Annotated in this window: 49 protein-coding genes (2 of these 49 cut by a window edge); 17 read left to right on the top strand and 32 right to left on the bottom strand. The window is 72.4% G+C overall.

All coding sequences use genetic code 11. The features are described 5' to 3' along the window. The 4 genes from AB0M29_RS25915 to AB0M29_RS25900 form a co-directional block, all read right to left on the bottom strand. On the bottom strand, positions 1-868 hold the 5' portion of the coding sequence (locus tag AB0M29_RS25915) for an SIS domain-containing protein (protein ID WP_365386564.1). 269 nt of this gene lie to the left of the window's left edge; only the first 868 of its 1,137 coding nucleotides appear in the window; it begins with the start codon at positions 866-868; the stop codon falls past the left edge of the window. Between the two features lie 28 nt (positions 869-896). Further along, positions 897-1,076, bottom strand: a complete 180-nt coding sequence (locus tag AB0M29_RS25910; protein ID WP_365386562.1) for a Trm112 family protein — start codon at positions 1,074-1,076, stop codon at positions 897-899. A gap of 215 nt (positions 1,077-1,291) precedes the next feature. Then, positions 1,292-2,650 (bottom strand): phosphomannomutase/phosphoglucomutase, encoded by a 1,359-nt coding sequence (locus AB0M29_RS25905; RefSeq protein WP_365386560.1) that lies wholly within the window; start codon positions 2,648-2,650, stop codon positions 1,292-1,294. 103 nt (positions 2,651-2,753) lie between these two features. Then, complete coding sequence (locus AB0M29_RS25900) at positions 2,754-3,176, bottom strand: DUF3499 domain-containing protein (RefSeq protein WP_365386589.1); 423 nt, start codon at positions 3,174-3,176, stop codon at positions 2,754-2,756. A 316-nt stretch (positions 3,177-3,492) separates the two neighbouring features. On the opposite strand from AB0M29_RS25900, the gene AB0M29_RS25895 reads away from it, so the two are divergent. After that, positions 3,493-3,939, top strand: coding sequence for a metallopeptidase family protein (locus tag AB0M29_RS25895; protein ID WP_365386558.1), 447 nt, complete (start codon positions 3,493-3,495; stop codon positions 3,937-3,939). 68 nt (positions 3,940-4,007) lie between these two features. On the opposite strand, the gene AB0M29_RS25890 is transcribed toward AB0M29_RS25895, so the two are convergent. The 3 genes from AB0M29_RS25890 to AB0M29_RS25880 all read right to left on the bottom strand — a co-directional run bounded on the left by AB0M29_RS25890 (position 4,008) and on the right by AB0M29_RS25880 (position 9,766). Then, positions 4,008-5,498, bottom strand: a complete 1,491-nt coding sequence (locus tag AB0M29_RS25890) for a DUF5719 family protein (protein ID WP_365386556.1) — start codon at positions 5,496-5,498, stop codon at positions 4,008-4,010. Beyond that, entirely contained in the window at positions 5,495-9,280 is a 3,786-nt protein-coding gene (locus tag AB0M29_RS25885; RefSeq protein WP_365386553.1) for a glycosyltransferase family 2 protein, read from the bottom strand. The genes AB0M29_RS25890 and AB0M29_RS25885 overlap by 4 nt, the downstream gene beginning before the upstream one ends. 222 nt (positions 9,281-9,502) lie before the next feature. Next, positions 9,503-9,766, bottom strand: coding sequence for a WhiB family transcriptional regulator (locus AB0M29_RS25880; RefSeq protein ID WP_031519519.1), 264 nt, complete (start codon positions 9,764-9,766; stop codon positions 9,503-9,505). A 632-nt stretch (positions 9,767-10,398) separates the two neighbouring features. Between AB0M29_RS25880 and AB0M29_RS25875 the strand changes: the two genes are divergently transcribed. From AB0M29_RS25875 to AB0M29_RS25865, 3 genes are read left to right on the top strand one after another with little or no spacing between them, the layout of a single operon-like run. Next, positions 10,399-10,932: a cysteine dioxygenase family protein gene (locus tag AB0M29_RS25875; protein ID WP_365386551.1), complete on the top strand. Its 534-nt coding sequence runs from the start codon at positions 10,399-10,401 to the stop codon at positions 10,930-10,932. 13 nt (positions 10,933-10,945) lie between these two features. Continuing rightward, positions 10,946-11,902 carry a 2-phospho-L-lactate transferase gene (gene cofD, locus AB0M29_RS25870; protein WP_365386548.1) on the top strand — a complete coding sequence of 319 codons (957 nt, stop codon included), beginning with the start codon at positions 10,946-10,948 and terminating at the stop codon, positions 11,900-11,902. Further along, positions 11,899-13,230 (top strand): coenzyme F420-0:L-glutamate ligase, encoded by a 1,332-nt coding sequence (locus tag AB0M29_RS25865; protein ID WP_365386545.1) that lies wholly within the window; start codon positions 11,899-11,901, stop codon positions 13,228-13,230. The genes cofD and AB0M29_RS25865 overlap by 4 nt, the downstream gene beginning before the upstream one ends. A 660-nt stretch (positions 13,231-13,890) precedes the next feature. Here AB0M29_RS25865 and AB0M29_RS25860 read toward each other — a convergent pair. Together AB0M29_RS25860 and AB0M29_RS25855 are read right to left on the bottom strand one after the other, a co-directional pair. Then, the gene (locus AB0M29_RS25860) at positions 13,891-14,736 is read right to left on the bottom strand and encodes a DNA-3-methyladenine glycosylase 2 family protein (protein WP_365386587.1); all 846 of its coding nucleotides are present in this window, start codon (positions 14,734-14,736) and stop codon (positions 13,891-13,893) included. Between the two features lie 284 nt (positions 14,737-15,020). Further along, complete coding sequence (locus tag AB0M29_RS25855) at positions 15,021-16,172, bottom strand: NDP-sugar synthase (RefSeq protein WP_365386543.1); 1,152 nt, start codon at positions 16,170-16,172, stop codon at positions 15,021-15,023. A 120-nt stretch (positions 16,173-16,292) separates the two neighbouring features. Here AB0M29_RS25855 and AB0M29_RS25850 point away from each other — a divergent pair, with 120 nt between their 5' ends. The 4 genes from AB0M29_RS25850 (at position 16,293) to AB0M29_RS25835 (ending at position 22,488) form a co-directional block, all read left to right on the top strand. Then, complete coding sequence (locus tag AB0M29_RS25850) at positions 16,293-17,045, top strand: TIGR03089 family protein (protein ID WP_365386540.1); 753 nt, start codon at positions 16,293-16,295, stop codon at positions 17,043-17,045. 192 nt (positions 17,046-17,237) lie between these two features. Beyond that, a complete protein-coding gene (locus tag AB0M29_RS25845; protein ID WP_365386538.1) occupies positions 17,238-18,467 on the top strand; it encodes an LCP family protein in 1,230 nt (409 codons plus the stop codon). Between the two features lie 151 nt (positions 18,468-18,618). Continuing rightward, positions 18,619-20,364 (top strand): LCP family protein, encoded by a 1,746-nt coding sequence (locus AB0M29_RS25840; protein WP_365386536.1) that lies wholly within the window; start codon positions 18,619-18,621, stop codon positions 20,362-20,364. Between the two features lie 219 nt (positions 20,365-20,583). Continuing rightward, on the top strand, positions 20,584-22,488 hold the full coding sequence (locus tag AB0M29_RS25835) for an LCP family protein (RefSeq protein WP_365386534.1): 1,905 nt from the start codon (positions 20,584-20,586) through the stop codon (positions 22,486-22,488). Positions 22,489-22,586: 98 nt separating this feature from the next. Here AB0M29_RS25835 and AB0M29_RS25830 read toward each other — a convergent pair whose 3' ends face one another. Then, the gene (locus AB0M29_RS25830; protein WP_365386531.1) at positions 22,587-23,624 is read right to left on the bottom strand and encodes a glycosyltransferase family 2 protein; all 1,038 of its coding nucleotides are present in this window, start codon (positions 23,622-23,624) and stop codon (positions 22,587-22,589) included. A 127-nt stretch (positions 23,625-23,751) separates the two neighbouring features. Here AB0M29_RS25830 and AB0M29_RS25825 point away from each other — a divergent pair, with 127 nt between their 5' ends. Then, on the top strand, positions 23,752-25,275 hold the full coding sequence (locus AB0M29_RS25825; protein WP_365386530.1) for an LCP family protein: 1,524 nt from the start codon (positions 23,752-23,754) through the stop codon (positions 25,273-25,275). A gap of 36 nt (positions 25,276-25,311) precedes the next feature. On the opposite strand, the gene AB0M29_RS25820 is transcribed toward AB0M29_RS25825, so the two are convergent. Continuing rightward, a complete protein-coding gene (locus AB0M29_RS25820) occupies positions 25,312-25,869 on the bottom strand; it encodes an acyl-CoA thioesterase (protein ID WP_365386528.1) in 558 nt (185 codons plus the stop codon). 152 nt (positions 25,870-26,021) lie between these two features. Here AB0M29_RS25820 and AB0M29_RS25815 point away from each other — a divergent pair, with 152 nt between their 5' ends. Further along, positions 26,022-27,215 (top strand): LCP family protein, encoded by a 1,194-nt coding sequence (locus tag AB0M29_RS25815; RefSeq protein WP_365386526.1) that lies wholly within the window; start codon positions 26,022-26,024, stop codon positions 27,213-27,215. 102 nt (positions 27,216-27,317) lie between these two features. On the opposite strand, the gene AB0M29_RS25810 is transcribed toward AB0M29_RS25815, so the two are convergent. The 4 genes from AB0M29_RS25810 to AB0M29_RS25795 form a co-directional block, all read right to left on the bottom strand. Continuing rightward, positions 27,318-27,737 (bottom strand): hypothetical protein, encoded by a 420-nt coding sequence (locus AB0M29_RS25810; protein WP_365386524.1) that lies wholly within the window; start codon positions 27,735-27,737, stop codon positions 27,318-27,320. 121 nt (positions 27,738-27,858) lie between these two features. Next, positions 27,859-28,527, bottom strand: coding sequence for an LAETG motif-containing sortase-dependent surface protein (locus AB0M29_RS25805; RefSeq protein ID WP_365386521.1), 669 nt, complete (start codon positions 28,525-28,527; stop codon positions 27,859-27,861). A gap of 318 nt (positions 28,528-28,845) precedes the next feature. Next, complete coding sequence (locus tag AB0M29_RS25800; protein ID WP_365386519.1) at positions 28,846-30,003, bottom strand: acyl-CoA dehydrogenase family protein; 1,158 nt, start codon at positions 30,001-30,003, stop codon at positions 28,846-28,848. A gap of 83 nt (positions 30,004-30,086) precedes the next feature. Further along, positions 30,087-31,190, bottom strand: a complete 1,104-nt coding sequence (locus AB0M29_RS25795; protein WP_365386516.1) for an LCP family protein — start codon at positions 31,188-31,190, stop codon at positions 30,087-30,089. Positions 31,191-31,456: 266 nt separating this feature from the next. Here AB0M29_RS25795 and AB0M29_RS25790 point away from each other — a divergent pair, with 266 nt between their 5' ends. Continuing rightward, positions 31,457-32,800 carry a UDP-glucose/GDP-mannose dehydrogenase family protein gene (locus AB0M29_RS25790; RefSeq protein ID WP_365386513.1) on the top strand — a complete coding sequence of 448 codons (1,344 nt, stop codon included), beginning with the start codon at positions 31,457-31,459 and terminating at the stop codon, positions 32,798-32,800. Positions 32,801-32,840: 40 nt separating this feature from the next. Here AB0M29_RS25790 and AB0M29_RS25785 read toward each other — a convergent pair whose 3' ends face one another. Next, positions 32,841-33,395 carry a CGNR zinc finger domain-containing protein gene (locus AB0M29_RS25785; RefSeq protein ID WP_365386510.1) on the bottom strand — a complete coding sequence of 185 codons (555 nt, stop codon included), beginning with the start codon at positions 33,393-33,395 and terminating at the stop codon, positions 32,841-32,843. Positions 33,396-33,511: 116 nt separating this feature from the next. Here AB0M29_RS25785 and AB0M29_RS25780 point away from each other — a divergent pair, with 116 nt between their 5' ends. Together AB0M29_RS25780 and AB0M29_RS25775 are read left to right on the top strand one after the other, a co-directional pair. After that, on the top strand, positions 33,512-33,880 hold the full coding sequence (locus tag AB0M29_RS25780; protein WP_365386507.1) for a VOC family protein: 369 nt from the start codon (positions 33,512-33,514) through the stop codon (positions 33,878-33,880). Between the two features lie 141 nt (positions 33,881-34,021). Beyond that, a complete protein-coding gene (locus AB0M29_RS25775; RefSeq protein ID WP_365386505.1) occupies positions 34,022-35,032 on the top strand; it encodes a lysylphosphatidylglycerol synthase domain-containing protein in 1,011 nt (336 codons plus the stop codon). A 169-nt stretch (positions 35,033-35,201) separates the two neighbouring features. Here AB0M29_RS25775 and AB0M29_RS25770 read toward each other — a convergent pair whose 3' ends face one another. Genes AB0M29_RS25770 through AB0M29_RS25760 form a run of 3 tightly spaced genes read right to left on the bottom strand, consistent with a single transcriptional unit; the run spans position 35,202 to position 38,109 of the window. Beyond that, the gene (locus AB0M29_RS25770) at positions 35,202-36,428 is read right to left on the bottom strand and encodes a dipeptidase (protein ID WP_365386503.1); all 1,227 of its coding nucleotides are present in this window, start codon (positions 36,426-36,428) and stop codon (positions 35,202-35,204) included. Between the two features lie 32 nt (positions 36,429-36,460). Then, the gene (gene purE / locus AB0M29_RS25765; protein ID WP_365386501.1) at positions 36,461-36,982 is read right to left on the bottom strand and encodes a 5-(carboxyamino)imidazole ribonucleotide mutase; all 522 of its coding nucleotides are present in this window, start codon (positions 36,980-36,982) and stop codon (positions 36,461-36,463) included. Further along, positions 36,979-38,109 carry a 5-(carboxyamino)imidazole ribonucleotide synthase gene (locus tag AB0M29_RS25760; protein ID WP_365386585.1) on the bottom strand — a complete coding sequence of 377 codons (1,131 nt, stop codon included), beginning with the start codon at positions 38,107-38,109 and terminating at the stop codon, positions 36,979-36,981. The genes purE and AB0M29_RS25760 overlap by 4 nt, the downstream gene beginning before the upstream one ends. A 211-nt stretch (positions 38,110-38,320) precedes the next feature. On the opposite strand from AB0M29_RS25760, the gene AB0M29_RS25755 reads away from it, so the two are divergent. Then, positions 38,321-38,845 carry a GtrA family protein gene (locus AB0M29_RS25755; protein WP_365386499.1) on the top strand — a complete coding sequence of 175 codons (525 nt, stop codon included), beginning with the start codon at positions 38,321-38,323 and terminating at the stop codon, positions 38,843-38,845. A gap of 27 nt (positions 38,846-38,872) precedes the next feature. Here AB0M29_RS25755 and AB0M29_RS25750 read toward each other — a convergent pair whose 3' ends face one another. Continuing rightward, positions 38,873-40,141 carry an ATP-binding protein gene (locus tag AB0M29_RS25750; protein WP_365386496.1) on the bottom strand — a complete coding sequence of 423 codons (1,269 nt, stop codon included), beginning with the start codon at positions 40,139-40,141 and terminating at the stop codon, positions 38,873-38,875. A 12-nt stretch (positions 40,142-40,153) separates the two neighbouring features. Beyond that, positions 40,154-40,828 carry a response regulator transcription factor gene (locus AB0M29_RS25745; protein ID WP_365386493.1) on the bottom strand — a complete coding sequence of 225 codons (675 nt, stop codon included), beginning with the start codon at positions 40,826-40,828 and terminating at the stop codon, positions 40,154-40,156. Between the two features lie 173 nt (positions 40,829-41,001). On the opposite strand from AB0M29_RS25745, the gene AB0M29_RS25740 reads away from it, so the two are divergent. Next, positions 41,002-42,534: an oligopeptide:H+ symporter gene (locus tag AB0M29_RS25740; RefSeq protein WP_365386491.1), complete on the top strand. Its 1,533-nt coding sequence runs from the start codon at positions 41,002-41,004 to the stop codon at positions 42,532-42,534. A 55-nt stretch (positions 42,535-42,589) separates the two neighbouring features. Here the strand turns inward: AB0M29_RS25740 and AB0M29_RS25735 are convergent, their stop codons facing one another. Then, on the bottom strand, positions 42,590-43,084 hold the full coding sequence (locus AB0M29_RS25735; protein WP_365386488.1) for a carboxymuconolactone decarboxylase family protein: 495 nt from the start codon (positions 43,082-43,084) through the stop codon (positions 42,590-42,592). 152 nt (positions 43,085-43,236) lie between these two features. On the opposite strand from AB0M29_RS25735, the gene AB0M29_RS25730 reads away from it, so the two are divergent. Continuing rightward, complete coding sequence (locus AB0M29_RS25730) at positions 43,237-44,646, top strand: PLP-dependent aminotransferase family protein (RefSeq protein WP_365386485.1); 1,410 nt, start codon at positions 43,237-43,239, stop codon at positions 44,644-44,646. A gap of 31 nt (positions 44,647-44,677) precedes the next feature. Here the strand turns inward: AB0M29_RS25730 and AB0M29_RS25725 are convergent, their stop codons facing one another. The 7 genes from AB0M29_RS25725 to AB0M29_RS25695 all read right to left on the bottom strand — a co-directional run bounded on the left by AB0M29_RS25725 (position 44,678) and on the right by AB0M29_RS25695 (position 52,013). Continuing rightward, the gene (locus tag AB0M29_RS25725) at positions 44,678-46,015 is read right to left on the bottom strand and encodes a hypothetical protein (RefSeq protein ID WP_365386482.1); all 1,338 of its coding nucleotides are present in this window, start codon (positions 46,013-46,015) and stop codon (positions 44,678-44,680) included. Further along, positions 46,012-47,178, bottom strand: a complete 1,167-nt coding sequence (locus tag AB0M29_RS25720) for a neocarzinostatin apoprotein domain-containing protein (RefSeq protein WP_365386480.1) — start codon at positions 47,176-47,178, stop codon at positions 46,012-46,014. The genes AB0M29_RS25725 and AB0M29_RS25720 overlap by 4 nt, the downstream gene beginning before the upstream one ends. 190 nt (positions 47,179-47,368) lie before the next feature. Next, positions 47,369-48,442: a DUF916 domain-containing protein gene (locus tag AB0M29_RS25715; protein WP_365386478.1), complete on the bottom strand. Its 1,074-nt coding sequence runs from the start codon at positions 48,440-48,442 to the stop codon at positions 47,369-47,371. 39 nt (positions 48,443-48,481) lie between these two features. Further along, complete coding sequence (locus AB0M29_RS25710; RefSeq protein ID WP_365386476.1) at positions 48,482-49,816, bottom strand: beta-xylosidase; 1,335 nt, start codon at positions 49,814-49,816, stop codon at positions 48,482-48,484. Positions 49,817-49,938: 122 nt separating this feature from the next. Next, entirely contained in the window at positions 49,939-50,628 is a 690-nt protein-coding gene (locus AB0M29_RS25705; RefSeq protein ID WP_365386475.1) for a peptidase, read from the bottom strand. A 371-nt stretch (positions 50,629-50,999) separates the two neighbouring features. Beyond that, positions 51,000-51,503, bottom strand: a complete 504-nt coding sequence (locus AB0M29_RS25700; protein ID WP_365386473.1) for an ATP-binding protein — start codon at positions 51,501-51,503, stop codon at positions 51,000-51,002. Between the two features lie 141 nt (positions 51,504-51,644). After that, positions 51,645-52,013, bottom strand: coding sequence for an STAS domain-containing protein (locus AB0M29_RS25695; RefSeq protein ID WP_365386470.1), 369 nt, complete (start codon positions 52,011-52,013; stop codon positions 51,645-51,647). Between the two features lie 199 nt (positions 52,014-52,212). On the opposite strand from AB0M29_RS25695, the gene AB0M29_RS25690 reads away from it, so the two are divergent. Then, positions 52,213-53,091 (top strand): RNA polymerase sigma factor SigF, encoded by an 879-nt coding sequence (locus AB0M29_RS25690; protein WP_365386467.1) that lies wholly within the window; start codon positions 52,213-52,215, stop codon positions 53,089-53,091. On the opposite strand, the gene hutI is transcribed toward AB0M29_RS25690, so the two are convergent. The 3 genes in view from hutI to AB0M29_RS25675 are tightly spaced (at most 52 nt apart) and all read right to left on the bottom strand, a layout consistent with a single transcriptional unit that may run on beyond the window. Beyond that, positions 53,056-54,270, bottom strand: coding sequence for an imidazolonepropionase (gene hutI / locus AB0M29_RS25685; protein WP_365386466.1), 1,215 nt, complete (start codon positions 54,268-54,270; stop codon positions 53,056-53,058). The genes AB0M29_RS25690 and hutI overlap by 36 nt on opposite strands. A gap of 52 nt (positions 54,271-54,322) precedes the next feature. Then, positions 54,323-55,660 (bottom strand): formimidoylglutamate deiminase, encoded by a 1,338-nt coding sequence (locus tag AB0M29_RS25680; protein ID WP_365386464.1) that lies wholly within the window; start codon positions 55,658-55,660, stop codon positions 54,323-54,325. Beyond that, a protein-coding gene (locus AB0M29_RS25675) for an allantoate amidohydrolase (protein ID WP_365386583.1) crosses the window boundary here: on the bottom strand, positions 55,657-56,450 show its 3' portion. The gene runs 394 nt beyond the window's last position; only the last 794 of its 1,188 coding nucleotides appear in the window; the start codon falls outside the window, past its right edge; its stop codon occupies positions 55,657-55,659. Before AB0M29_RS25675 ends, AB0M29_RS25680 begins: the two co-directional genes overlap by 4 nt.

Genomic DNA, 56,450 nt, shown 5'->3' with positions numbered 1-56,450 from the left:
GGGCGCTGGCCTGCAGCGGGCCGTGCACGGTGAGGGCGCCGGGCAGGTCGGCGGTGAGGGCGGGGCGTCCGGCGCGGGTGGCGAGCATGGTCGAGAACCGGCGGGCGACGGCGGACGCTATCCGGCCCTGGCTCCACAGCAGCGGGAGGGCGTCGGCGAGTTCGGCGGCGAGGGTCTTGGCCGGGTTGGTGTACGTGGCGATGGCCGGTCCGCAGCGGGCGGCCACCTCGTCGAGCCGGTCGGCGATCGCGTAGAGGGTGCTGGTGGGCGCACTGAGCAGGCCGACCCGGTCGCCGAGGGCCAGCAGCGGGGTGAGCAGGGCCCAGATGGCGCCGGCGTCGGCCGCGGGGTCCAGGTCGTCGTCCGCCGCCCCGTTTCCGAAGGGCGCGGCGAAGGGCAGTGCCAGGCCGCGGACCTGGGCGACGGCTTCGGCGAGCGGTGCCTTGGGCGGGGTGACGGCCACCGCGGTGCAGCCGCGGCGGTACGCCTGCTCGACGAGGTCGGTCAGGCCCTGCTCGGTGCCGTGCGGGGTGATGAGCAGCAGCAGATCGAGCGGTCCTGCCCAGCCGGGCAGGGTCCACCGCGATTCCTGCGGGGTGGGTCCGGCCGGGTGCAGGGGCTGTACGGGGCAGGTGGCGGAGGCGACGGCGGCCAGCAGGTCGCAGACCGCCGCGGCGTCGGGGCCGCTGCCCGCGACGAGCACGGTCCGCGGGCGGCCGTCCGGGCGGAGTTCGCCGAGTCCGGCCTCCTCGGCGAGCCGCAGCGCGGTTCTCACCCTGGCTCCGGCGGCGGCGACCCCCAGGAGCAGTCCCCGGCCGTCGGCGCGGGCCAGCGCCTCAGGGTCCTCGAGCAGCGACTCGTCGAACAACGCGACCTCCCGGTCGGAAGCGGCCTGGTCAGGCGGGGCGGCGGGCCTCATCGACGAGGAGCACGGGGATCTCGTCGCGTACGGGGTAGGCGAGGCCGCAGGTGTCGGAGGTGCACACCAGTTCCCTGGCGTCGTCGTCCTCACGCAGGGGTGCGTGGCAGGCCGGGCAGGCGAGGATCTCCAGAAGGCTGGGTTCGACGAGCGGCATAGCGGTGTCCTCCGGGCGGTGTGCTGCGATCGGGGGTGCGGTGGGCCGCGCGCGGCGGCACACTCGGCGGGCCGATGGCGTTCTGCGCGTGCCCTCAGCCTATCTCCGAGCGGGTCGGCGGGGAGTCGGCCGGTGCCCGGCCTGTGGACAACTCCGGCCGGGCCCTGGCGAGGCGGGGTGGGGTCGGGCGCCGACGGTGGCCGGCGCCAGGTCGGTCAGGCGCGGACGATGGCCAGCACCTGGTCGCGGATGCGGTCGACGGCGGCCGCGTCGCGCGCCTCCACGTTCAGCCGCAGGAGCGGTTCGGTGTTGGAGGCGCGGAGGTTGAACCACCAGTCGGCGGCGGTGACGGTGAGCCCGTCGAGTTCGTCGAAGCCGATGCCGTCCTGTCCGGCGAACGCGGCCCGTACCGCGGCGGTGCGCCCCGCCTGGTCGGCGACGGTGCTGTTGATCTCCCCGGAGGCCGCGTACCGGTCGTAGGAGGCCACCAGGGCGGACAGCGGGCCGTCCTGGGTGCCGAGGGCGGCCAGCAGGTGGAGGGCGGCCAGCATGCCCGTGTCGGCGTTCCAGAAGTCGCGGAAGTAGTAGTGCGCGGAGTGCTCGCCGCCGAAGACGGCACCGGTCTCGGCCATCTCCTGCTTGATGAAGGAGTGGCCGACGCGGGTCCGTACGGGGGTGCCGCCGTGTTCCCTCACGACCTCGGGCACCGACCAGGAGGTGATCAGGTTGTGGATGATCGAGGCGCCGGGGTTCTTGGCCAGCTCGCGGGCGGCGACCAGCGCGGTGACGGCGGACGGCGACACGGGCTCGCCGCGCTCGTCGACGGCGAAGCAGCGGTCGGCGTCGCCGTCGAAGGCCAGGCCGAGGTCGGCGCCGGTCTCGCGGACCCGTGCCTGGAGGTCGACCAGGTTCTTCGGGTCCAGCGGATTGGCCTCGTGGTTGGGGAAGGTGCCGTCGAGTTCGAAGTACATCGGCACCAGGTCGACGGGCAGGCCCGCCAGGACGGTGGGGACGGTGTGGCCGCCCATGCCGTTGCCCGCGTCCACGACCACCTTCAGCGGGCGGATGCCGGAGAGGTCGACCAGGGAGCGCAGGTAGGTGGCGTAGTCGCCGAGCACGTCCCGCTGGGTGACGGCACCGGGTACGGCGTCGGAGGCGGGCAGGCCGGTCTCCGACCACTTCTCGACGAGCGCGCGGATGTCGGCGAGTCCGGTGTCCTGGCTGATCGGCGCGGCGCCCGCGCGGCACATCTTGATGCCGTTGTACTGCGCCGGGTTGTGGCTGGCGGTGAACATGGCGCCGGGGAGGGCGAGTTCGCCGCTGGCGAAGTACAGCTCGTCGGTGGAGCAGAGCCCGATCTCGGTGACGTGCGCGCCGCGGGAGGCGGCGCCGCGGGCGAAGGCGCTGGACAGGCCGGGCGAGGAGGGCCGCATGTCGTGCCCGACGACGATCGCGGTGGCGTCGGTGACCGTGGCGAAGGCCGCGCCGAAGAGCTCGGCGAGCGGCTCGTCCCACTGGTCGGGAACGACGCCGCGCACATCGTAGGCCTTGACGATCTGCGACAAATCGGCCACTGCACACCTCTGGGTCTGGCGGAACGGTCGGACGGCGCCGCGGCACCAGGAGGGCGGCGGAACACCGATCACAACCTACCCCGGAGGGGTCGGCGGACCCGCGCTACGGCTCGGGTGAGCGCAACACCCGCAGGTGGCCGCGGCGGGCGACCTCCAGCGGGTCGATGTCGCGGGGGCCGGGTCCCGACCGGGGCCGCTCCTGGGGGCGGGCCGCTTCGCGTACCGCGTTGGCCAGGGCTTCGAGGTCGTCGCCGCTGGGCCGCACCGGGCCGGTGTCCGTGGCCAGCCGTACGACTTCCCAGCCGCGCGGGGCGGTCAGCCGCTCGGAGTGCTCGGAGCACAGGTCGTAGCAGTGGGGTTCGGCGTAGGTGGCGAGCGGTCCGAGCACGGCGGTGGAGTCCGCATAGACGTACGTCAGCGTCGCGACGGCGGGACGGCCGCAAGCGGTGCGCGAACAGCGACGTACAAGGCTCACGAGGTTGGACGGTACCGCACTCTTGAGCGGGCCGCGACGACTCTCCGCCAGGTCACCCGGTCGTGTCGTGCCCGGCCCCCACCAGGTACGCCGTCCGTGCGTACCGCGCTGACCTGGGCAGAAGGCAAAGGTGTACGGAAGGTGTACCAATTGTGCGTGATCGGTGGGTGCCGGGATCGGTCAGCACGTGGCGCATATGCGCCTGATCTATGGCCAGATGCGGTCTCCTTGGTGGCGATGTCCGAACGAAACCGGACGGCCATCGCTCTTTCGGCGACAGGCGCGGGAAACGTCACCGCGGTGTCGGTGGCGTGCGCGGTGGTGTCAGCGATGTGCGGGCCTCCGCGGAGGGCTAGGCTCGTCGCTGATGGACAGCCCGGTACCTCCTCCTCCCGCACCTCGTCCGCGCCACCGCGACCGTCACGGACGCGGGATGCGCGGACCGATCGCGCCTCCCCAGGTGCCGCTCGCGGCCAGCCGCGCGGACGCCTTCGACGATCTGGTGCGGGACGCCGCCGACCGGCTGGAACGCCGCTGGCCGCAGCTCGCCGACGTCGAGTTCGCCGTCCAGGAGGTGCCGTGGCCGCAGGACACGGCCGAGGTGTCGGGGGACGACGCCGTACCGCTGGGCAGGCTGATCGGCGCGGCCAAGGACCGGCCCAGCCGGATCGTGGTCTACCGGCGCCCGGTGGAGATCCGCGCCAAGAGCCGCGACGAGCGCGCCCTCCTGGTGCACGAGGTCGTCGTCGAGCAGGTCGCCGAGCTGCTGGGCCTGTCCCCGGAGAACGTCGACCCCAAGTACGGCGAGGACTGAGCGGGCCCGGGTCGGCCGCCGCCAGGTCCGAGCGCGTCCCGGATCGGACGCGCTCGGAGCGGGCGCCGCTAGCGGTTGAGGATCGTCAGGTCGGGGCCCGCCTGGGGCACCTCGACCATGCCGCGGTCGTCCGGCAGCGGCTGGAGGGTGAACATGGGGACCCCGTTGAGCGGCAGGGACAGCATCCGCGAGGCGTAGACGGGGCCACCGGAGACCGGCTCCACCGTCACCGCGTACGCGCCCTTGCCGCCGTCCGGCGGCGCGGGCTGGAAGCCGAGCGTCGTGCCCGCCTTCACGGTGACGGTCTTCGTCACGGCGGTGCCGCCCGAGGTGCCCGCCGACGAGGTGACCTTCACGGAGGCGTCCTTGCCGACCGCGGTCAGCGACAGGGTCGACGCCTTGGCGCGGTTGTCGGCGACGGTGGCCCGGGTCTCGACCCGCGAGGTGGCGGGCAGGAACGCCATGTCCTGCTTGGTGCCGTTGCCCCGGGTGACGCGCAGCGCGGCGACCACCGGGACGGGCGCGTGCACGGTGCTGGAGCCGATGAGCAGCGAGCCCGCGTCGCCCTTGGTGACGTCACCGAGGTCGACGGCCGTGGTCATCCCGGCCTTGACGTGCAGCGTCTCGTGCCCGGCCGGGGTGATCGTGCCCGTCGAGGTGGCCAGCCGCAGCGTCACGTCCGCGTCGTCGGTGCCGACCGCGTACACCACCAGGCGCACCGACTTGGCGTCCGCCGGGATGCCGGGCATCACCAGGCTGGTGGCCGGGTCGGTCGCGGGCGCCAGCCAGTCGCTGCCCAGCTTGGAGTCGACGGCCTGGACGGCCGCGCCGACCCGGCCGCTGCGGGCGACGACGTGCACGGTGAGGTCGGGGGCCTTGTCCGCGACGAGCGTGGACAGCAGCACCGGTTCCGAGCTCTGGCCGGGCACCGTGATGCCGTCGCCGGTGGACGCCTTGAGCAGGCCGTCCTTGCCGTACAGCTCGACGTCCACCACCGCGGGCGTGGCGTCGGGGTTGACCAGGTGCAGATAGTCCTGGCGGGTCGTGTCGGTGCTCGCGCCGGGGAACCAGAACTCGCTGTCCGGGGCGACGCACGACAGCCCGGACAGGCCGCGCGCGGAGCCCTCGTCGACCACGGTGGTCTGCTGCACGGTCCAGCCCGGGGCCAGTGGGCCGTCGGCGGTGCCGATCAGCGCGGGCGCCTCGGCCTTGTCGGTCGAGGTGGTGACCGGCTTGCCGACCGCCGTCAGCGGCGCCAGCGGCTTGGCCTTGGCGGCCGCGGGCACGAGCTGCGCCTTGGGGCTGGTCCCGCCGGTGCCGCTGTCGCCGCTGCCCGCCGAGCCGCCCGGGCCCTGCGGCGTGAAGGACGTGTACGTGGTGGTGGCGAACTCCGACGAGGACGGCTGCGGGCACAGCAGGGTGCTGCGCTGGATCGGCAGCCGGGCGGCGGTGCCCACATGGGCCGCCGCCGGGTCGCCCGCGCCGGTCAGCACCGCGGCGCCGGTCAGTACGGCGAGCGCGGCGGCGGCGCCCGCCAGGGAGATGGTGCTGCGGTTCACTGGTGGTCGCTCCCGTCCCGGCGCGGATCGCCCTCGGGGTAGTACGAGGCCGGGTCGGCGTATCCGGCGGGGTCACCGTAGGCGGCCTGCTCGTCGTACGCCGCCGTCCCGTCGTGCCCGGTGGTCGCGTAGGGGTCGTAGGCCGGCTGCTGCTGCACATAGCCGTACTGGTCGGTGTATCCGCCCTGCTGCTGCTCGTACCCGCCCTGCTCGGGGGCGTACTGCCCCTCCCACTGCTGCTGGTTCGAGTCGGGCGCGTAGCCGGGGGCGGGGGCCTGCGCCGGGTAGCCGGCGTAGTACGGCTGCTCGCCGGTGTCCGCGGGGTCGCCGTGGACACCGGCGGGGACGGCGTACGGGTCGTAGCCGCCCTCCGCGGGGTCGTACGGCGCCTGTGGCGGCGGTGGCGGCCCGTCCGGTGGCATCGGCGCGGCGGGCCCGGTGCCGGGCTCGGCGTCGTCGTCCGCGGCGGCGGCAGCGGCCTCGGCCTCCGCGGCGGCCTGGAGGCGGCGGGCGCGGCGGCCCTCGCCACCGGCCTGCGCCGGGATCTCGACGGCGCTCGCGGCGTCCGCCTCGGGCAGGTCGTCGTCGATCTCGCGGCGGCGGCCGGGCAGTGCCAGCACGATCGCCACCAGCAGCAGGAAGCCCTGCGCGCCGAGCCAGCCGATGTGGGTGACGGGCTCCTCGAAGGTGACGTCGAGCCGTCCGCCGTTGGGCGGGAGCTGGAAGCCCTGCGCCCAGCCGTCGACCGTGGTCGGGGTGAGCGCGGTGCCGTCGAGGGTGGCGTGCCAGCCCGAGGCCGCGGAGTCCGCCAGCCGCAGGACGCGGCCCGAAGGGCCCGCGGGGATCTTGGTGTGCGCCTCGACGCGGCCGGAGCCGACGCCCACGGGCTGCGCGCCGCTGCTGGTGATCGCCATCCTGGAGACCGGCGTGTCCACCCGCCACAGCTCGCTGCCGTCCGCCTGGCTGACCCGGGACAGGCCGGGGGTGCTGTCGAGCACCCGGCCCATCCCACGCGGCGAGCCCTTCTGGGCGAGGACGTAGCGGACCGCGTAACCGGCCAGCCGGCTGCCCTGGTCGGCGCCGGAACCGGCCACCAGGTTGGCCACCACGGTGTCGAGTTCCTTGTCGCGCCCGGCCTCCGCGGCGAGTTCCGCGTCACCGATCCGCGCGCCGGAGCCGCGTACGAGTGCGTAGGAGACCTGGCCCGCGGTGCCGCTGAGCACCAGGGTGCGGGGCTGGTCGGGCGAGGTGCTCTCCTCGGCGACGAACGCCGGGACCTGCTGCGGGTCGTGACGCTTGATCGGGCCGTCGGCTCCGTCGGCGACCCAGGTGAAGGCGGCGAGCAGCGGCGCCGCGGCGGCGGCCAGCGCGATGAGTCCGGCGACGGGCTGCCGCCAGCCGAACCCACTGGCCGCGATGCGCTCGTTGGCGCCCTCGGCGCCGATCGCGGCGGCGGCCAGCAGCGCCAGACCGTAGACGAGGGTGGCGGGGCCCGCCCACGCCTTGCCGTTCTCGATGACGGCGAAGAGCAGTCCGGTCGCGGCGACGGCCCAGGCGGCGACGATCGCCTGGCGGCGGCTGTCGCGCATCAGGGCGGCGAGCGCGGCGAGCACCAGGCCGATCAGCAGCAGCCCGCCGGACGCCTTGGGGCCGCCGGGACTGAGCATCAGCAGGTCGAGGCCGCCGGCGCCCTTGGTGCCGTACGGCAGTCCGGCCTCCTGGAGCAGGCGGCCGGGGTGCGCGAGCAGGGTCAGCGACCAGGGCGCGAGCAGCACCATGGGGGTGACCAGCAGCGCCGCGAAGCGCAGCAGGTGCGGTACGAGCAGCTGCCGGTAGCCGGTGACGAGCCGCCAGGCGACGGTGGCCGCGGCCAGCACCAGGGCGATCGGCCAGGTGATCGGGGTGAAGGCGGTGGTGAAGGTGAGCATCAGCGCCAGCGCCCAGGTGGCCCGCCAGCCGGGGCGGGCGCCGCGGTCGATGGCGCTCCCGGTGAGCTGCAGGCCCGCCATGGCGACGGCGGCGCGCGCCATCAGCGGCAGCAGGATCGCCAGGACGGCGGTGCCCAGACGTCCGGCCGCCAGCGCCCCGGTCGCGGCGGGCAGGAAGGCGTACGCGACGGCGGCCCAGGCGCGCAGCAGCCGGGACTCGACCAGCGGCCGGGAGGCGAAGTACGCGGAGATGCCCGCCAGCGGCACCGAGGCCACCAGCAGCAGGGTGAGGGTGAGCGAGGTGGAGCCGAAGAGCACGGTCGCGAACAACGCGAGCACCGCGAGGTACGGGGGCGCCGCCTGGGTGCCGCCGGTGCCCAGCGCGTGCCAGGAACCGGCGTAGGTGCCCCACAGGTCGGAGGCGCCGGGGTCGGCGGGCAGCAGCGCCCCGCCGAAGAGCGAGCCGCCGCCGAGCAGCGAGCGGCAGGCGGCGAGCGAGACGACGAGCAGCACGACGAAGAGCATCGGGCCGGGCTTGCGGGCGATCCGCTTCAGCCGGGCGAACTGCTCGACCTCCAGGAAGTCGCCCTCGTCGTCGCCGGGTCCTGACTCGACGGCGCCGCCGTGCCTGCCCGCCGCGGCGGACGCGGCGTCGGCGCGGCCCGCGACATTGCTGACGATCTGGTCGACGGTGGCCCGTACCGTCGCGCCGGGCGGCGGGAAGAGCGGGCGCAGTTCGGACGGCGGTACGGCGCCACGGCCGCGGCGGTGGCGGGCGCCGAGCAGTCTGCCGGGGCGCAGCAGGACGCCGACCAGCCCGACGATCTCGTCGACGGCCTGGCCCGGCACCTTGCCGACGAGATAGGCGAGCGTGCGCAGCAGGGTGCCCACGACGATCCGCAGGACCACGTACGGCAGCATCCGGCCGCTGGTGTTGGCCAGCAGTGTGTAGACGGCGCCCGCCTTGTCGACCCGGTGCGGGTTGACGGCGGAGCGGCCCGCGCAGTCGACGGGGCGGCGCTCGCGGGAGGCGGCCTCGGCGTGCCACATGGCGGCGTCGGGGGCGATGAGCACGGTGTGGCCCGCGGCCTGGGCGCGCCAGCAGAAGTCGACGTCGTCGCGCATCAGGGGCAGCCTGCGGTCGAAGCCGCCCAGCTCCTCCCACACGTCGCGGCGGACCAGCATGCCCGCGGACGACACGGACAGCACCTGGCGTACCTGGTCGTGCTGGCCCTGGTCCTGCTCGCGGCGCTCGAGACCGGTCCAGCGGCGGCCGCTGCGGGCGATGCTGACGCCGACTTCGAGGAGCTGGCGGCGGTCGAACCAGCTGCGCAGCTTCGGGCCGATGATGGTGGCCGACGGCGAGGCGTCGGCGGTGCGCAGCAGCGCGGCCAGCGCGCCGGTGTCGGGCTCGCAGTCGTCGTGCAGCAGCCACAGCCACTGGACGGGTTCGCCGTGCGGCTGCTCGGGCTGGTCGTACGCGTCGTCGTTCCAGCTGCGGCTGACGGGGTCCCAGCCGCTGCGGCGCTGGAGGTACGGCAGGTCCTCGGCGGTGAGCGGCGCGGCGGCGCGTACGGCCTCGTCGACGGCGGCGCCGAAGCCGGTACGGCGGGCCAGGTGCAGCACGCGCTGGTCGCCGAGCGCGTCGGCGAGCAGCCGCGCGGAGTCGTCCGCGCTGCCGGTGTCGGCGGCGATCACGTCCTGGACCGGCCGCTCCTGGGCGAGCAGGCCGGACAGTGCCTTGGGCAGCCAGCGGGCGCCGTCGTGTGCGACGAGCACGGCGGTGACGACGTGGCGCGGGAACTCAGGGGTGCCGGCCGGGTAGGCGGCCGGTGCTGGGCTGTTCACGGACATCGAGGTTCGGGCCCCGGTTCGCTGGACTGCGGTTGACGCGGCGCCCGCTGCGGGCGCCCTCACGTCTCGGACGGGCCCCCACACTAACGGCTTACGCCGGTGACGCCGTCCGGGTGTGAGAACAACGGCAGCCCGCCTCCCGTGCCGGTGGGCGCGGGAAGCGGGCTGTACGGGCGGTGCGGCCGCCGTGCGCGGGCCGGTCGGGCGGGGTCGCCGGCGGGCTCAGACGACACCCTTCTTGAGCCGGCGGCGCTCCCGCTCGGACAGTCCGCCCCAGATACCGAAGCGTTCGTCGTTGGCGAGGGCGTACTCCAGGCAGTCGGAGCGGACTTCGCAGGCGAGGCAGACCTTCTTCGCCTCACGCGTGGAACCGCCCTTTTCGGGGAAGAACGACTCGGGGTCGGTCTGCGCACACAGCGCGCGCTCCTGCCAGCCGAGTTCCTCGTCGGCCTCTTCAGCCAGCAGCAACTGGAACTGCTCGGTCATGCGCGCCCCTCATCTGTCGTGCTGTCCCCGTGGTGCGGCCGTCCCATGTGCGGCTGAACGACACGAGTGAAATTACAAGTGTGCCGATCCGGGCCAGTCAAGCCGAGATCTGCTATTGGGCCCGTTATTCACTCCGCTGAACCAAGAGGTGACAGAAAGTGTTGATATCTGCCTAAACGCATGCATCCGTCAACCGTGGTCCGGTGGAGCCACCGCTCACACCTCGTCAGACGCTGCGGCTTCGCGCACCGTTCCGCCCGCCCGGGTGAAGCGTTGTGGATCACATTCCGATCACAGAAGCACAACAGCAGAACGCGCTTGTGAGCGGATGCTGCACCGCTTATCCGCACACTTCTGCGCACAAACCTTTCACCAATCCATCCAGCCGGATCAGGTGAAAGATTTGCGACATACCCGACATCCAGTTGACAAACGTTGCCCGCGACCGGTCTCCTGGACGGCATGCCCGCTGAGCACAACGCACCCACCAGGACTCGCCGCCGCGAGTCCCGCCGCGTTGCCCTCGCGCAGAGCTGTTGTCGTTCCTGTTGTTGCCGCTGAGTCCCCGCCGGGCCCTGTGACGGCCCTGGCGCCACCCCGCCACTCGCGCACACCACAAGGAACACACCTTTATGTACAGCGACGTCTCGATCGCCGGTGACCCGCTCGCGCTGCCCCACCTGCTCCCCCCGGTGCCGCAACACCCCAGCACCGTCGCGGAGTTCGCCGGACTCGCCCGCACCATCGCCGCCGACCGCGCCCGCTGGGCCCCGCTGGTCCGCTACGACGCCACCACCCGCTGGTACGCCCGGCTGCAGACCGGTCCCGGCTACGAGGTGTGGCTGCTGAGCTGGCTGCCCGGCCAGAGCAGCGGGCTGCACGACCACGGCGGCTCCTCCGGCGTCCTCACCGTCCTCCAGGGCGAGCTGCGCGAACGCGCGGTGTCCGGCGGCCGCGAGACCGCCCGCGCGCTCACCGGCGGCGACCAGCGCGCCTTCGCCCCCGGCTATGTCCACGAGGTGGTCAACGACTCCCTGGAACCCGCCGTCAGCCTGCACGTCTACTTCCCCGGCCTCACCGAGATGACGCCGCACGCGTGCACCTCCGACCGGCCCGGAAAGGTACTCGGGCAGGCCCTTGCGGCCCAGCCCGCGACGACGGGCTGACAGACTGGGGACCATGCGAATCGTGGTTCTGGCCGGAGGTATTGGAGGAGCGCGCTTTCTGCGCGGCCTCAAGGCAGCGGCGCCGGAGGCGGACATCACCGTCATCGGCAACACCGGAGACGACATCCATCTGTTCGGTCTGAAGGTCTGCCCCGACCTCGACACCGTGATGTACACCCTCGGCGGCGGCATCCACGAGGAGCAGGGCTGGGGGCGCGCGGAGGAGAGCTTCGCGGTGAAGGAGGAGCTGGCCGCGTACGGCGTCGGACCCGAGTGGTTCGGCCTGGGCGACCGCGACTTCGCCACCCACATCGTCCGCACCCAGATGCTGGGCGCCGGCTACCCGCTCAGCGCGGTCACCGAGGCGCTGTGCGCCCGCTGGAAGCCCGGGGTACGCCTCATCCCCATGTCCGACGACCGGATCGAGACGCATGTGCTCGTCGAGGTCGACGGCGAGCGCAAGGCCATCCACTTCCAGGAGTACTGGGTACGGCTGCGCGCCGCGGTGCCCGCCTTCGCCGTGGTGCCGGTCGGCGCGGAGGGCGCCAAGCCCGCGCCCGGCGTCCTGGAGGCCATCGCCGAGGCCGACGTCATCGTCTTCCCGCCGTCCAACCCCGTCGTCAGCGTCGGCACCATCCTCGCCGTCCCCGGCGTCCGCGAGGCCATCGCCGAGGCGGGCGTGCCCGTCGTCGGCCTCTCCCCCATCATCGGCGACGCACCCGTACGCGGCATGGCCGACAAGGTGCTGGCCGCCGTCGGCGTCGAGTCGACGGCCGCGGCCGTCGCCGCGCACTACGGCTCGGGACTGCTCGACGGCTGGCTCGTCGACACCACCGACGCCGCCACGGTCTCCGAGGTCGAGGCCGCCGGTATCCGCTGCCGCGCCGTACCGCTGCTCATGGACAGCCCCGAGGCCACCGCGCAGATGGCCCGCGAGGCGCTCGCTCTCGCCGAGGAGGTACGGGCATGAGCGCGCCCGCCGCCCCGCGCTACGAGGTCTTCGGCGTCACCGGCATCGGCGAGGTCGCCGCCGGCGCGGACATCGCCAAGCTCATCGCCGCCACCGGGGTCGAACTCGCCGACGGTGACGTGCTGTTGGTCACCTCCAAGATCGTCAGCAAGGCCGAGGGGCGGGTCGTCCTGGCGGACGACCGCGAGGCCGCGATAGACGCCGAGATGGTGCGGCTGGTCGCGCGGCGCGGGCCGACCCGGATCGTCGAGACGCGGCACGGCTTCGTGATGGCCGCCGCCGGGGTCGACGCCTCCAACACCGCCGCGGGAACGGTTCTGCTGCTCCCCGAGGACCCGGACGCCTCCGCCCGGCGCATCCGGGAGGGCCTGCGCGAGGACCTCGGCGTCGACGTCGGCGTCCTCGTCACCGACACCTTCGGGCGCCCCTGGCGCGAGGGGCTCACCGACGTCGCGATCGGCGCCGCCGGGGTGCGCGTCCTGGACGACCTGCGGGGCGGGCAGGACGCCCACGGCAACCTCCTGAACGCGACGGTCACGGCCACCGCCGATGAGTTGGCTGCCGCCGGGGATCTCGTCAAGGGCAAGGTCAGCGGGGTGCCGGTGGCGGTGGTGCGGGGGCTTTCGGTGCTCCTCGGCTCCGCTGAGGCCGACGCGGACGGCGACGCCGACAGTGGCGCTCGGCCGCTCGTACGGGACTCCGCCAACGACATGTTCCGGCTCGGGACGTCGGAGGCCGTGCGGGAGGCGGTGACGCTGCGGCGGACCGTACGGGAGTTCACCGACGAGCCGGTCGACGGCGCCGCGGTGCGCCGTGCCGTCGCGCTCGCCGTCACCGCTCCCGCGCCGCACCACACCACTCCCTGGCGGTTCGTCCTGCTCGAGTCGGCCGAGGTGCGGGTGCGGTTGCTCGACGCCATGCGGGACGCCTGGGCGGCGGACCTGCGCCGTGACGGTTTCTCCGAGGAGAGCGTCGCCAAGCGGCTCCGCCGCGGGGACGTCCTGCGCCGCGCGCCCTACCTCGCCGTGCCCTGCCTCATCGCCGACGGCGCTCACCCCTACCCCGACGCGCGGCGGCTCGCCGCCGAACGCGAGATGTTCGTCGTCGCCATGGGCGCCGGCGTCCAGAACTTCCTCGTCGCCCTCGCCGGGGAACAGCTCGGCTCCGCCTGGGTCTCCTCCACCATGTTCTGCCGCGACGTCGTCCGCGACGTCCTCGACCTCCCCGCCGACTGGGACCCCATGGGCGCCGTCGCCATCGGCCGCCCCGCCGCCTCCCCTGCTCCCCGCGGCGGACGGGACGTCGACGGCTTCATCGCCGTCCGCTGAGGCTTCCGGGTAGGTGGGGCCTGGTCCGCCTGGCGGGCCGGGCCCCGGGGCTTCCGGCGCAGGGCTTCGAAATCGGATATTTACGGCGCTTCTGCCACCCCCTACCCGCACCCTCTCCCCCGCCACAAATATCCGGCAGCATTTCGAAACCCTCCGCCTGCACCCCCGGGTCCCTCCGTGGGTGGGTGCGCCCGGGTGGGTGGGTCCCCTCGGGGTGGGTGGGCCGACCCGGGCGGGCGGGCTTGGGGTGGGTGGGCCAGCCTGGGTGGGCGGGTCGGCTGGCGGTGAGTGGGTTGCCTATGCCGGTGGGCCTGGACGGGTGGGCGGGCCTAGGTCCGTGAGCCCGGGGGGGGTCGGGGTTGGTGAGCCTGGATGGGTGGGTTGCCGTCCGGGGCGCCCTGGGGGCACCGTCTGTGGGCCCCCGGAGGGGGCCCGGTCATCACCCCCAGTGGACCGGCAGCCGCCATCCGGCCTGGGAGGGGACGTGGCGGGGTGTCCCCGCAGGGCGCCGAACACTCCCCCCGCAGAAGCAGATTCACCCGGCAAGTGTTTGGCGCCCGAGGAGATACCCCGGCGCGGCGCCGACCCCACCCACCAGAAGACCGGCAGACGGAAACGCACTCGCACGGGTGGTGCGGGTGGGAAAAACAGGGGGTGAGGTCAGGAGTGGGGGGTCGGGGGGTTGGGGGCCAGGCGGGGGCCGTGGCGGGGTGGGGAGGGGGAGTTGAGGAGGATGAGCCGGGCGGCGCGGTGGCGCTGGCCGGCGTAGGGGGCCAGAAGTTCGAGCATGGTGGCGTCGTCGGACCGCCGCTCCCCGGTGAGGGCAAAGCCGATGCGGTGAGGCAGGTGGAGGTCGCCGACGGTCACCGCGTCGGGGGCCCCGTGGCTGCGCTGCAGGACTTCGGCGGCCGTCCAGGGGCCGATCCCTGGGAGTACCTGAAGCCGGGCAGAGGCTTCCTCCGGCGCGAGCGCCGTCAACGCCTCGAGCCGCGCAGCGACCCGCACGGCCCGCAGGATCGTCGAGGCCCGCTTGTTGTCGACGCCGGCGCAGTGCCAGTCCCAGGACGGGATGAGGGCCCAGCCCCGTGCGTCGGGCATGACGCGCATGCGGCCCGCGGGCCCGGGAGCCGCCTCGCCGTGCTGGTGCAGCAGCAGCCGCCAGGCGCGGTACGCCTCCGCGGTGGTGACCTTCTGTTCGAGGACGCTGGGGACGAGGGCCTCGAGGACGAGCCCGGTCCGGGTCAGCCGCAGGCCCGGGTGCCGCCGGTGGGCGGTGTGGACGAGCCGGTGCCGCGGGGTGAACGCGGCGGGGTCGTCGTACGCGCCGAGCAGCGCGGGCAGCGCGTCGAGCAGCCACTGCGCGCCGGGCCCCCAGGCGTGCGCCTCGATGGTGGCGGGGCTGCCGGTCAGCCGGAGGGTGCCGGGGCCTTCGGGGGTGCGGCTGGCACGCCAGACGGTGCCGTCCGGGGTGGTGCGGAAGGCCGGGTCGCCGGGACCGCGGCGCAGCGGGTCGAGGGTGCGGCGTACGTCGAGCGGCCCGTCGGGCGACCAGGTGCGGGTGCGCGGCGCGGCGGACGCGGCCGGTGACGCGGTCCCGGCGTCGGCGCGGCGGCTCGCCGGGACGCGGGCGGCGGCGCCGCTCACCTGGGTCCGGGTCGGACGGGTTCGCGGTGAGTGCACCCCGCGAGGGTATCCGCCGCCCGCGCCCGGCGCCGCCCACCCGGACGGTCAGCCGGGAACAGCCCAGGTCAGCCGGGATCAGCCGCGACACAAGCCGCGCCCCGCCCCCCCTACTGGTCGGAGGAGAAGCGGATCGCACCCCCGTCGATCCGCGCGTCGCACCACACCCGCACCCCGTGCCGCAACTCGTTGTCCGGGCCGATGTGCGCGCCGTCGCCGACGACGACGGAGTCGAGGACCGTACGGCCGCCGATGTGGGCGCGGGCGCCGACCAGGGAGTTCTTGACGACGGCGTCGGGCTCGACGACCGCTCCGGCCAGCACGGTGCTGCCGTCGACGCGGGCGCCGGACCCGATGACGGCGCCCGCGCTCACGCAGGTGCCGCCGCTGAGCTTGGCGTCGGCGGCGACCTGGGCGCCGGGCAGCACCAGGTACTCGCCGCGCCTGCCGGGGACGGCCGGGGAGGGCGCGCGGCCCGTGACGAGGTCGGCGGAGCCGCGGACGAACGCCTGCGGGGTGCCGAGGTCGAGCCAGTAGGTGCTGTCGACCATGCCCTGGAGGTGGGCGCCGGTGGCGAGCAGGTCGGGGAAGACCTCGCGCTCGACGGAGACGGGACGGCCGCTGGGGATGGTGTCGATGACCGAGCGGGTGAAGACGTAGCAGCCCGCGTTGATCTGGTCGGTGACGATCTCCTCGGGCGTCTGCGGCTTCTCCAGGAAGGCGGTGACGCGGCCCGCCGCGTCGGTGGGGACCAGGCCGAAGGCGCGCGGGTCCTCGACCCGGGTGAGGTGGAGCGAGATGTCGGCGCCGGTGTCGCGGTGGGTGGCGACCAGGGCGCGGATGTCGAGGCCTGTGAGGATGTCGCCGTTGAGGACCAGGACCGGTTCGCCGGGGGCGGAGTGCAGGCGGTGCGCGACGTTGCGGATGGCGCCGCCGGTGCCGAGCGGGTCGGTCTCGGTGACGTACTCGAGGTGCAGGCCGAGCGCCGAGCCGTCGCCGAAGTGCGGTTCGAAGACCTCGGCGAGGTAGGAGGTGGCGAGTACGACGTGCTCGACCCCGGCGGCGCGGGCGCGGGCCAACTGGTGGGTGAGGAACGGCACTCCCGCCGCGGGGATCATCGGCTTGGGGGTGTGGACGGTGAGCGGTCGCAGCCGGGTGCCCTTCCCTCCCACCAGGAGGATGGCCTCTCTCGCCGCGGGACGCTCCCCGGCCGGGACGGAAGCGCGGGCGGAGGCGGACGCGGAGGCGGGGTGTGCACGCATGGCATGCATAGTGACATGAGCCGTAAAGCTGAGTTATCGGCAGCTGACGGTCCGTCGGGTGTGGCGCGCCCACCTGTACCCGTACGGACCACACGCGTGCCACTGGGTAGCCTGGCACGCGTGACCACTAACGCCGCCACCCCCGCCGCCCTGCTCGACGCCGCTCTGGGCGGGGATCCGGGCCGCCCGCTGGTCACCTTCTACGACGACGCCACCGGCGAGCGCGTGGAGTTGTCGGTGGCGACCTTCGCCAACTGGGTGGCCAAGACGGCCAATCTGCTCCAGGACGACCTGGGGGCGCAGCCGGGCGACCGGCTGGCGCTGCTGCTGCCCGCGCACTGGCAGACCGCGGTCTGGCTGCTGGCCGGCTTCTCGGCCGGTGTGGTCGTGGCGCCCGGCGGCGACCCGGCCGCGGCCGATCTGGTGGTGAGCGGCCCGGACACGCTGGAGGCCGCGCTGGCCTGCCGCGGTGAGCGGGTGGCGCTGGCCCTGCGGCCGCTCGGCGGGCGTTTCCCGCAGCCGCCCGCGGGCTTCGCGGACTACGCGGTGGAGGTACCGGGGCAGGGCGACCGCTTCGCCCCCTACGCGCCGGTCGGCCCGGACGCCCCCGCACTGGAGCTGCCGGGCGGCGAGGTGCTCACCGCGGGCGAGGTCGTCGCCAGGGCGCGGGCGTCCGCCGCGGAGCTGGGTCTGGAGCCCGGTGCCCGGCTGCTGTCGGGGCGTGCGTTCGACGGCTGGGACGGGCTCGCGGCCGGGCTGCTCGCCCCGCTGGCCGCGGACGCCTCGGTCGTACTCTGCCGTCACCTCGACCGGCTGCCGGCCGACCAGCTCGCCAAGCGGAAGGACGCCGAGCGCGTCACGCGTGACGTCTGAGCCGCTTGGGGCCGTACGGGATCGGTGAGTCGTAGGCCGGTCGCACCGTACGGCCGCCGCACCGGTCCGGCGGCAAACGGAACGGGTTGCTCAGGCAACCAACCCCTCGATTCGCCTGTCTGAACGGGTGCCGGTCGGACGTTCGAGTCCGCTCCCCGGCGCCAGGGCGACTTCCGAGGGACGGGCAGCGACGTGACCACGCCAGCAGAAGCTCCGCAGGGTGAAGCCGATTCCGCGGCGTCCGCGTCCGCCGGGCGGAAGCGTTTCCGCTGGCTGCGCGTCGCCGCCCTGTGCACCGCCATGTTGGTGCTCGGCACCGCGGGCGCGGCCTGGTTCCTCTACCAGCGCCTCAACGGCAACATCACCACGGACACCGTGACCGAGACCGAGTTGAAGGTCCACGAGTCGGAGCGGCCCACCGAGGGCCCCACCTCGGCCGAGAACATCCTGCTCATCGGCTCGGACAACCGCGGCAACGGCAACGAGAAGTACGGCCAGGACAGCGGCACCCAGCGCTCGGACACCACGATCCTGCTGCACCTGGCGGCCGACCGGAAGAGCGCCACGGCGGTCAGCATCCCGCGCGATCTGATGGCGCACGTGCCCAGTTGCAAGCTCGCCAACGGCACCATGGACCACGCGCGGTTCGAGCAGTTCAACTGGGCGTTCGAGTCCGGTGGCGCGGCCTGCACGATCCGCACCGTGGAGAACATGACCGGGATCCGCGTCGACCACCATCTGATCGTCGACTTCAACGGTTTCAAGAAGATGGTGGACGCGGTGGGCGGCGTCGACGTCTGCCTGGCGAAGCCCGTGCACGACACCCAGGCGCATCTGGATCTGCCCGCCGGGCGCCAGACGCTCCACGGCGAGCAGGCGCTGGGCTACGTCAGGGCCCGGCACGCGCTCGGCGACGGCAGCGACACCGAGCGGATCGACCGCCAACAGGGCTTCCTCGGCTCGCTGCTGAAGAAGGTCCGCAGCAACGGTGTCCTGCTCAACCCCACCAAGCTCTACCCGCTGCTGTCGGCGGCGACCTCGTCGCTGACCGCGGACCCCGGCCTGGACTCGCTGACCGAGCTGTACGACCTCGCGCACAGCCTGGAGCGGATACCCACCGGGGCGGTGCGGTTCCTCACCGCCCCGCGGGAGCCGTACGTCAACGACATCAACCGCGACCAGCTCGTGCAGCCCGCCGCCGACACCCTCTTCGCGGCGCTGCGCGACGACCGTACGGTGACGGTGACCGGCGAGACCCCGTCCGGCGGCGACGGCGGTACGCCCGCCACCGGCACCCCCGGCACGCGCACGAGCCCCGGTACGAGCACGAGCCCGGGAACGGGCTCGAAGGGCAGCCCCGCGGGCGGGCCGACGTACCGCGGGACCACCGCCGACCACGACATCTGTGGCAAAGCCGAATGAAATCCCGCTAAAAACTCCGGCCAACTCCTGGGCGCGATCGACCGTTTTGCCCGGTTGTAGCGGGGTGGATTTGTCACGGGCGTGCAGGGGCGCTGAACTGTGGGGCTAGTGTGAGCGATCCGGCCGATCCGGATGGAGGACCCGAGCGACCGTGGACACGCAAGGCCGTAGGAACATCGACCCGGCGGACCAGTGGGTCCTCGATCCGGCAACCGGCACCTACCAGTTGCGACTGGATCCGGAGGCCGCGCCGTCAGCGGGCGTGCCGCCGCAGGGCCGTTACGGTGACGCCGAGTCCGCACCCGCCGCCGAGTCCGCCGCCGAGCCGACACCCGACGACTCCCCCGCGGCGTCCACGTCCTCCCCCGCCCCCGGTGGCCGCCGCGCCGCACGCACCGGCGCGGCCGCCGCGACCGCCGCCGCGGGCAGCCGCAACCGCCGCAGGGCGAAGCCGCGGATGTCCCGCAAGAAGAAGGTCCTCGCCTGGACCGGCGGCACCGTCGGCTTCCTGCTGGTGGCGACCACGGTGGCCGGATACCTGGTCTACGAGCACTTCAACAACAACATCACGACCGTCGACGTCGGCGACGCGGGCAGCAAGGACGTCGTCAGCGACGGCCCGATGAACATCCTCGTCATCGGCACCGACAGCAGGCAGGGCCTGGGCGGCAAGTACGGCGACGCGGACAACGTCGGCCACGCCGACACCACGATCCTCTTCCATGTGTCGGCCGATCGCAGCAACGCCACCGCGATGAGCATCCCGCGCGACATCGTCACCTCCATCCCGGACTGCCCGACGAAGCAGAAGGACGGCTCGGTCAAGACGATCCCGGGCACGCCCGCCCGGCTGACGACGCCGAAGTTCAACGAGAGCCTCGGGGTGGCGGGCCGCGACCCGGGCTGCACCATGCGCGCCGTCTCGCAGCTGACCGGTGGACTCAAGATCGACCACTTCATGATGGTCAACTTCGAGGCCGTGAAGACGCTGTCCACGGCCGTGGGCGGCGTGGACGTCTGCCTGGCCCGGCCGCTGGTCGACCCGAAGTCGCATCTGAACCTGACCGCGGGACCGCACAAGATCGAGGGCGAGCAGGCGCTGGAGTTCGTACGGACCCGGCACGCGCTCAAGAACCAGAGCGACCTGGACCGGATCAAGCTGCAGCAGAACTTCCTCAGCGCGATGATCCGCCAGATCAAGTCCACCAACACCCTGACCAACCCGAAGAAGCTGTTCACGCTGGCCGACGCGGCCACCAAGGCGCTCACCGTGGACACCGCGATCGGCAGTGTCAGCAAGCTGACCAGCCTGGCCAAGGACCTCAGCAAGGTGGACTCCAAGCACATCAGCTTCACCACGCTGCCGGTCGTCGACAACCCCAACGAGAAGGTGCACGCCACCGTCGTCGTCGACCAGACCAGGGCGCCGCAGCTCTTCTCCCTGATCAAGAACGACGTCTCGCTCACCCAGACGAAGAAGCCCGCCGCCAAGCCGGACCCGCGGCTCACCGGGCCCAAGGCGACGCCGCACAACACGCGGGTCAACGTCCTCAACGGAAGCGGCGTGTTCGGCGCGGCCCAGGACACCGTGAACTGGCTGCAGAACACCCAGGGCGTCAACCGCTCGGACAACGGCGGCAACGCGCCCGCGACGATCGCCACCACCACGCTGGTCTACGCGCCCAACCAGGCCGACCAGGCGCGCTCGCTGGCCGCGATGATGGGCCTGCCGGCCTCCGCCCTCAAGCAGGGCACGACGAACGCGGCGCCGCTGGCGTACATGACCCTCACCCTCGGCAAGGACTTCACCAAGCCGGGCACCCCGATCGGGCCGCCGACCGCCGCGCCCAAGGACCTCCAGCGGACCCAGGCGGACAACACCGCCTGTGTGAAGTAGCCCGTTTTCGAGCGTTTCGCCAGCATGGCGTCGGACAAGTCATGGCCCTCGCATGCAACTCCGAGCCACTCATAGCCGTCTGACAGAAGGACGACTGAGTATTACCCGGATGACACACCCGGATGCGGCGGCGCGTCGGCGCGCACCGTTCGCACACCGCGCAAGGGGGCGCGGCCGGGAGTCCGTGGATATCGATGCGCGCCGAGGGGGAGGGTACGGATGCGCGACGGGACGATAGGGGGCAACGGCTTCGGAGCGGCTCCCTCGGACCCGGGCGACGGATGGGACGAGGGTCTCTACCGCGACGACGCCCGCTCCTACGCGCCCGGCCCTGGGCAGTACTCCGGCGGCCAGTACCCGGCGCAGCCGCACGCGGGGGGCGGGCACCACCAGGGCGCGCCCTACCCGGGCCAGTCGTATCCCGGCGAGCCGTACCAGGGCGAGTCCTATCCGGGCGAGCCGTACCAGGGGCAGCAGATCCCGGGCCAGCGCGGCCCCGGGCTGCTCGACGACGACGGGTTCGGCCCGCCGCCGGAGACCGAGTCCGGCATGGGCAGTGGTCCTGGCGACGGCGGCGGGCACCGACGTGGCGGCCCGCGGCGGCAGGGGAGCCGAAAACGCAAGGTGCTGAAGTGGATCGCGATATCCACGGCGGTGCTGGTGCTCGGTACGGCCGGCGCCGCCTACGGCTACTACGAGTACCTGGCGGGGAAGATCCGCAAGGGTGAGCGCAGCAGTGGCGCCACCAACGTGGCCAAGCCCAAGGCGAACGCCGACGGCGAGAGCCCGATGAACATCCTGATCCTGGGGTCGGACTCGCGGAACAGCGCGGCCGACGCCAAGCTCGGCGGCGCGGCCGACAGCCAGGGCGCCCGCGCCGACGTGATCATGATCGCCCACCTGTCGGCGGACCGCAGCAACATGTCGGTGGTCAGCATCCCGCGCGACACCCGGGTGGACATCCCGGCCTGCACCGACCCCAAGACCCACCAGTCGTACGCCCAGACCAACGACATCATCAACGCCTCGCTGGGCCGCGGCGGGCCGGGCTGCACGCTGGCCACCGTGCAGAATCTGACCGGTGTCTACATCGACCACTGGCTGATGATCGACTTCGCCGGTGTGGTGAAGATGGCCGACGTGGTCGGCGGTGTGCAGGTCTGTGTGAAGAACAGCGTCTGGGACCGGCCGACGAAGTACATCAAGCACGGCGGCTCCGGGCTGAAGCTCACCAAGGGCAACCACACCATCAAGGGCCAGCAGGCGCTGCAGTGGCTGCGGACCCGGGACGCCTTCGGCAGCGACGCGGGCCGGGCCAAGGCCCAGCACATGTACATGAGTTCGCTGATCAGGAATCTGCGCAGCCAGAACCTCTTCACCGACCCGGGCAGGCTGAACCACATCGCCACCACGGCGATGGAGGCGTTCGAGGTCTCCGAGGAGATCGGCACCCCGAAGAAGCTCTACGACCTGGGCATGCAGCTCAAGACGGTGCCGCCGAACCGCATCACGATGCTGACCATGCCGCACATCGCGGACCCGAAGGACCCGAACGCCCACTACGTCCCCTCGACGGACGCCACCACGGTGTGGTCGCTGCTGCGCAGCGATGTGGCCATGGACGCCAACGGGAAGGCGAAGACCTCCGCGACGGCCAAGCCGACGCCCTCGACCCCGCAGGGTCCGCCCGCGGCGGCGTCCGCGACGATCCCGGTCACCGTGGTCAACGGCACCGCCGGTACCGCGGGCAATCCGGCGGTCCCGCACCGTGCGGGCGGTATCGCGCAGGCCCTCGTCACGGCGGGCTTCACCAAGGCCGCCGCCGACCAGACGCCGAAGCCGAGCCCCGGCACCAGCGTGGTCTACCCGGCGAGCAGCGGCGCGCAGGGCAAGGCCAACGCGACCGCGGTCGCCAAGGCGCTGAAGATCCCGGCGTCGAACGTGAAGTCGTCCACGACGGCGCAGACCGTCACCGTGACCGTCGGCGCCGACTGGAAGTCCGGCACGGACTTCAGCAAGACGCTGCCGAAGGCGGGCGGCGTGCCGACCAGCGCGGACGTCATCAACGGAGCGGACAACAAGGGCTGCATGGACGTCGAGCCGATCTACCGCTGGCAGGGCTGACGCCGGTCAGGTAGCCGCACGACAGGAAGGAGGGGGCCCGCCGATCCGGCGGGCCCCCTCTCGTGTGTTCCGGGTTCCTGTGTTCCCGGGTTCCTGGCTTACGCGTCCGCGGTCTCGGCGGTGACGGCCGGGCGGCGGCTGGCGATCACCCGGCGGGCCAGCGAGCGGGGGCTGGTGACGAAGCCGTATCCCCAGCACATGTGCATGGTGGCCAGCGCCAGCGGGATCCGCAGCCGGGCGCCGAAGGACAGGCCGCGGCCCGCCGGGAGCGAGCCGACGGTGATGGCGGCCAGATACGCGGCCGGGACCAGCAGCGCCCACGGGGTGACGGCGGCGCCGACGACCACGCCCGCGAGGTTGGCCAGCAGCGCGGCCGGGGCGGCCAGATAGCGCAGGTTGACCGAGCCGCGGTGGTAGCGGGTGACGACCCGGCGCCAGCGGCCGTAGTCCTTGTACTGCTTGGCCAGGGTCCGCACGCTGGGGCGCGGCCGATAGGAGACCAGCAGGTCGGGTGAGAACCAGATGAGGTGCCCGGCCTCGCGGATGCGGTAGTTCAGCTCCCAGTCCTGGGCGCGGATGAACTCCTCGTTGTAGCCGCCCTGCCGTTCCAGCACCTCGCGGCGGAAGACGCCGAGGTAGACGGTGTCGGCGGGGGCGGCGGCGCCTCCGGTGTGGAAGGCCGCGTTGCCGACGCCGATCCTGGAGGTCATCGCGGCGGCGACCGCGCGCTCCCAGTCGTTCTCGCCCTCGGCGTGCATGATGCCGCCGACGTTGGCCGCGCCCGTCTCGTCCAGCAGCCGTACGGCGGTGGCGATGTAGTCGGCCGAGAGCATGCCGTGGCCGTCGACGCGGACCACGACCGGGTGCCGGGAGGCGTTGATCGCCGCGTTCAGCGCGGCGGGGGTGCGCCCGGTGGGGTTGGGCACCGTGTGGACCCGCGGGTCCTCGGCGACCAGCTCTGCCGCGATCGCGTCCGTACGGTCCGCGGAGGGACCGAGCGCGATGACGACTTCCAGCTCGCCCGGGTAGTCCTGTTCCAGGATGTGCCGGACGGAGTTACGCAGATGGCGCTCCTCGTTGAGCACCGGCATGATCACGGAGACGGCCGGGAGCGCGGGGTCATTGGCGGATTTCATCGGGGCAAACGTTACCGCTTACGGGGGATCCCAGTGCGTGGGGGCAAGACCGACAGTCCTATTTGTCCCTAGCCTGAACGGGTCTGTCCCGTCTGCACCGCCCATGCCCCGCCGCGGAGGTCCCCTCGTGCCGCCCACCCGCCGACGTCCGCCGATCCGCTGGAGCACCAGGATCGCGGGCGGCGTGGCCCTGATGGTGATCACTGTGAGCGGCATCGGCCACGGGCTGGTCAACGGGGTGAGCGACGCGATCGGCCGGGTGGACGCGTTCGGCGGGATGGAGGGGCGGCCCGACGGCACCAAGGGCACCAACTACCTGCTCGTCGGCACCGACGGCCGCGACGGTCTGGCCCCGGCCGAGAAGCAGCGGTTCCACCTCGGCGGCGCGCCCTGCCACTGCACCGACACGATCATGCTGGTGCACCTGTCGGAGGACCGGTCGCGGGTGAGCATCGTCAGCATCCCGCGCGACACCTATGTACGGCTGCCGGTCAGGCCGGACGCGCCGACCGGTCCCACCCGCCCCGCGAAGATCAACGCGGCGTACTCGGCGGGCGGCCCGAAGCTGACGGTGCGCACGGTGGAGCGGCTGACGGGCGTCCATATCGACCACTATCTGGAGATCGACTTCATCAGCTTCATGAAGACGGTCGACGTCCTGGGCGGCGTCCCGGTCTGCACGACGCGTCCGCTGAAGGACGCGTACACCGGTCTCGACCTGCCCGCGGGGACGACGCTGCTGGACGGCGGGCGGGCGCTGCAGTACGTACGCTCCCGGCATCTCGACGGGGCGGCGGATCTGGGGCGGATGCAGCGGCAGCAGCGGTTCGTGGCGCAGATCATGCGCCGGATCAGCTCCGGCGGGGCGCTGACCAACCCGTTGGAGATGAGCCAGATCGCCTCCACGGTGCTGGGGTCGCTCCGCGCCGACCAGGGGCTCAACGCGACGGACATGATCGCGCTGGCCCGCGGGATGAAGGGGTTCTCGACCCGGTCGTCGGAGTTCGGCTCGGTGCCGCTGAGCGATACGAACTTCCAGGTCAAGGGGATCGGCTCGACGGTGAAGTGGGACACGGCGAAGGCCGGTCCGATGTGGGCGGCGATCCGCGCGGACGAGCCGCTGGCCTCGCACCAGGCGCCCGCGGGGAAGCCGGGCGGGGAGTCGGCGCAGCCCGGGTCCGGGCAGGGCGGCGGGCAGCCGGGCGGCGGGGGCGGTCAGGGCGGCGGGGGCGGCCCGCAAGCGCAGGCTCCGGCGCCCGCGTCAGCCCCGGCCCCGGCGGGCGTCAAGGTCGCGGTGGACCCGGCGCAGATCCGGGTGTCGGTGGCGAACGGCACCGACACCAGCGGGCTCGCCACGTCCGCGCAGAAGGCGCTGCGCGCCACCGGCTTCGCGACCACGGGCGTCCCGGTCACGGCGCCGCAGCACAGCGCGCACACCGTGATCCGCTACGACCCCCGCTGGGACCGCTCGGCGAAGGCGCTGGCCGGCGCGCTGCCGGGGGCCCAACTCGTCGCCGTGAACCACCAGGGCCCTGTGATGCAGGTCACCCTCGGCCCCGACTTCCACGCGGTGACCCCGGTCACTGTGGACCGCCCCGACACCACGGGCACCCAGCAGAAGGCCATGACGGGCGACGAGGTCGGCTGCTGAGGGCCGCTGAAGGCGCTCCGGGGCCCCGCGGACCGGTCAGTCGTCCAGGCCCTCGGCCGCGCGCCGGCGGCGCAGCTCGACGATGGCGCGGCGGCGGGCCAGCCGGTGGGTGCGGCGGATCTGGGCCTCCTGCTCGCGGCGCCGGTCGGCGTCCGTCTCCGGCAGCACGGGCGGCACATTGCGCGGCTTGCCGTCGACGTCGACGGCCACGAAGACCAGATAGGCGCTGGCGACCTGCTTGGCGGACCCCGCCTCGTTCCACCGCTCGGCCATCACCCGTACCCCGACCTCCATCGAGGTCCGGCCGGTCCAGTTGACCTGGGCTTTCACGATGAGCAGGTCGCCGACCCTGACGGGTTCGAGGAAGGCCATCTCGTCCATCGCACCGGTGACGGCCGGTCCCTCGGAGTGCCGCCCGGCGACCGCGCCCGCCGCGTCGTCCACGAGCTTCATCACGACACCGCCGTGGACGGTGCCCAGGAGGTTCGTGTCGTGCGCGCTCATGATGTGGGAGAGCGTGATGCGGGACGCGGAGGTGGGCTTGCCCGGGATCACCGGGACGCCGGGGAACTCCGGCACGGATGCGTCGATCATGGCCTCCACTTTAGGTCCGCTCCAGGGCCGCGGGGACGCGCGTCACGAGGTGCGTCACGAGACTGCTGCGGCTGGTGGCCGAATGCATCGGGTCTGCTACAGAACCGCCCTGGATTGCTGGTCTCCCGCGGTCGGCATGCACACTTTCCTGCATGAACGGTTGGAGCGATGACACCGAACAGCGTCGGCAGGCAGAGCCGCCGCTGCCCCCCGAACTGTCGCCGCGCAGGGCTGCCGGTGCTGCCCGAGGGATTCCGCCGCAGCCCACCCGCAGCGCCGCGGCACCCAGCGGTGGCGCGGGCGGCCAGTTCGGCCCGCCGCCGACCGCGGGACCTGACAGCGGTCCCCGGCGGCCGCGCTGGAGTACCCGGAAGAAGATCGGCTACACGGCGCTGGGCCTGGTCGTGGTGCTGCTCGTGGTGTCCGTCTCCACGTACTTCTGGGCCGACTCCAAGGTCCGCCGCGAGGTCGACCTCAGCAAGGTCGAGGACCGGCCGCCGACGGGCAAGGGCACGAACTACCTGATCGTCGGCTCCGACAGCCGCGAGGGGCTGACCAAGCAGGACGAGAAGGACCTGCACACCGGCGCCGCCGAGGGCCAGCGCACCGACTCCATGATGATCCTGCACACCGGTTCCAACGGGACCACCATGATGAGCCTGCCGCGCGACTCGTACGTGACCATCCCGGCCTTCACCGGTCAGCAGTCCGGCAAGCGCTACGCGGCCTCCACGCACAAGCTCAACCGTGCGTACGCCGACGGCGGCCCCGAGCTGCTCACCCGCACCATCGAGTACAACACCGGTCTGCACATCGACCACTACGCGGAGATCGGCTTCGCCGGGTTCGTGAACCTGGTCAACGCGCTGGGCGGCGTCAACATGTGCCTGGACAAGCCGCTGCACGACAAGGCGTCGGGCGCCGACTTCGCCGCGGGCTGCCAGAAGCTCAACGGCAAGCAGTCGCTGGCCTTCGTACGGCAGCGCCACCAGGAGGCCGACCAGGACCTCGGCCGGATGCGGAACCAGCAGAAGTTCCTGTCCACCCTGGCCCACCAGGCGGCTTCGCCGAGCACGATCCTCAACCCGTTCAAGCTCTACCCGGTCATCGGTTCGGGACTCGACACCCTCATCGTGGACAAGCACATGAGCCTGATGAACCTGGCCTCGATGTTCTGGGCGATGAAGGGCGTCACCGGCGGCGACGGCACCTCGATCACCGTGCCGATAGGCAACGCCAACTTCCAGACCAGGAGCGACGGCGACGCGGTCAAGTGGGACATGACCAAGGCCAAGACGCTCTTCGGCGAGCTGAAGAACGACGACAAGGTCACGGTCACCAAGTAGCGCGCCCCGCGAGGCAGTCGCCACGGGTGACACCGCAACGGCCCCGGCCCGGCAGCTTCGTGCTGCGGACCGGGGCCGTAGGCATGTGGGGGCGGACCTGGGTCAGGCCGCCTGGGCGCCGGTGACCGCGGGCACCCACTGGTCCAGCTCGGGCCGCCAGTAGCGGGCCACGTTCAGCCGGGTCGGCTTGGGCTCGCCCGGGAGCTGGAACTTCAGCGAGCTCCACAGGGCGTTGCGCTTGACCTCGCTCACCAGGCGCGCGGCCTCGTGGCGCGGTATGGCGGCGACGAGCTCCTTCGGACGGGCGCTCATCCGGCCCGCCTTGTGGAACACCACGGCCTGCTCGGTGACCGTGACGAAGTAGTACTTCACGAATGCCTGAGCGATCACGCCGAGCGAGTTGATCAGCCACGGGCTCGGCCCGGTCACCGTGTGGATGGTGGCGATCGCCCGGTCGCCCGGGTTGATCTGTGCGATGGCCTGAGCCACCTGCTCCTGCATCGTGGACTTGCGAATGGCCATGTGGGGCCCCCGACTTCAGTTCGTGGAAAAGACTGCGACGCCCGTCGTCAGATGACGACGGGCGTCGCAGCGTACCGCCAACAGGCTGTCAGGTACCCGTCGGGTACATACCGGTCGTGCGTCAGTGCCGTGCGGCCGCACCACGACGGCGCAGCGCGAACACCGCGCCACCGCCGACGAGGACCAGCGCGCCGGCGACACCGGCGAGCATCGGGGCGTCGCTGCCGCCACCGGTCTCGGCCAGGTTGCCGCTGCCGCTGGAGGACGGCGACGGGGAGCTGGTGTCACCGACGGCCGGGGCGGTGGTGGTCGGCGTCGCGCTCGGCGTCGTCGAGGGGGTGGTCGACGGCGTGGTGGAGGGCGTCGTCGACGGGGAGTTGGACGGGGAGGCGGGCGGCGTCGGCTTCGTGCACGCCGTCTCCGGGGTCGTGACGTAGGTGTCGCCGACGACGTCGCCGCTCTTCGTCTTCACCACGTGCACCGTGTACTTGGTGCTCGGCTTCCAGTCCACCGGGAAGGTGACGGGGACGCCCAGGTCGGTGTTCCCGACGACGCCGGACTTGGATCCGACCTCGTTCTGGCCCTCCGACACGGTGATCGTCACCGGGGTGGAGTTGTCCTTGTCGACAACGGTGATCGAGCCTTTGCCCTGGTCGCAGGAGGCACTGGCGGTGAACTCGCCGATGTGGCAGGCGAACGCGGTGCCTGCAACGCCGAGCGCGAGCGCGGCTGCGGCGGAGGCAACGCCGATGGTACGCACCGAGATCGCGGTGCGGCGGGATATGGACACGTCTGCCCTTCAGGGGGGTCGGAGCATGAAGCGCGGAATGGGACGCACAGGGGACGACGGAACCGCCGATTCCATCCGTGGCCACCACACCTCTACAAGCCACCCTGGCAGCTTGTCAATTGACCCCAAATCAGACGCTAAACCTCTTCCGGTGACGTTCTCATCGGACCGAATCCGGAGCCACTGGCATATTCCGGGGCAATGCGATCTCCTGTGAATCATCCGGCGAATCGTTCCCGCACACCGCACACCCCGCACACGACGAGGCGGGAGGCTCCCCGAAGGGCGCCTCCCGCCTGTGCGCGAAAGAGGTGAACGCTACGGCAGGTTGCGCGACATGACGATGCGCTGGACCTGGTTGGTGCCCTCGTAGATCTGGGTGATCTTGGCGTCGCGCATCATGCGCTCGACCGGGTAGTCACGGGTGTAGCCGTAGCCGCCGAGGAGCTGGACGGCGTCGGTGGTGACCTCCATGGCGACGTCGGAGGCGTAGCACTTGGCCGCGGCACCGAAGAAGGTGAGGTCGGAGTCGGTGCGCTCGGACTTGGCGGCGGCGGCGTAGGTGAGCTGGCGGGCGGCCTCCAGCTTCATCGCCATGTCGGCGAGCATGAACTGGATGCCCTGGAACTCCGCGATGGCCTTGCCGAACTGCTTGCGCTCCTTGACGTAGCCCTTGGCGTAGTCGAGGGCGCCCTGGGCGATGCCGAGGGCCTGCGCGGCGATGGTGACGCGGGTGTGGTCGAGGGTCTTCATCGCGGTCGCGAAGCCGGTGCCCTCGTCGCCGATCATGCGGTCGGCCGGGATCCGCACGTTGTCGAAGTAGACCTCGCGGGTGGGCGAGCCCTTGATGCCGAGCTTCTTCTCCGGGGCGCCGAAGGACACACCCTCGTCGTCCTTCTCGACGACGAAGGCGGAGATGCCCTTGGAGCGCTTGTCGGGGTCGGTGACCGCCATGACGGTGTAGTACTCGGAGACGCCCGCGTTGGTGATCCACCGCTTGACGCCGTTGAGCACGTAGAAGTCGCCGTCGCGCACCGCGCGGGTCTTCATGCCCGCCGCGTCCGAGCCCGCCTCGGGCTCGGACAGGCAGTACGAGAACATGCCCTCGGCGCGGGCCAGCGCGCCCAGGTACTTGGCCTTCAGCTCCTCGGAGCCGGACAGCTGTACGGGCAGCGAGCCGAGCTTGTTGACCGCGGGGATGAGGGAGGAGGAGGCGCAGACCCGGGCCACCTCCTCGATCACGATGACCGTGGACAGCGCGTCGGCGCCGGAGCCCTGGTACGCCTCGGGGACGTGCACCGCGTGCAGGTCGTTGGCCTCCAGGGCCTCACGGGCCTCCTGCGGGAAGCGGCCGAGCTCGTCCACCTCGGCGGCGAACGGCGCGATCTTCGCCTCGGCGAGCGACCGCACCGCGTCCCGGAGCATGTCGTGCTCCTCGGAGGTCCGGAAAAGGTCGAAGTCGGAGGATCCGGCCAAGGTGTCTCACTCCCCGCATGCTAACTACCGTTAAGTAACCCACTGATTTTAGGGCCTTACCACCAGTGTGGCCTACGTGACGTTCACGACACCCTGTCACCGAGTTTGTCGATGGTGTGCGTGGCGACGTAGTCGGACATCGTGTCGTTGCGCATCGCCTCCCACAGCTCGGAGCTGCCGTTGGCGTCGAGCAGCACCACGGACTGCTTCTGGATCATGTCGAAGCCGGAGATCGGCGCGTTCATGAAGACCATGTCCGAGGAGCGCACCCCGCGCATGTTCCACACCAGGTTCCGCAGGTCGCTGTTGGAGAGCTTGTCGTCGACGCTGACCACGGACGTCACCTGGTCGAGGGTGTGCTTCAGCTTGAGCGGGTTGGTGAAGGTGCCGCCGGAGAGCATCTTGGACAGGACCGCCCGCAGGAAGTTCTGCTGCCGGTGGGTGCGGTCGAGGTCGCCGCGCGGCAGGCCGTAGCGCTCGCGTACGTAGTCGAGCGCGTCGTCGCCGTTCATGTGGTGGGTGCCCTGGGTCCAGACACCGCCGGGGCCGTTGCGCCGGGAGACCGTCTTGTCGACGGTGATGTCCACGCCGCCGACGGCGTCCGTCAGCTTCTTGAAGCCGCTCCAGTCGATGACGGCCAGGTGGTCGATCTTCACCCTGGTCAGCCGCTGCACGGTGTCGATCAGCAGCGGCGGGCCGCCCCAGGAGAAGGCGGCGTTCAGCTTGGCCTTGCCGTTGCCGGGGATGCTCACCCAGGAGTCGCGCGGCAGCGAGACGACATAGGCGCTCTTGTGGTCGGACGGCAGGTGGACCAGCATCATCGTGTCGCTGCGCTGGGCGCCGCGCTTCCACTCGGGTGCCTTGGCGTCCTTGCCGGTGGTCGGCAGGTCGGAGCGGGCGTCGACGCCGACCAGCAGGAAGGTCTGGCCGCCCTTCGACGGCGGCGGCTGGGCGGCGGCGGGCACATTGGTCGGGAAGGCGTTGGGGATGCGGTCGACGCGGCCGGTGTAGTGCTCGTACGCCCAGTAGCCGGTGCCCGCGATCAGCAGCACTCCCGTGCAGAGCAGGATGAGGGCGCCGTACAGCACCCGGCGGGTACGGCGGCGGCGCCGCGCGCGGCGGTCCGGGGAGTCGGGGTCGGAGGGCTCGGCGGGTTCCGCGGGTTCCGCCGGGTCGGATGGCTCCATCGGAACGGTGGGACCCTCGGTCTCCGCGGGGTCGAGAGCCGGGGCCGCGGGGGCCTCCGCGCGATTTTCCGCCACCTCTTTTGCGCCGGTTTCCCGGGGACCGGGTATGCGGCCCGTGTCGTCCGTCCCCGTGTCCGTCCCGTCGCCTATGTCACTCGTGTCGGCCACGATCGCACCCCACCCCTTAGATCTATGCACGCATTGTGGACCTCCGGCCTCGTGACCACCCCCGGTTTGGTCCACCCGGTGCCGACTATGCTCTGCGCATGCCTCTGAAGCTCACCGTCATCGGCACCGGCTATCTCGGCGCCACCCACGCCGCGGCCATGGCCGAGCTCGGTTTCGACGTCCTGGGACTCGACATCGAACCCCACAAGGTCGAGATGCTGTCACAGGGCCGGGTGCCGATGTACGAGCCCGGTCTGGAGGAGCTGCTGGCCAAGCACGTGGCCGGGTTCGAGGGCTCCAGCGGGCGGCTGCGCTTCACCACCTCCTGGGAGGAGGTCGGCGAGTTCGGCGACGTCCACTTCGTCTGCGTGAACACTCCGCAGAAGCACGGCGAGTACGCCTGCGACATGAGCTACGTGGAGAGCGCCTTCTCGCTGCTCGCCCCGCACCTGCGGCGCCCCGCGCTGGTCGTCGGCAAGTCCACCGTGCCGGTGGGCAGCGCCGCCCGGCTGGCGGCGATGCTCACCGAGCTGGCCCCGGTCGGCGCGGACGCGGAGCTGGCCTGGAACCCGGAGTTCCTGCGGGAGGGCTTCGCGGTCCAGGACACGCTGCACCCGGACCGGATCGTGGTCGGCGTCACCAGTGAACGCGCCGAGTCACTCCTGCGGGAGGTTTACGCCACACCCGTCGCAGAAGGCACGCCGTTCGTGGTCGCCGACTACCCGACGGCCGAGCTGGTGAAGACCGCGGCCAACGCCTTCCTCGCCACCAAGATCTCCTTCATCAACGCCATGGCCGAGGTCAGCGAGGCGGCGGGCGGCGACGTCGCCAAGCTCGCGGAGGCGATCGGCTACGACGACCGGATCGGCGCCAAGTTCCTGCGCGCCGGGATCGGCTTCGGCGGCGGCTGCCTGCCCAAGGACATCCGCGCCTTCATGGCGCGCGCCGGCGAGCTGGGCGCCGACCAGGCACTGACGTTCCTGCGCGAGGTCGACTCGATCAACATGCGGCGGCGCACCCACATGGTGGAGCTGGCACGCGAGGCGGTCGGCGGCGGCAGTTTCCTCGGCTGCCGTATCGCGGTGCTCGGCGCCACCTTCAAGCCCGACTCCGACGACGTACGCGACTCCCCCGCGCTCAACGTCGCCGGGCAGATCCAGCTCCAGGGCGGCCAGGTCACCGTCTACGACCCCAAGGGCATGGACAACGCCCGCCGGCTCTTCCCGACCCTGGGTTACGCGCCCACGGCGCTGGAGGCGGTACGCGGCGCCGACGTCGTGCTGCATCTGACCGAGTGGCGCGAGTTCCGCGAGCTGGACCCGCTGGCGCTGGCCGAGGTGGCGAAGCGACCGCACATCCTCGACGGCCGCAACGCGCTGGACCCGGTGGTCTGGCGGAACGCGGGCTGGACCTTCCGCGCGATGGGCCGCCCGGCGGCGTAGGGCCGGACAGGCCACAGGACGTGCCCGGCGGCGGAGCCGCTCAGCGGGTCCGGTTGCGGTAGGCGCGCATCTTGGCGCGGCTGCCGCAGATCGACATCGTGCACCAGCGGCTGCGCCCCGACGGGCTGCGGTCGTAGTAGACCCAGCGGCACGTGTCGGCGGCGCAGGACTTCAGCCGCTGCCAGGTCCCGTCGGCGACCGCGCCCGCGATGACGGCGGCGAGGTGCGCGGTGAGGCCCGCGGCGCCCGTCAGACCGGGCGCGGGCCGGACGGCGGCAGTGCCCTCGGGGTCGATCACCAGTCGCAGCGGGGCCCTGGAGAGCAGCGCGTCCAGCGCTTCCGTGCTGCCCTGCGGCACATCCGGGCCCGTGTGGGCCTGGCACACATCACGCAGCGCCTCGCGCAGCACCAGGACCTCGGCGAGATCCGCGGCGTCGAAGGGCGCGCCCGCGACGCCGTTCTCCCGCGCCCAGGCCGTCAGCGCGTCGGCGTCGCGCAGTTCGTCGGCGCCGCCTTCGAGGTCGACGGTGTTGACCAGGTCCTGGACCAGCCGCAGCGATCCGGGAGCGGGATGGCGTTCTCCGGGCTGCTCCACCCTTGCCACGTTACCGTCACTCCGGAATGATGAGGTAACCGTTACCGGTACCTCAGCGATAGAGGTAACGGGACGTACGTACGCGGACAGCCCGCCAAGCGAAAGGAAGCCCGACCATGATCGGCAAGCTGAGCGCCGTCGTCCTGGACTGCCCCGACCCCACGGCACTGGCCGGTTTCTACGCCGAACTGGTCGGCGGCACGGTCAAGGTCGAGGACGAGAGCTGGGTCGAGCTGCACCGCGAGGGCGGCCAGCAGATCTCCTTCCAGCTCGCCCCGGCCCTGCGGGCGCCGCGGTGGCCCGACCCGGAGCACCCGCAGCAGTTCCATCTCGACGTCGCCGTGGAGCGCGCCGAACTCGACGCCGCGCAGGACCGGGTCATCGCCCTCGGCGCGACCCTCCTGGAGGGCGACAACGACGGCGAGCGCAACTGGCGCGTCTTCGCGGACCCGGCGGGCCACCCGTTCTGTCTGTGCGCCTGCTGACGGGAGGGAGGCGCCGTCTTCTGACCGTCACCCGGCCGTCCCCTGTCCCTCGGCCGTCCGACGCCGGGGCGACTCCCCGGCGGTGGACGCTGCCCGCGGTACTACGATCGCCGCACGGCGGGACGACCGAGAGCGATGGGCATGGGGGAGCGGCAGGAGCCGGAGGGGCAGCCGGGGGAACCGTCCGGTGAGGTCGCGGGGACACGCCCGGGCGGCCGGCGGCGGTTTCCGCTGCGTACCGTCGCCGGGCTGATACCCGCGCTGCTCGTCGCCGGGTGGATATCCGGGCACTGGTCGCTCATCGCGGCGGGCGGCCACGACCTGCTCGGCGCCCGGCGCGGCTGGCTGCTGGCGGCGCTCGCCGCGACCGGGCTCGGCTGGGTCGCCAACGCCTTCGCCCGCCAGGGCACCGTCATCGAACCGCTGCCGGGCGCCCGGCTGCTGGCCACGCAGTTCGCCGCGACGGCCGCCGGGCAGCTCGCTCCCGCGGGCATCGGCGCGAGCGCGGTCAACCTCCGCTTCCTGCGCACCCAGGGGCTCCCCCTCGTACGGTCGTCGGCCGCGCTCGCGCTGTACTCGCTCGCCGAATCCGTCGGCCGGGTGGCGCTGCTGCTGGTCCTGCTCCTCGCCTTTCCGCACGCGCTCCACCTGCGCGGGCTGCTGCCGGACCGCACCGCGCTGCTGATCTCCGCCGCCGCGCTCGCGGTGGCGGTCTGCGCGGGGGTCGTCGTCCTGGTCTGCGTCCGGCGGCTGCGCGCCGCGGTCACCACCTTCGTGGCCGCCGCGCTCACCGACGCCCGTACCCTGCACGGCCGTCCCTCGCGCGTCCTGGCCCTGTGGGGCGGCTCACTGGCCTTCCCCGCGCTCCAGGCGGCGGGGCTGGCCGCGGTGACGCTGGCGCTCGACATGCCCGTACCGGCCACCCACGCGGCGCTCGCCTATCTGGCCGCGACCTGCCTGGCCACGATGGTGCCCACGCCGGGCGGGCTCGGCTCGGTCGACGCCGCGCTCACCTTCGCCCTGGTCGCCGCGGGCTCCTCCACCGCGACCGCCGCCTCGGCGGTGCTCGGCTTCCGCATCATCACCGTCTGGCTCCCGCTGGTGCCCGCGGCGCTCACGTTGGGGGCACTCGTACGGCGCCGGGTTCTTTGACGTCCTGCGGGGCGCCCGCTCGGGCTGGTCCTCACACGCCGGACGGCAGATTCCTCTTGACGCCGTCCTCGCACCACCCGGCCCCGGCGGGCCGTTCGGGCTTCGCCCGGCTGCGCCGGACTCCGTCCGTCGGTGGAGCCGACGGCAGTCCGTCGGCCGACGCGTGTCCTCACACGCCGGACGGGCTGGATGTTGCCTCTGCCGGGCTGAATTCGCCGTCCAGCGCCGCCAGGGTCGCTACCGACGGGGCGCGGCGGGTGCGGAGGGAGGCGGCGGCCGACTCCGCGTCGCGCAGGACGCGGACGGCGTTGTGCCAGGTGAGTTTGGCGAGGTCGGCGTCGGACCAGTGGCGGCGGAGGAGTTCGGCGACGAGGTGGGGGTAGCCGGCGACGTCGGTGAGGCCGGAGGGGGTGAAGGCGGTGCCGTCGAAGTCGCCGCCGATGCCGAGGTGGTCGATGCCGGCCACCTCGCGCATGTGGTCGAGGTGGTCGGCGACCGTGCCGACGGTGGCGATGGGGCGGGGGTGGGCCGCTTCGTAGGCGCGCTGGACGGCCATGCCCTCGGGGGTGGTGTCGAGGTGGTGGAAGCCCTTGGCGCGCATGTTCTCGTCGGCGGCCAGCGTCCACTCGATGGCCGCCGGGAGGATGAACTTCGGGACGAAGGTGGCCATCGCCACGCCGCCGTTGGCCGGGAGGGCGGCGAGCACGTCGTCGGGGATGTTGCGTACGTGGTCGCAGACGGCGCGCGCCGAGGAGTGCGAGAACAGCACGGGCGCCTCGGCGACCCGCAGCGCGGCGCGCATGGTGTCGGCGGAGACGTGCGAGAGGTCGACGAGCATGCCGAGGCGGTTCATCTCGCGGACGACCTCCTCGCCGAAGGCGGTCAGCCCGCCCGCCGCGGGCTCGTCGGTCGCGGAGTCCGCCCAGGCGGTGTTCTCGTTGTGCGTCAGCGTCATGTAGCGGACGCCGAGGTCGTACAGCGCCCGCAGGGTGGCCAGCGAGTCGTCGATGGAGTGGCCGCCCTCGGCGCCCATCAGGGAGGCGATCCGGCCCTCGGCGCGGGCGGCCTCCATGTCGTCGGCGGTGAGCGCGAGCCGCAGGTCGGCGGGGTAACGCTCGGTCATCCGGCGGACCACGTCGACCTGTTCGAGGGTGGCGGTGACCGCCGCTCCCCCGGTCAGCTCGTTGCTGACGTACACCGACCAGAACTGGCCGCCGACGCCGCCCGCCCGCAGCCGCGGGATGTCGGTGTGCAGCCGGTCGCTCTGGTCGGCGCCGATGTCGAGCCGGTCGAGGTCGTACGAGACCTGCTTGCGCAGTGCCCACGGAAGGTCGTTGTGCCCGTCCACCACGGGGTGTTCGGCGAGCAGTTCGCGGGCCCTGGCCAGCGGATCCATGGAGTGCCTTCCGTCGTCAGGAGTTCAGCGGGTCAGAAGCCGAAACCGGCGGTGCCGGTGACCTTGGCCCGCAGCCGCTTGCCCTTCTCCGTCGCCTGGTCGTTCAGCGACTGCTGGAACTCCCGCATCTTCACCAGCAGTTCGGTGTCGTGCGCGGCGAGCATCCGTACCGCGAGCAGGCCCGCGTTACGGGCGCCCGCGATGGAGACGGTGGCGACGGGTACGCCCGCGGGCATCTGCACGATGGACAGCAGCGAGTCCATGCCGTCCAGGTACTTCAGCGGCACGGGCACGCCGATGACCGGCAGCGGGGTGACGGAGGCGAGCATGCCGGGCAGGTGGGCGGCGCCGCCCGCGCCCGCGATGATCACCTTCAGACCGCGGCCGTCGGCCTGCTCGCCGTAGCCGATCATCTCGCGGGCCATGCGGTGCGCGGACATGACGTCGACCTCGTAGGGCACCTCGAACTCGTCGAGGGCCTGCGCGGCGGCCTCCATCACCGGCCAGTCGGAGTCGGAGCCCATCACGATGCCGACCAGGGGTGGTGTGCTCATTCGTCGATCGTTCCTCGCAGGTAGTCGGCCGCGTGGCGGGCGCGCTCGCGCACGTCGGCCAGGTCGTCGCCGTAGGTGTTGACATGGCCGACCTTACGGCCCGGCTTCACGTCCTTGCCATACATGTGGATCTTCAGGCCGGGGTCGCGGGCCATGCAGTGCAGATAGGCCGCGTACATGTCGGGGTAGTCACCGCCGAGCACGTTGGCCATCACGGTCCAGCGGGCCCGGGGCCGCGGGTCGCCCAGCGGCAGGTCGAGCACGGCGCGCAGGTGGTTGGCGAACTGCGAGGTCGCAGCGCCGTCCATCGTCCAGTGGCCGCTGTTGTGCGGGCGCATCGCCAGTTCGTTGACGAGGATGCCGGGGGTGCCGTCGGCCGCGCGGGTCTCGAACAGCTCGACCGCGAGGTGGCCGACGACGCCGAGCGCGTCGGCGATGGTCAGCGCGAGCTGCTGGGCCTGCGCGGACAGCTCGTCCGGCAGGTCGGGCGCGGGCGCGATCACGGTGTCGCACACGCCGTCGACCTGCACGGACTCCACGACGGGGTACGAGACGGCCTGGCCGTGCGGCGACCGCACGACATTGGCGGCCAGTTCCCGTACGAAGTCGACCTTCACCTCGGCGAGCACCGGGACACCGGCGCGGAAGGGCTCGGCGGCGGCGGTCTCGTCCGGGACCACCCAGACGCCCTTGCCGTCGTAGCCGCCGCGCACGGTCTTCAGCACCACGGGGTAGCCGCCGGTCTCGGCGGCGAAGCGGGTGACGTCGGCCGGGTCGGCGACGATCCGGTTGGCCGGGCAGGGCGCGCCGATCTCCGCGAGCCTGGCCCGCATCACGCCCTTGTCCTGGGCGTGCACCAGTGCGTCAGCACCGGGCCGCACCGCCACCCCCTCGGCTTCCAGTGCGCGCAGGTGCTCCACGGGGACGTGCTCGTGATCGAAGGTGATCACGTCGCAGCCCTCGGCGAAGGCCCGCAGGGTGGCCAGATCGCGGTAGTCGCCGACCACCACGTCGCCGGTGACCTGCGCCGCGCTGTCCTGCGGTGTGTCGCTGAGAATCCTGAACCTGATGCCGAGCGGGATGCCCGCTTCGTGGGTCATACGGGCGAGCTGGCCGCCGCCGACCATGCCGACTACCGGGAATGTCACGTTTTTTCCTGCCGCGGGTGCGGGGGTGGTCCCCCGATGGATGGCACTGTCAGGATATCCACCGTACGACCGCACGATTGACGGCCGTCAATCGCCGTAGGTTTGTACAGCACGGTTAGCATGAGGGGAACACGGGCTGACGTCCCACCCGACCCACCCGACCCCTCACAGACAGGGCCGAGCCACCACCATGAGCCGACCGCAAAGGCTGCGTTCGAAACTTCGGCAGCTGTATCGCGAGATCGCGAAGTTCGGGGCGGTGGGCGGCGCGGGTGTGCTGGTCAACATCGGCGTCTTCAACCTGCTGCGGCACAGCACCGAACTGCAGACCGTACGCGCCAGCATCCTGGCCACCATGGTGTCCATCGTCTTCAACTACGTGGGCTTCCGGTACTTCACCTACCGGGACCGCGACAAGGCGGGCCGCACCAGGGAGCTGAGCCTGTTCCTGCTGTTCAGCGCCATCGGCCTGGTGATCGAGAACGGCGTGCTCTACGCGGCGACGTACGGCTTCGGCTGGGACAGCCAGCTGCAGAGCAACATCTTCAAGTTCGTCGGCATCGGTGTCGCCACCCTCTTCCGCTTCTGGTCCTACCGCACCTGGGTGTTCCGGACGCTGCCCGCCCGCGAGACCGTGGAGCAGGCCGAGGCGTACCTGGCCGCCTCGAAGGCGGCCGAGGCGAAGGCGAAGCCGGGCGTCGACCGCTCCAACTGAGCCGGCCTCACCGCACCTGGGCCGTGCTTATTTGACGACTTTCTCGCGCGGCGGCGGGGGCTGGATCTCCCGGGCCAGGAAGAGCGCGAAGACCGGCGGACGGTGCTGGAGCAGTTCGAGCCGCCCGCCGTCCGCCTCGGCCAGGTCGCGGGCGACCGCGAGACCGAGGCCGGTGGAGTTGCGGCCGCTCACCGTCCGCTCGAAGACCCGTGCGCCCAGGTCGGGCGGCACTCCCCTGCCGTCGTCCGTGACCTCCACGACCGCCTGGTTGCCGGTGGTCCTGGTGTGCAGGGTGACGGTGCCGGCGCCGTGCATCAGCGCGTTCTCGATGAGGGTGGCCAGCACCTGGGCGACGGCCCCCGGGGTGCCGACCGCGCGCAGCCCCCTGGCGCCGGAGAGCACTATGGTGCGGCCCTCGTTGCGGTACGCCGGGCGCCACTCCTCCAGCTGCTGCTTGATGACCTCGTCGACGTCGAAGTCGACGGCGGAGCCGGACCGCGGGTCGCGGGCGTTGGTCAGCAGCCGCTGCACCACGTCGGTGAGCCGTTCGACCTGGCTCAGCGCGATGGTGGCCTCCTCCTTGACCGCGTCCTGGTTGTCGGCGGTGGCCACGATCTCCTCCAGCCGCATGGACAGCGCGGTGAGCGGGGTGCGCAGCTGGTGGGAGGCGTCGGCGGCGAGCCGCCGCTCGGCGGTGAGCATCCGGCCGATCCGCTCGGCGCTGGCGTCCAGCACGTCCGCGATCCGGTCCAGTTCGGGGACGCCGTAGCGGCGGTGCCGCGGGCGCGGGTCGCCGGAGCCGAGGCGCTCCGCGGTCTCGGCGAGGTCGGTGAGCGGGCTGGCCAGCCGTCTGGCCTGCCGTACCGCGAGGGCCACGGCGGCCAGCACCGCGAGCAGCGCGACGGCCAGGATCACCAGCAGGGTGCGGCCGATCTCCTGGCTGACCTTGGACCGCGGTTCCTCGACCAGGACCTGCTCGCCCTGGTCACCGTTCTGCCGGGAGGAGATGACCTTGCCCCGGGGCTTCACCCCGAGGCTGACGTCGGGCTTGCCCGGCACGCTGACGACCGCGTACCGGTCCTCGGCGATCTGCCGGTCGAGCCCCTTCTGGTCGATGCTCTCCCCCGCCAGGATGCGGTTCTCCACGATGCCGACCAGCCGTACCGCCTCCGAGTCGACGCTCTCCTGCGCGCTGTTCTCGATCGTCCGGGTCTCCACGATGACCAGGGAGATCCCGAAGACGGCGATGACGACGAGCACGACGGCGAGCGTGGACGAGATGAGACGGCGGCGCATGGAGGCAGCGTGTCAGTTCTTCTCGAACCGGAAGCCCACGCCGCGCACGGTCGAGATGTACCGGGGGTTGGCGGCGTCGTCACCGAGCTTCTTGCGCAGCCAGGAGATGTGCATGTCCAGCGTCTTGGTGGAGGACCACCAGGTGGTGTCCCACACCTCGCGCATGAGCTGCTCGCGGGTGACGACCCGGCCCGCGTCCCGTACCAGGACCCGCAGCAGGTCGAACTCCTTAGCGGTGAGCTGGAGTTCCTCGTCACCCATCCACGCGCGGTGCGACTCCACGTCGATCCGGACGCCGTGGGTGGCGGGCTGGGCGGGCTCGGTGGTGCCGCGCCGCAGCAGCGCCCGCACCCGGGCCAGCAGTTCGGCCAGCCGGAACGGCTTGGTGACGTAGTCGTCGGCGCCGGCGTCCAGGCCGACGACGGTGTCCACCTCGTCGGCACGGGCGGTCAGCACCAGCACCGGGAAGGTGTGCCCCTCCGTACGGATCCGGCGGCACACGTCCAGGCCGTCCATGCCGGGCAGTCCCAGGTCGAGCACCACCAGGTCGACGGCGCCGAGCAGCGCCGTCTCCAGAGCGGTGGGTCCGTCCTCGCGCACCTCGACCTCGTACCCCTCACGGCGCAAGGCGCGCGCGAGTGGTTCCGAGATGGATGCGTCGTCCTCGGCGAGAAGTACGCGGGTCATGGGCTTGATGGTAGTCCGCACGGGACAGGCGCGATGGGGTGGTGCGGAGAGGCTTGTGAGACACGTCTCAAGTGCCCATATACCACATGTCACGCTGCCATAAGGTAATCAAATTCCTTTAAGCGCGCTCCAGTGTCACCGAGTGCGAATCCCCCACAAAAGGACCTTGATCCATGGCGACCAGCCTGACGAAGGACACCGTCACGCCCGCACGCGGCTCCGGCCCCGGCGGCGGCACGTTCTTCGGCCACCCCCGTGGTCTGGCCACCCTCTTCATGACCGAGATGTGGGAGCGTTTCAGCTTCTACGGGATGCGCGCGCTGCTGCCGCTCTACCTGATCGCCGGCGGTCCGGCCGCGGGCAAGGGCTCGCAGGGCGGCGGCCTGGCGATGACGGCGGCCACCTCGACCGCGATCTACTCGATCTACCTGGCGATGGTGTACCTGCTGGCGATGCCGGGCGGCTGGTTCGGCGACCGCGTCTGGGGCCCGCGCAAGACCGTGACGATCGCGGCGCTGATCATCATGGCCGGGCACCTCACCCTGGCGCTGCCGGGGCAGGCCCCGTTCTTCGCCGGTCTCGGCCTGGTCGCGCTCGGCTCCGGGCTGCTCAAGGCGAACATCTCGACGATGGTCGGCCACCTCTACGACGGCCCCGACGACCCGCGCAGGGACGGCGGGTTCACCGTCTTCTACATGGGCATCAACATCGGCGCCTTCGCCGCGCCCCTGGTGATCGGCACCGTCGGCCAGAACTACAGCTGGCACCTGGGCTTCGCGCTGGCCGCGGCCGGCATGGCGCTCGGCCTGTTCCAGTTCCTGCTCGGCACCCGCCACCTGAGCGCCCGCAGCAGCGTCGTGCCCAAGCCGCTGACCCCGGCGGAGCGCACCTCGGTGCTGCGCAAGGCGGCCTGGTGGCTGACCGCCGCCGCCTTCTTCTACGCGGTGGTCGTCATCAGCGGCGCCTACACGCTGAACTGGGCGCTGGTCCCCATCACCGTCATCGGCCTGGTCATCCCGGTCGGCGTCCTGGTGCGGATCAAGCGCGACCGGGAGCTGTCGGCCGCCGAGCAGTCCAAGATGAGCGGCTACATCTGGTTCTTCGTGGCCGCCGCCGTCTTCTGGATGATCTACGACCAGGGCGGCTCGACCATGTCGATCTTCGGTGACACGAAGGCCAGCGGCAGCCTGCTGGGCGTCCACTTCCCGTCGTCCTGGTACCAGTCGGTGAACCCGCTGTGGGTGATGGCGCTCGCCCCGGTCATCGCCTGGGGCTGGACCTGGCTGGCCCGGCGCAACCAGGAACCCAGCACCACGGTGAAGTTCGCCATGGGCCTGTTCCTGATCGGCGCGTCCTTCTTCGTCTTCGTCGTGCCCATGGCGCTGGCCTCGGGCGGCACCAAGGTCAGCCCGATGTGGCTGGTCACCATCTACATGATCCAGACCGTGGGCGAGCTGTGCCTGTCCCCCGTCGGCCTGTCGGTGACCACCAAGATGGCGCCCGCCAAGTACGGCAGCCAGATGATGGGCGTGTGGTTCCTCGCGGTCACCGCGGGCGACTGCACCACCAGCCTGCTCTCGCTGGCGGGCGTGGACCTGAACGGTACGGGGATGGTGGCGCTGGAAGCGGTGCTGGCCTGTATCGCCGGCTACGCGATCTGGATGTTCCGCGGCCGGATCGTGGCCCTCATGGGCGACGTGCGCTGACGCCGCCCATGTGAGGCTGCCGGGACCAGGCGCCGCCGCGCCGCCCGCCCCCCGCTCAGGTGAGGGGCCACGGGCGGGCGGTGGCGCCCAGCCGGTTCCAGGCGTTGATCACGGTGATCGCCCAGATCAGCTCGGCCAGCTCCGTCTCGCCGAACTGCGCCGCGGCGCGGTCGAAGACCTCGTCGCTGACGTGGCCGTCGGTGAGCCGGGTGACGGCCTCGGTCAGTTCCAGCGCGGCCCGCTCGCGGGCGGTGAAGAACGGCGTCTCGCGCCACACCGGCAGCGCGTAGAGGCGGCGCTCGCTCTCCCCGCCGTCCCGGGCGTCCTTGGAGTGGGTGTCCACGCAGTACGCGCAGCCGTTGAGCTGCGAGGCGCGGGCTCTGACCAGCTCCAGCAGCGGAGGTTCAAGGCTGACCTTGCGGGCGGCGGCGTCGAGCGAGTTCATGGCGCGGGTGATGTGCGGCGCCAGGTCGTCGACCGCGAGGCGGACGGTGGGGACGACGTACTCGGGGGTCTGGGGCTGGGCGGTCTGTGCGGTCTCTGTTGTCATGACAGTGAATCTACGCGGCGAATGGATCCGCGATAAGATCCAGTTTCATGGCTGAATCTTGGCCCACTTCGCCCATGGATCCGGAGCCGGAAGCCGGGAGCGAGCCCGGAAGCGAGCCCGGATCGGAAGCCGGTTCCGGGCCCGGGTCCGGCGTGGATCTCCACCTCGACCTGGGGACCGACGGCTCCGGCGGCAGCGGCGGGCGCCGGGTGGCGCTGGAGCGCGCGCTGCGGGACGCCGTGCGCTCCGGGCGGCTCGCGCCGCGCACCCGGCTGCCCTCCACCCGGAAGCTGGCCGCCGAGACCGGGCTGTCCCGCGGCACCGTCAAGGCCGCCTACGACCAGCTGACCGCCGAGGGCTATCTCACCGCCCGGCAGGGCTCCGGCACGGTGGTGGCCGACCGCCCGGCGCCACGGCGGAAGACCGCGACGGGCGGCCGGGAGACCCGTACCCCCCGCTACGACCTGCGCCCCGGCAGCCCCGACGTCACGACCTTCCCCACCTCGGCCTGGCTGCGCTCCAGCCGCCGCGCGCTGTCCGCCGCGGCGTCCGGGGCCTTCGACTACGGCGACCCGCGCGGCCGGATCGAGCTGCGGACGGCGCTGGCCGAGTATCTGGGCAGGGCCCGCGGGGTGCTCGCCGACCCGGAGCGGATCGTCATCACCTCCGGCTATGTGCAGGCGCTGTCGCTGCTGGTCGGCGTGGCCGGGCGGGGCGCTCCCCCGGTGTTCGCGATGGAGGACCCCGGGCTGCCCTTCCACCGCGAGGTGGTGCGCAGGAACGGCGGCGTCGTCGTCCCGCTGCCCACCGACGAGTTGGGCGCCCGTGCCGAGGCGCTGGCCGGTCCCGGGGACGGCGGTGGCGGGACGCGGGCCGACGCGGTGGTGGTGACCCCGGCCCACCAGTACCCGACCGGCGTCGCCCTGCACCCCTCCCGCCGCCTCGCGCTGACCGCGTGGGCCCGCGAGACCGGTGGGCTGATCGTCGAGGACGACTACGACGGCGAGTTCCGCTACGACCGGCAGCCGGTGGGCGCTCTGCAGGGCATGGCCCCCGACCAGGTCGTCTATGTGGGCACCGCGTCCAAGACGCTCGGCCCGGCGCTGCGGCTCGGCTGGATGGTGCTGCCGCCGCAGTGGGTCGAGCCGGTCAGCGAGGCGAAGCTCTACACCGACTTCCACACCGGCGCCGTGGGCCAGTTGACGCTCGCCGACCTGATCACCGGCCACGCCTACGACCGGCATGTACGCGCCTGCAGGCTGCGCTACCGGCGCCGCCGCGACCTGCTGGTGTCACGGCTGGCCGCCGCGGAGGAGTTCCCGCTGCGCGGGGTCGCCGCGGGACTGCAGGCCCTGGTCGGACTCCCCGAGGACGGTCCCGCCGAGGCCGACGTGCTGCGCTGGGCGGCACGGCAGGGCCTGGCCCTGGGCTCCTTCAGCGACCACTGGCACACCGCGGCCGACGACCGCCCCGAAGGGCTGATCGTCGGCTACGGCACACCGGGTGAGGGCGCCTATCCCCGCGCCCTCGACATCCTGGCCCGGGTGCTGGGCACCGACTGACGCACGGTCCGCGTCCCGGGCCGGGTCCCGGTCAGCGGCGCAGGCGGCGCCACGGGGTGAAGGTGAGGACGGCCGCTCCCAGCAGGAGGACGGACGCGGCGACGTAACCGAGCGCCTGGAGCGACCCGTTGCCGTCGGCGCCGGTCTCGGCGAGGCCGCCGCCGGTCGCGCCGCCGGACGTCGTCGTCGCGCCGGTGCTGCCGCCGGAGGTGGTGGTCGAGCCGGTGGTGCCGCCGCCCGGCGCCGCGGTGACGTCGAGGGTGAGCGAGACGGGCGCGGCCTTGGTGGGCGTACAGGTGGCGACCGCGGTGCCGCCCTGGGTCAGCTTGATGACGAGGACACCGGGACTGAGCGTCATCTTGCCGGTCAGCGCCGGTACGAGGCGGCCCTTGATGTCGTCGATGGTGATCGGCGCGTTCTGCGCGAACGCCGTGCTGTTCGGCGACCCGGTGAACGTCACGGAGGCGGACTTCGCGCCGCCGAGCAGGACGGTGATGCTCGGCGTGATCATGCCCTTGCTGATCGGGGACGGGCTGTCCATGACGCTGTTGCCGAACTTCACGGTGACGTCGTAGCCGCTGGTCGCCTTGGTCGCGTCGATCTCCACCTTGGAGGTGGCCGACTTGTCGCCGATCAGCGTCTTGCAGGCGTAGGGGACGGCCACCGACGTGCCCTTGTGCACGGTCCCGACGGGGTCACCGCCGCTGCCGCCGCCCGTGCTGCCGCCGGTCGTACCGCCGGAGGTCGTACCGCCCGACGTCGTACCGCCGCTGGCCGAACCGCCGGAGGTGCCTCCCGAGGTGCCACCCGATGTGCCGCCCGTGCCGTCGGTGACCTTGATCGTGACGGCGGGCGGGACGGTGGCGGTGGGCTTGCAGGAGGTGTCGGTGGAGATCGGGTAGCTGACGTTGATGTTGTAGGCGCCCGGGGAGAGGGTGACGTTGCCCGCCTTGGTGAGGGTGAGCGTCCCCGTCATGTCGGAGAGCTTCATCTCGCTGTTCTTGGGAATCGCCGGGTTCTTGCGCGGCCCCTGGACGTCGAGGGTGCCGGTCTGCGCGCCGCTGACGGTGATCTTCCCCGAAGGCTGCACCTTGTCGGCGGGCAGATCGATGATGTTCGGGTTCTTGGAGGCCGCCTGGACGGTCTTCCAGGTCACGGTGATCTTGTCGCCGACCTTGGCGGTGGCGGGCGCGGTGATGTCCGCCTTGGTGGTCCCGTTGATCGGCGGGAGGCCGGAGGCGGACGGGGGGATGCACTGCGTCGCGAAGTCGGACTCGGCTGCCTGGGCGTGGCCCGAGGCGATCAGCACCGAGCCACCACCGAGCAGCAGGGCCACACCGGCCGCGGATGCGGTTCGTCGTAGCGTCACGAGCTTCCTTTCGAGGGTGGGCGTTCGTCGTGGTCCGGTGCGGACGTACGAAGGGCGGGCAGGGCGTCATGGGTGAACCAGGGCAGCGTCTCGACGGCCTCGGCGAGGGGTGCGGCGGCCGGTGGTGGCGGCTGCTGCGGATGGGGTCGCGGCGCGAGTCGTCTGCGCGGCGCAGACAATTGCCCGAGGAATCCGCTGCGCGGCGCAGCCGATTCCCCCGGCGCTCCCCCCGGGGCACGCGACGGCAGGTACGCCCGCAGAGCCGCCGGGTGCCAGGCGGCGGCCCGGCCGCGCCGGTGCCCGCCCGCGCTCCCGCGCGCCCCGCTCCCCCCGGGCTCCGGCGCCCGCGGCGCCCGCGGCCGCAGGCGGTCCACCACCAGCATCCCGACGCGGAAGACCGCGGCTGGGACCACCAGGAAGAGCAGGATCCAGAAGAGCGTGACGCCCCAGGGCCGCCCGACCGACCACGGCTCGCTGACGAGCTGCCGGCCGCCGTAGCGCAGCCGTACGGTGTAGCCGCCGTGCGCGCCCGAGCTGAGTTCGACGGGGAAGGCGATCTTCGCCTCGCCGCCCGGGGCGACCGTGCCGTGCCACTGCCGCCGGTCCCACTGCGGGCCGTAGACGCCGTGCGCGGTGCCGATGTCGAAGAACGGGTCCTTGACGGGTGCGGAGCCCAGGTTGCCGACGGTGAACTCCAAAGTCCGCTTGGCGGGCGCGCCGAACCAGGTGAGCAGCCCGCTGCCGCCGCGCAGCCGCGCGGTGAGTACGGCGATCCGCCCGGTGCCGGTCTGAGCGGGCAGCGGCGCCACGGGGTGGCCGGTGACGGTGAACGGGGCGTCCACGGTGAGCTGTTCGCCGGTCACCGTGGACACGTGGATCACGCACGGGCACGGCTTCGGCGGCGCGGCGACCGGCAGTTGGCGGCTGAACCTGCCCGCGCTGTCGGTGGTGGCGGCCCGCCCGGTGGCGTTGGCGCACGCGTTGGTGCCGCCGATCGCGTTCTGTCCGCACAGCAGGATCGCCAGCAGGGTGCCGGGCTTCCAGCCGGCCCCGGTGACGGTGACGGTCCCGCCGGGCCGGGCCGCGGCGGGCGCGGCCGCCACCGTGGGGGTGGCGGCGGCTGCGGCCGGGACCGCGGCGGCCAGCGGCGCCACGAGCAGCACGAGGCAACCGCCCACGGCGTACGCGAGCCGCACCAGCCGCCGAAAGGCGGTCGCGGATGCCCGCGCGGAAGCCCGAGCCGGTCGCGGTGTCTGTACCCGGGCCGTCGTCGGGGCCGCGGCCTGTGCCGGGACCGGTGCCTTTGCCCGCGCCGGCGGCAGCGCCTGTCGGGTGGTGCCGTTCACGCGCGCCTCAACTCCCGCTCGCCGCCGCGCCGATGACTTCGGTCTCCGGCTCCTCGGCGGTCTCCCGAGCCGGGCGGGCGCGCCGGCGGCGGCGCAGGACGTACCAGCCGAGCAGCGCCGCGAGCCCCGCGACGACGAGGCCGACCGCGAGCCAGGGGGCGGCGAGGTAGGAGGCGGCGGCGCTCTCGTGGACGCCGCCGGCGGCGGTGGTGACCGTCAGGTGGACGGTCACGCGGTCGAGCGCCGGGGCGCCCGCCCACTTCTCGGTGAGGCTGACCTGCTGGCCGGGCAGCAGCTCCAACGGCAGGTCGCGGGCGGCCCGGTTGAGCAGGGTGCGGCCGAACAGCCCGGTGGCCCTGACGGCCAGCCGCGGTGAGAGCGTCACATTGCCGCGGTTGACCAGCGTGTAGTGGATGGTGGCGGCGGTGCCGCCGGTGCCGGGCAGCCAGGGGCTGCCGTGCGAGACGGTGACGTGCTCGACGGACAGGGCGGCCAGGCTCGGCCCGCCGACCCGCAGGTAGACGCGGGCGCCGACCGCGCGGCGGACGCCGACGGCCACACTGCCCGAGCCCTTCTCGGTCTGCGTGTCGAGCGCGACGATCGCGCCGGGGTGGTCCCCGGGTGAGGCGCCGGCCGGGACGGTGAGGGTGAAGGGGATGTCGGCCCGGGTGCGGGCGGGCACGGTGAGCGTGTTCTTCGCGAGCCGGATCCAGGAACCGACGTCGCGATTGGTCTCGTCGGGACCTCGTACGGCGAAGCCGCCGTCGCGCGGGGTGTTGTACGCGTCGGCGCCGTACACCTGGAAGGTCATCGGGTCGTTGGAGAGGTTGGAGACCGACACCTTGTCCTTGACGGTGGTGCCGGGGTCGGCCTGGAGCGTGAAGAACTGCCGCTCCTGGCCGGTGGCGCTCTTGTCGGCCGCTCCGGCCGCCGGGGCGGGGAAGACCGACCAGCGGCCGTTGTCCGCGGCGGCGGCCGGGCCTGCGGCCGGACCGAGGAGAGTGGCGAGGCCGAGCAGTGCGAGCGCGGCGATGGTGCGCGGGCTCGCGTACGCCGTACGACCAGATCGGGCCGGTGGCATCCTCGTCATCTCCCTCGGTCGGCGATATCTGACTGTGCGTCAGGTCAGGGTCAGGGTCAAGACTCCGGAGTAGTTTCCGGCGGAGCTGAACCGCGCCACGTCCAGTGAGAGCTGGGCGTCGACGGTGAACTGGCCGCCGGTCGCGGTGGAGTCGGGCGCGGAGGCCAGGGTGGCTCCCGTGGAGCCGACCGGGCCCGCGGTGCCCGCGGCGCACGTGCTGGGGCTGCCCTGCGCGGTCGCGCAGGCGGGGGTCCAACTGAGCTTGTCCGCGCTGATCTTCGTGCCGCCGGGACCGGTGAAGTCGCTGACCTTGCCGGTGAGCGACCAACCGGTGGCGCCGCCGCGGTAGTCCTTGACGGTGACGGTCTGGAGCGCCCCGGTGGAGTTGCCGCCGTCGCCGAAGTCGACCGCGGTCATGGTGACGGCGTCCCCGGCCTGGGTCATCGACAGCGATCCGGGGCTGACCGACGCGGTGAGCTTCTGCGCGCCGGGCGGCACCGGGGTGTTGTCGTTGACCGTGTAGCCGGCGGGCCCCGCGGCGGTCGCGGGGTCGTACGAGGCGCCCTCGTAGGCCACGATGCCGGTGGTCGTCTTGTCGTTGACCGTGAGCGTGGCCGAGAAGCCGCCGGAGGCGTCGGCGGTGGCCGTGGCCTTGTCGGCCGTCTGGTTGGCGCCCGAGCGGCCCGCGAGGGTGACGGTGGCACCCGCCGTGAAGTGGCTGCCGGTCACCGTGACACCGGCGCCCGGGTCGCCCGAGGTCGAACCGAGCGCGATGGCACGGTTGTTGACCGGTACGGAGCTGCCCGCGGTGACGGTCTCGGAGACCGGCGCGGGCGGGTTAGTCACCGTGCAGACGGTGTCCAGCTCCAGCACGTAGCTGGTGTGGATGGTGTAGTCACCGGGCGACAGGGTGATCGCCCCGGCGGACCCGGCCACGAAGCTGCCCGTCATGACCAGCGGCGGGAAGGCGCCCTTGCCGGGGAGCGGCGGGTTGCTCTTGGGCCCGGTCACCGCGATCGTGCCGGTCTGCGCGCCGCCGAGCACCACGACCGCGTGCGGCGTGACCACGTCGGCGGGCAGCGCGATGTCGGTCGGGTTGCTCGCCGCCGCCTGGCTGAGTGTGTACGTGACGTGGACGGTGTCGCCGACGTTCGGCGTGGTGTTGTCCACCGTGATCGAGGCGGTGGAGGTGCCGTCGATGGGCGGCAGCCCCGCCACCGCGGGCGGTATGCAGTGCGTGGCGAAGTTCACCGGTGTGCTGGCGTGCGCGGGCGCCGCGAGCAGCGTGCCCCCGCCGACGGCGAGCGCCGCGGCCCCCACGACGGCTGCGAGCCGTCGCCCCACTAAAGCCGATCTTCGTGAAACAGCGATCATTTCGTCCCCTTGATCCACATATATGGCGCAGTACCGTGATGTGTCTGCGCGCCGACGGTCGTCATTGAGGCCGGGCGATCAAGAGAAGTCAATGGCGGTGGTCGACTGTTTTTGACGGCCCGTCAGATACGGTGTCCGGCCCGGCGGGTCAGCCAGAGCGCGCCACCGGCTCCGACCAGCAGCACCGTGCCGCCGAGCGTGCCGAGCGCGAGCACCCCGTCGCCGGAGCCGGTCTGGGCCAGGTTGTCGTTGCCGCCACCGGTACCACTGCCTCCGCTCGTGGCCCCGCCACTCCCGCCGCCACCGGCGGCCTTGACCGTGAGCGTCAGGGAGGGTCCCGGCTTGGGGCTGGCGGTGCAGGTCGTGGTGGTGGCCAGCGCCACGATGGTGAGCACACCCGGGGTGAAGGTGACCTGGCCACTGGCCTTGGGCGTGTACGTACCCGACAGGTCGGTGATCTTGATCGGGGTGTTGGCCGGGATCGGCGCCGGGTTGGACGAGCCGGTCACGGTGACCGAGCCGTGCTCGGCGCCGCCGAGCAGGATCGTGGCGTGCGGCTTCATCGCCCCCTTGCCCAGCTCGATCGGACTGGACGAGACGCCCTTCTGGAACGTCATCGTCAGGTGGTACGACGAGCCGCTCGGCGTGGCCGTGATGTCGATCGGCGAGACGGCGCTCTTGGGCCCGATCGGTGTGGCGCAGTGGTAGCTGACGTTCACGGTGGCCGCCTGCGCGGGCGGCGCGCCGCTGAGCACCACCGCCCCCGCCGTCGCCACCACCGCCCCCAGCGAAACCGCACTGATCCTTCGCATCGGCCCAACTCCCTCCGCCACCCGCACGGGCAGAACTGACGGCACATCAGATTTGGCGCCTGAGGGTACGCCGGTGACCGTGGAGAAGGAAGAGAAGCGAAGCGCTTCGCGGCGCGGCGGACGAGGGACGGCCGCGTGCCCGTACGACGAGCGGCGGCGGCCGTCGGCGCCCGATCGGACAGGAGCGGCTACCGGGCCGCAGCGGACGCGGACATCAGGCCGCAAGGACGGCCCGGGTCGAGGGCCGAGCAGGCGACTGCCGGGCCGCAGCGAATACAGCCAGAGGCTGGTGCGGCTGCTGAGCCGCAGCCGCAGGAGCTGACAGGCCGACGCGGCCGAAGCAGCCCACAAACCCCAGCGGGAGCGCGGCGTCAGGCGGGGGCGGCGAGTTCGGCCCAGACCGTTTTGCCGGGGTGGTCGCTGTCGCGGATGACGCCCCAGTCCAGGCAGAGCCGCTGGACGATGAACATGCCGTGGCCGCCGGGGCGGCCCGCGCGGTGCGGGGTCCGGGGGGCCGGTTCACCGGTGCCGTTGTCGATGACTTCGAGCCGCAGCGACTTCTGGTTGCGGTGCAGCCGCAGCTCCTCGGGGCCGCCGGCGTGCAGACAGGCGTTGGTGACCAGTTCCGAGACGACCAGCAGCACGTCCTCGGCCGCCGCCCGGCGGTCCGCGGTGGCCGCGGGCAGCCAGCCCCAGTCCCGCAGCGCCTGCCGGGTGAAGTCGCGGGCCATCGGCACTATGCCGCTCTCGCCCGACAGCGTGAGCGACCGCACGGTCTGTCCCCCGCCGCTTACGGTCTCCCCCGTGTCGGACATATCGCCGTCCCCCGCCTCCGAGCCGCGGTCGTCCGCGGCGTAGGGCCGGGTGGTGCTCATCAGCGCCTCACCTCACGGATGTCCAACAGTCGTCCGTCAGTCTTCTGCCCGGTCGATCTCCGGGAACACGTCCGGGAAACCACCAAACATCGTGCGGTAGGAAACCGCCACTCACACCCCATGACCCCCGTGCGCACCCCGTTACTCCTGGAGTGCCTGGTCAAGAGTGGCGTGGACGGTGAAAACGGCGTCCGCGCCGGTGATCTCGAAGACCCTGGCGACCGTGGGCCGCATCGCGGCCAGGTGTACGCCGCCCCCCGCGGACTCGGCTCGCAGCCGGGCACTGAGCAGCACGTTCAGCCCTGTGGAGTCACAGAACTCCAGCTCGGAGCAGTCGATCACCAGCCGGCTGACGCCGTCGTCCACGGCCGCGTCGAGCGGCTCGCTGAGCAGGTCGGCGGTGTGGTGGTCCAGCTCTCCCGCCGGGGCGAAGACCGCGGATTGGCCCTGGCGTCGAACTTCGACACGCAACCTGCCCAGGTCGGCCGTACCGACCAGTTCGCGGTCCATGTGCGCTCCTCTGTGAATCCTTGCTGACGCACCTCCCGACCCTACGCGCTTCGCAGGTGGGGCGGTAGTCAGCTCCCTTCAGGGCGTCTGAAATGCCCTGATGTACGACTGGCCGGGAAGTTGCGGCATCCGAGCGAATAGGGGTAGGGGTAGAGGTACGGCTTCGGCACGGCCAACCGTCGCAAGAGAGGGAGAGCACATGTCACCCCGGCTCGGCGTGGATCATGCGCGGGTAGATATCGGTGTACGGGACGAGAGCGAGGGTCCCGCGGGCCTGGAAGGGCTGCCGGACATCCCGCCGTTCGACACGGTGGGAGCGGTCGACGCGCGCGCCCTGTCCAAGACGCTCTTCGCCCGGCTCCAGTCGCTGGAGGAAGGCACCCCCGAGTACTCGTACGTGCGCAACACCCTGGTCGAGCTGAACCTGGCGCTGGTCAAGTTCGCCGCGTCGAGGTTCCGTACCCGCAGCGAGCCGATGGAGGACATCGTCCAGGTCGGCACGATCGGCCTGATCAAGGCGATCGACCGGTTCGAGCTGAGCCGCGGGGTGGAGTTCCCGACCTTCGCGATGCCGACCATCGTCGGCGAGATCAAGCGGTTCTTCCGCGACACCAGCTGGTCCGTCCGGGTGCCCCGGCGGCTGCAGGAGCTGCGCCTCGACCTCGCCAAGGCGGGGGACGAGCTGGCCCAGAAGCTGGACCGCGCCCCGACCGTGGCGGAGCTGGCCGAGCGGCTGAAGCTGCCCGAGCACGAGATCATCGAGGGGATGGCGGCCAGCAACGCGTACACCGCGACCTCGCTGGACGCCCAGCCCGCCGAGGACGACCCGGAGGGCGCGCTCGCCGACCGGATCGGCTACGACGACCAGGACCTCGAGGGCGTCGAGTACGTGGAGTCGCTCAAGCCGCTGATCGCCGGTCTCGCACCGCGTGACCGGCAGATCCTGTCGCTCCGCTTCGTCGGCAACCTCACCCAGTCCGAGATCGGCGAGGAGCTGGGCATCTCCCAGATGCACGTCTCGCGGCTGCTGAGCCGCACGCTGTCACGGCTGCGCCGCGGCCTGACCGTCGAGGAGTAGCCCGCCCCGCCACACCGCCGCCGTCAGCGGGACTCCCGGACGGTAGGCGAGGTGGACATGGCTCGGCGCGTCGAGCAGGTGCAGGTCCGCGCGGGCGCCCGGTGAGATCCGGCCGATGTCGGTACGCCGCAGCGCCCGCGCGCCGCCGTAGGTGGCCGCGTACACGGCCTCGTCCGGGGTCATCCCCATGTCGCGTACCGCGACGGCCACGCAGAAGGCCATCGAGCTGGTGAAGGACGAGCCCGGGTTGCAGTCGGTGGACAGCGCGACCGTGGCGCCCGCGTCCAGCAGCCTGCGCGCGTCCGGGTAGACCGCGCGGGTGGAGAACTCGGCGCCCGGCAGCAGGGTGGCGACGGTGGCGGGCGCGCTCGCCAGCGCGTCCACGTCGGCGTCCGTGAGGTGGGTGCAGTGGTCGGCGGAGGCCGCGTCCAGCTCGACGGCGAGCCGCACACCGGGGCCGTGGGAGAGCTGGTTGGCGTGCACCCGCGGGATCAGGCCGCGGGCGGCGCCCGCGCTGAGCACCGCGCGCGCCTGGTCGCCGTCGAAGGCGCCCCGCTCGCAGAACACGTCGATCCAGCGGGCGTGGGGCGCGCAGGCGTCCAGCATCTCGCCGGTGACCAGCTCGACGTAGGCCGCCGGGTCGTCGGCGAACTCGGGCGCCACCACATGGGCGCCCAGATACGTCACCTCGTCGGTGTGCTCGCCCGCTATCCGCAGGCTGCGCGCCTCGTCGTGCGTGGTGAGCCCGTAGCCGGACTTCGTCTCCAGCGTGGTGGTGCCCTGCCGCAGGGCCTCGCCCAGGTAGCGGGCGACGTTCGCGGACAGCTCGGCGTCGGTGGCGGCGCGGGTGGCGGCGACCGTGGTGCGGATGCCGCCCGCGGAGTACGGGCGGCCCGACATCCGGGCGTGGAACTCCTGGGTCCTGTCCCCGGCGAACACCAGGTGCGAGTGGGAGTCGACGAATCCCGGCAGCAGCGCGCGGCCCCCGGCGTCGTACCGGGCGTCGGTCGCGGGCTCCTTGCCCGCGGCGCCGACCCAGACGACCCGGTCGCCCTCGATGACGACGGCCGCGTCCTCGACGACGCCGAGCGGGTCACCGGGGGAACCGCCCGCTGCGTCGCCGTCGTTGGTGACCAGAGTGCCGATGTGGGTGATGACCGTACTGGTACGGGTCGTCATCGGATTCGCCTACTCATTTCCGTGTGTCGCTTGCGTCGGTCAGGTGCGGCGGTCAGCCGCGGACGGCCGCGATCGCCGCGGCCAGCGCCCCGGGCACGTCGTCGACGAGCTGGTGGTGGCCGTCGCGGACGATGTGCCGTCCGGCGACCACGGTGTGCCGCACGTCCGCGCCGGTCGCCGCGAAGACGGCGGTCTCCGCGGCCAGCCGGGGCAGCGCCCCCGCGGTGCGTACGGAGTCCAGCGCGATGGTGGTGAAGTCGGCGAGGGCGCCGGGCTCCAGCCTGCCCGCGTCGGACCAGCCGAGGCAGGCGTGGCCGTCCGCGGTGGCGGCGCGCAGCAGGGCGGCCGCCGTCCAGTGGCCGCGGGTGCGGGTGCGCAGCCGCTCGTCCAGCTCCATCGCCCGCGCCTCCTCGAACAGGTCGATCACGGCGTGGCTGTCGCTGCCCAGGCTCAACGGGCTTCCGGCGGCGGCCAGTTGCGGCGCGGGGCCGATGCCGTCGGCGAGGTCCCGTTCGGTGGTGGGGCACATGCACACCGTGCTGCGGGCACCGCTGATCAGGCTGATGTCCTCGCCCGTCAGGTGGGTGGCGTGCACCGCGGTGGTGTTGGTCCGCCAGAAGCCGGAGTCGGCGAGCACCCGGGCGGGGGTGCGGCCGTAGACGGCCAGGCTGGCGACGTTCTCGGCGGGCTGCTCCGACAGGTGGATGTGCGTCGGCACGCTCTGCGTCCGCTCGGCGAAGGCCGCCAGGCCGTCCCGGTCGGAGAACGCCCGCAGCGAGTGCAGCGCCGCGCCGATCACCGCGTGCCCGCCGCCCTTGAGCTGCGTCCAGCGGTCGTACCAGCGGTCGGCGGTGCGGTCGCCGAAGCGCAGCTGCGCGCCCTCCAGCGGGCGGTAGCCGTCCCGGGTCAGCCCGCCGTGCAGATAGGCGGTGTCCAGCAGGGTGATCCGGATGCCCGCCTCGGCCGCGGCCGCGATCAGCGCCTCGCCCATCGCGTTGGGATTGTCGTACGGCTGGCCGCCCGGCTGGTGGTGCAGGTAGTGGAACTCGCCGACGGCCGTGATGCCCGTCAGCGCCATCTCGGCGTACACGGCCCGCGCGAGGTCGAAGTACGTGTCGGGGGTGAGCTGGTGCGCGATGCCGTACATCGTCTCGCGCCAGGTCCAGAACGTGCCGGTGCCGACCTGCACGGTGCCGCGCAGGGCCCGGTGGAAGGCATGGCTGTGGGCGTTGGCCAGGCCCGGCAGGGTCAGGCCGCGCAGCGCCACGGCGCCCGGGGGCGGGGCGCCGACGCCGGTGGTGGCTTCGGTGATGCGTTCGTCCGCGACGGTCAGGAGGACGCCCGGCTCGACATGGTCGCCGAGCCAGGCCTGCTCCAGCCAGTACGTCACCTGCACGCGAGTCCTTCCAGAACGTCGGCCAGCGCGGTCACTCCGGTGAGGCAGTCGTCCTCTGCGGCCGCTTCGGCCGGTGAGTGCGAGACGCCGGTGGGGTTGCGTACGAACAGCATGGCGGTCGGAACGTCTCCGGAGAGGATTCCGGCGTCGTGTCCCGCACCTGTCGGCAGGACGGGTGCGCCGCCGAGCAGTTCCGCGAGCCGGTCGCGCAGGTCGTGGGCGAACTCCACGACCGGGGTGAAGGACTCGCGGACCACCTGGACGTCGACGCCGTCGCGGGCGCCGCGCTCCTGTGCCGCCTGCTCGATCGCGGCGACGAGTTCTCGAAGCGTCTCCTCGTCGGCGGCGCGGGAGTCCAGCCAGCCGCGGACCAGGGAGGCGATGGCGTTGACGCCGTTCGGCTCCACGCTGACCTTGCCGAAGGTGGCCAGCGCCCCGGCGAGGCGGGCCTTCTTGCGGGCGGCCAGCACCGTGTTGGCGTAGGTGAGCATCGGGTCACGGCGGTCGTCGAGCCGGGTGGTGCCCGCGTGGTTGGCCTCGCCGTGGAAGTCGAAGCGCCAGCGGCCGTGCGGCCAGATGGCGGAGGCGACACCGACCGCGTCGCCGGACAGGTCCAGCGCACGGCCCTGTTCGACGTGGAGTTCCACGAAGGCGCCGATGCGCCCCAGCCGCTCCGGGTCGGGCCCGAGGGTGTCCGGGTCGTATCCGGCGCGCTCCATCGCCTGCGCGAGGCTGACCCCGTCGGCGTCGCGCAGGGCGCGGGCCTGCTCGGGGGTCATCCGCC

The organism is Streptomyces sp. NPDC051976 (assembly GCF_040680795.1).
GTDB lineage: Bacteria > Actinomycetota > Actinomycetes > Streptomycetales > Streptomycetaceae > Actinacidiphila.
Note: the sequence above shows the minus strand (reverse complement) of the source record. Positions and strands in the feature narration are given on the sequence as shown.

Coding starts and splice junctions, on each gene's coding strand:
- AB0M29_RS25775 (WP_365386505.1), top strand. CDS start 34,022: ATGGGGGAGCGGCAGGAGCCGGAGGGGCAGCCGGGGGAACCGTCCGGT.
- AB0M29_RS25815 (WP_365386526.1), top strand. CDS start 26,022: ATGAACGGTTGGAGCGATGACACCGAACAGCGTCGGCAGGCAGAGCCG.
- AB0M29_RS25830 (WP_365386531.1), bottom strand. CDS start 23,624: ATGAAATCCGCCAATGACCCCGCGCTCCCGGCCGTCTCCGTGATCATG.
- purE (WP_365386501.1), bottom strand. CDS start 36,982: ATGAGCACACCACCCCTGGTCGGCATCGTGATGGGCTCCGACTCCGAC.
- AB0M29_RS25875 (WP_365386551.1), top strand. CDS start 10,399: ATGTACAGCGACGTCTCGATCGCCGGTGACCCGCTCGCGCTGCCCCAC.
- AB0M29_RS25895 (WP_365386558.1), top strand. CDS start 3,493: ATGGACAGCCCGGTACCTCCTCCTCCCGCACCTCGTCCGCGCCACCGC.
- AB0M29_RS25700 (WP_365386473.1), bottom strand. CDS start 51,503: ATGAGCACCACCCGGCCCTACGCCGCGGACGACCGCGGCTCGGAGGCG.
- AB0M29_RS25780 (WP_365386507.1), top strand. CDS start 33,512: ATGATCGGCAAGCTGAGCGCCGTCGTCCTGGACTGCCCCGACCCCACG.
- AB0M29_RS25820 (WP_365386528.1), bottom strand. CDS start 25,869: ATGATCGACGCATCCGTGCCGGAGTTCCCCGGCGTCCCGGTGATCCCG.
- AB0M29_RS25865 (WP_365386545.1), top strand. CDS start 11,899: ATGAGCGCGCCCGCCGCCCCGCGCTACGAGGTCTTCGGCGTCACCGGC.
- AB0M29_RS25740 (WP_365386491.1), top strand. CDS start 41,002: ATGGCGACCAGCCTGACGAAGGACACCGTCACGCCCGCACGCGGCTCC.
- AB0M29_RS25855 (WP_365386543.1), bottom strand. CDS start 16,172: ATGCGTGCACACCCCGCCTCCGCGTCCGCCTCCGCCCGCGCTTCCGTC.
- AB0M29_RS25910 (WP_365386562.1), bottom strand. CDS start 1,076: ATGCCGCTCGTCGAACCCAGCCTTCTGGAGATCCTCGCCTGCCCGGCC.
- AB0M29_RS25885 (WP_365386553.1), bottom strand. CDS start 9,280: ATGTCCGTGAACAGCCCAGCACCGGCCGCCTACCCGGCCGGCACCCCT.
- AB0M29_RS25755 (WP_365386499.1), top strand. CDS start 38,321: ATGAGCCGACCGCAAAGGCTGCGTTCGAAACTTCGGCAGCTGTATCGC.
- AB0M29_RS25880 (WP_031519519.1), bottom strand. CDS start 9,766: ATGACCGAGCAGTTCCAGTTGCTGCTGGCTGAAGAGGCCGACGAGGAA.
- AB0M29_RS25810 (WP_365386524.1), bottom strand. CDS start 27,737: ATGGCCATTCGCAAGTCCACGATGCAGGAGCAGGTGGCTCAGGCCATC.
- AB0M29_RS25835 (WP_365386534.1), top strand. CDS start 20,584: ATGCGCGACGGGACGATAGGGGGCAACGGCTTCGGAGCGGCTCCCTCG.
- AB0M29_RS25745 (WP_365386493.1), bottom strand. CDS start 40,828: ATGACCCGCGTACTTCTCGCCGAGGACGACGCATCCATCTCGGAACCA.
- AB0M29_RS25710 (WP_365386476.1), bottom strand. CDS start 49,816: ATGATCGCTGTTTCACGAAGATCGGCTTTAGTGGGGCGACGGCTCGCA.
- AB0M29_RS25705 (WP_365386475.1), bottom strand. CDS start 50,628: ATGCGAAGGATCAGTGCGGTTTCGCTGGGGGCGGTGGTGGCGACGGCG.
- AB0M29_RS25715 (WP_365386478.1), bottom strand. CDS start 48,442: ATGCCACCGGCCCGATCTGGTCGTACGGCGTACGCGAGCCCGCGCACC.
- AB0M29_RS25735 (WP_365386488.1), bottom strand. CDS start 43,084: ATGACAACAGAGACCGCACAGACCGCCCAGCCCCAGACCCCCGAGTAC.
- AB0M29_RS25790 (WP_365386513.1), top strand. CDS start 31,457: ATGCCTCTGAAGCTCACCGTCATCGGCACCGGCTATCTCGGCGCCACC.
- AB0M29_RS25750 (WP_365386496.1), bottom strand. CDS start 40,141: ATGCGCCGCCGTCTCATCTCGTCCACGCTCGCCGTCGTGCTCGTCGTC.
- AB0M29_RS25690 (WP_365386467.1), top strand. CDS start 52,213: ATGTCACCCCGGCTCGGCGTGGATCATGCGCGGGTAGATATCGGTGTA.
- AB0M29_RS25695 (WP_365386470.1), bottom strand. CDS start 52,013: ATGGACCGCGAACTGGTCGGTACGGCCGACCTGGGCAGGTTGCGTGTC.
- AB0M29_RS25760 (WP_365386585.1), bottom strand. CDS start 38,109: ATGGTCGGCGGCGGCCAGCTCGCCCGTATGACCCACGAAGCGGGCATC.
- AB0M29_RS25795 (WP_365386516.1), bottom strand. CDS start 31,190: ATGGAGCCATCCGACCCGGCGGAACCCGCGGAACCCGCCGAGCCCTCC.
- hutI (WP_365386466.1), bottom strand. CDS start 54,270: ATGACGACCCGTACCAGTACGGTCATCACCCACATCGGCACTCTGGTC.
- AB0M29_RS25770 (WP_365386503.1), bottom strand. CDS start 36,428: ATGGATCCGCTGGCCAGGGCCCGCGAACTGCTCGCCGAACACCCCGTG.
- cofD (WP_365386548.1), top strand. CDS start 10,946: ATGCGAATCGTGGTTCTGGCCGGAGGTATTGGAGGAGCGCGCTTTCTG.